Genomic DNA, 57,671 nt, shown 5'->3' with positions numbered 1-57,671 from the left:
ATCAGTGAAAGCAGTGAGATAGAGTCACATAGTGAAGGCCTTGATTACTTGGATCGACTCGGCTTTAAAACAAATCATGAGCGGAACAAGTGTGCATCGGTTGACGAAGTGATCGAATATGTCAATAGCTGGGTCGAAAAGCGCCCGCACCTTCCCTATGAGATTGATGGAATCGTCATTAAAGTAGATTCCTATGCCCACCAGGCTGCACTCGGAACGACAGCAAAAAGTCCGCGCTGGGCCATTGCTTACAAGTTCCCTGCAGAAGAAGTGGTCACAACTCTTTTAGATATTGAGTTAAGTGTTGGTAGAACAGGTGTGATTACCCCTACGGCCATTCTTGAGCCAGTCAAAGTAGCAGGAACAACTGTACAGCGTGCCTCCTTGCACAATGAGGATTTAATCCGGGAAAAGGATATCAAGCTTGGTGACAAAGTCGTTATCAAAAAGGCAGGGGATATTATTCCAGAGGTGGTCAATGTTTTGGCTGACCAACGGACAGGGGAAGAAGTGGAATTCCACATGCCGACTCATTGTCCCGAGTGTGAAAGTGAGCTCGTGCGTTTTGAAGGTGAAGTGGCTTTACGCTGTATTAACCCTAAATGTCCTGCACAGCTCCGGGAAGGCTTAATTCATTTTGTTTCAAGGGTCGCGATGAACATCGAGGGTCTTGGGGAAAAGGTCATCAGCCAGCTTTTTGCTGAAAAATTAATTGCAGATGTTGCCGATATTTATAAGCTTACTCGTGAACAGCTTCTAGCCCTTGAAAGAATGGGTGAGAAATCAGCTACTAATCTTATTAAAGCCATTGAGATATCGAAAGATAATTCACTTGAAAAGCTTTTATTTGGACTAGGGATCCGTCATGTTGGTGCCAAAGCCGCAAAAACGTTAGCCCAACAATTTGGTACGATGGACAAACTCGCAGCGGCCACGAAGGAAGATTTAATCGCGGTTAATGAAATTGGTGATAAAATGGCGGATTCTATCGTCGCCTTTTTTGAAAAAGAAGAGGCTGTGGAGTTAATCAACGAATTAATTGCTGCTGGTGTTAATATGGAATATAAGGGTTCCAGACCAGTTTCTGCAGAAAATTCCGATTCCATCTTTGCAGGAAAGACCGTTGTTCTTACAGGAAAGCTGGAACGTTTATCCAGGAATGAAGCAAAGGATAAAATCGAAGCGCTGGGCGGGAATGTGGCTGGCAGTGTCAGCAAAAAAACACACCTTGTCATTGCTGGTGTAGAGGCGGGTTCAAAACTTACCAAAGCACAAGAACTAGGAATTGAAGTGTGGGACGAGGAGAAACTCCTAGTTGAATTAAATAAATAAGAGGTGTATCGACGTGAGAAAGTTCTCATTGCTCGCTCTCTCCCTTGTCTTTTTGCTGAGTGCCTGTGCACCAAACTTTGAGAAGCAAAATGAGGTTGTGCAAACGAAGGAGAAAGTGAAAGGGAAGGCAATTATTCCAAAGTATAATATTTCGGACAGCTATTACCGGACAATTTTGCCATTTGAACCAGGGGAAGCACGCGGATTGGTTGTCAATAATATCAATACAAGATATGACTTAAACGAGTTTGAAATGGGCTTAATGAGAATTGCCCAAAATTCTTTTGATACAGAAAAATATTTGTTTCGTGAAGGACGGGAAATCAAAGAAGAGACAATAAGACTTTGGTTAAAACGTAAATACACAAAAGAGCAGTTCAATGAAATGAAAAAAGAGGATAAAACACTAAAAGATGCTGATAATATTGGGCTAAATCCTGTGAATACTGGGAGTAAGGGTGAACCGAGTTCGCCAATCTATTTAGCTCATATTTTAGAACACGACTACTTAATAAAAAATGAAAAGGGGAATGTAACACTCGGCGGTGTTACGATTGGCCTTGCCTTAAATTCAGTTTACTACTATAAACAGACATCAGACGGCGATACCCTTGAGGAAAAAGTCCCACATTCAGAAATGGTCAGTGAAGGGAAGAAAATAGCTGCAGAAGTGGTAAAGCGTATGAGGAGCATAAAGTCTTTAAAGGACGTTCCAATTTCGATTGCCTTGTTTGAGCAAGCAAGTAAATCTTCCGTCGTTCCTGGTAACTTTATTACCTATTCCACTGTCGACAATGGCAGCACTACTTTAAATGGCTGGGAAAATGTAAATGAAAAGTACTTTCTTTTCCCCTCCGCAGATGCACAGGAAGAACATCGTGATGATGTCACTGCGTTTTTAAATTTTAAGCAGGATGTGGAGGAGTATTTTCCTAACTATAATGGTGTGATTGGCAGAGCCTTTTACATGGGAGACCAATTGCAGGATTTAAATATTAATATTCCAATTCAATTTTATGGAAAAACAGAAGGAATTGGTTTTACGCAGTATGTAACCGGCCTTGTCATGGAACATTTTCCTAAGTATTTGTCTGTCTCGGTAAGTGTTACATCTGTGGATGGTCCTGAAGCACTGATCGTCCGAAAGGCTAATGAAGAGGAACCTTTTGTCCATATTTACCAATAAGACTTGGCATATTGCCGGGTCTCTTTTTTTGAATTATCTTTGTTTGCGGCGTTTAAATGAAACATGTTAGAATGAACAGTGGAGTGTAAACGTTTTTACTACATAGGAGGTTTTAACAAATGGTACAACCTTACAAGCACGAACCATTTACAGATTTTACGATTGAAGAGAACCGTCAGGCCTATCTAAAGGCGTTAAAAACAGTTGAAGGTTACTTAGGTCAGGATTACGACTTAGTTATTGATGGAGAAAGAATTGCAACAGAAGATAAAATTGTTTCTTATAATCCTTCCAATAAGGAAGAAGTAATTGGCCGCGTTTCAAAAGCTAGCCAAGACCTAGCTGAAAAAGCAATGCAAGCAGCAGTCGAAGCATTTAAAACTTGGAAAAAAGTTAAACCTGAAGTCCGCGCGGATGTTTTATTTAAAGCAGCAGCCATTATTCGCCGCCGCAAACACGAATTTTCTGCTCTTATGACGAAAGAAGCTGGTAAGCCATGGAGAGAAGCGGATGCAGATACCGCTGAAGGAATTGATTTCCTTGAGTACTATGCACGCCAAATGCTAGCACTTAAAGATGGCGTACCCGTTCAAAGCCGTCCGAATGAATTTAATCGTTATTCCTATATCCCACTTGGTGTTGGAGTTATTATCTCGCCATGGAATTTCCCATTTGCGATCATGGCAGGAACTACAGTAGCAGCTATCGTTTCTGGTAACCCAGTTCTATTAAAACCCGCTTCAACTACTCCTGTGATTGCAGCGAAGTTTGTTGAAGTCATGGAAGAAGCAGGTCTGCCTAAAGGTGTTCTTAACTTCGTACCAGGAAGCGGTGCTGAAGTGGGCGACTATTTAGTGGACCATAAAGATACTCGCTTTATCAGCTTTACTGGTTCCCGTGATGTTGGACTTCGAATTTTCGAGCGTTCTTCGAAAGTGAACCCAGGACAAGTATGGATGAAACGTTTGATTGCTGAAATGGGCGGTAAAGATACCATCGTGGTTGATAGTGAAGCAGATCTAGAGCTTGCTGCTCAATCAATTGTTGCAGGCGCATTTGGCTTCTCAGGTCAAAAATGTTCTGCATGTTCACGTGCGATAATCGTAGAAAGTGTTTATGATCAAGTTTTGAATCGCGTCGTTGAGTTAACGAATGAGTTAACGGTTGGAGATCCAACTGAACAAGCTACGTTCATGGGCCCTGTTAACGACAATAACGCTTTCAAAAAAATCATGGAATACATTGAAATCGGCAAGCAAGAAGGTAAGTTAATGGCTGGCGGCGAAGGGGATAATTCCAAGGGTTATTTCATTAAACCAACGGTTATTGCGGATCTTGCTCCTAAAGCACGTATAATGCAAGAAGAAATTTTCGGACCTGTTGTTGGTTTCACAAAGGCAAAGAACTTCGATGAAGCGCTTGAAATTGCTAACAACACGGAGTACGGCTTAACTGGTGCAGTTATTACTACAAACCGTGCCCACATGGAACAAGCTCGTGAAGACTTCCATGTTGGAAACCTGTATTTTAACCGATCTTGTACTGGAGCCATCGTTGGTTATCAGCCATTTGGCGGCTTCAATATGTCCGGAACTGACTCCAAAGCAGGCGGTCCTGATTACTTGCTGCTTCATATGCAGGCAAAAACAACTTCAGAAATGTATTAATAATAAAAGTGAACCCCCTTCTCAAGCCGAGGAGGGGGTTCACTTTTATTTTGATATGTCTATCACAAATGGAACCGTAAATACTTTGCCATCGTGCTGAAATTGGCCCCATATCTTATAAATGCCTTTTTCAGGAAAAATAGTCATAAAGGTTACCGTTGGACCATTTCCTTCTGTTGTCATCGGATGGATGTGTAAATACTTTTCCGCATCACTACTCATGGCGACCGCATGCCCCATTGCCCCTAAATAAGGCTGCAGATTTTTAATGGGTTGATGGTTTTTTGCATCACTAATGGTGAAATTCATATGGACCGTCATTCCAGCCATCATTTGGTCAAAAGAGAGCTTCACTTGTTTGCCATCAACGACTTTGGTTAGCTTCTGATCAGGGACGAGAGGTTTTCCTTCTGCGGCATCCCCTTCAATCTGGACCCAATGATTTTCTACACTAGGGTCCCCTCCACCCTTCGGAGTAAATTCTGAGATAAGCTTATAATTTCCGCCGGCGGGGAAACTAGTGGTAAAATCAAATTCGCCATTTCCCTTATATTTTGGATGGATGTGAGAAAAATAAGCTAAATCCTTACTAACAATAAATAAATGCATTTTTTTCTCATGAACAGTATCGAATGATTGAATCGGTTTATTGGACTGATCCATTATTAACAGTGAAATGGGTATTTTCTCATTTGCATTCGGATGATCCTGGATCTTCCAATCAGACTTTGTAGGGATGACACCAGTTGGAGTGGCACTCATATTATGGTCCATACTCGACTTTGGGACCCTAACCGGATTACAAGCCGATAAAAACAAGGTATAAAAAAGGATCATAAATAGGATAGATTTTTTCAGTGGGAATTCCTCCATTCAATGAAACTTACTTTTTTTAAAAATATATTACCTAATTAAACCAATGCAAGAATTTTATGTAATTTAAAAAGTTACCTATAGTAAAAATAATGATAATATAGAGAAAAGGCAGTAAGGAACTAAAAGTGTGGGGGATTGTAAAATTGATTCCATTATATCTATTTCACGTCACATCAGTCCAACATAGTGAAAATTTACTTTTGACATTTTTAATCTGTAATATTTTTGTTGTCACAGCAGGAATTACGTTTATGTATAAATTATTTCGACAGAAAAATGTTCGAGGCGCGGGAATCACGTTTGCGATTGCTTTAGCTGTGAATTATATTCTTATTGCCATCTTTGGGGATATATTTGATTTACTTGGATAAGCGCTAGAGAGGAGATGATATCGTTGAAATATTATCGTTTATGGGTACTTGCCTTTCTATTAAAATTTATTGGTTCTGCATGGGATGCTTCTTATCATTTTAAATATTTATTTGAGGAATACTCCATTCCCCATATTGTTAATACCATCGGTTTTGCTTTAGGCGCATGTTTGTTAATTCAAGAGTGGCGACGTTTAAATTATATGGACCGATTTTCTAGAAACCTGATTACAATAGGCTACGTTATATTCCTAATTGGGATCCCACTAGATTTCACCTATCATATTGCGTATGGAATTGATTTAACTACATGGAGTCCAACCCATTTTATTTATTATATTGGTACAGCAATTATGATTTTTGGGGTCTGGCGTGGTTACTTTCTATATTCGAGAGATATTCAACCGTCATGGTGGTCACTTCATACCTGGTTTGCCATGTATCTCCTTGAATGCTTGATGTTTCCGAATATGCAACAGGAAAACGGGGCCATTTCATATGATCAATACATTCATGGAAAATCGATTGCCTCAAAGGAAATCCTTGAATTAATCTCAGATCCTGCCTCACAGATTTTTGGCGGCATTCCGGAATGGGTCTATCCCATCTATTCAATCCTAATGGTCGCTCTCCTAACAATTCTAATCATCCGATATTGCCGTGATTATACCATACCTGTGATGGCGACGGCACTTTATATCCTGTTAAGGTTTGTAGGCAAAGCTATTTTTGCTGCAGTTGGTTACCCAACCTCTTATGTACCGATAACGCTTTTATTCATTCCTTTATGCTATTTATTGTTTAGAAAAAACCCTCGGTTAGCTGGTCTGGCAGGTACACTAGCTTATTTTCTTGCCTTGTTTGCAATCCATAAAACAGGTATACTCATCACTCCACCCTTGGTATTATGGGAGCTTGCCCCTGTTGCAGTAATTGGTGTGCTTGTTCCGACCATAAATTCAATCGTAAAACCGTATCAAATACAGAAAACTGAAAAGAAGGTAGTGTAGTAAAAATAGCATACAATCGTGTGCTATTTTTCTTTTTATACTATGTTTGACAATAATGTGAAATCATTCACATATATTGGTTGGATAGTGACGTACTTCACAAATTTTATCGACGCTAGCATTTACAATTTAACTATAAAGAAAACCTTACTAACCTTAAAAATATTTATTTAACATATGAGGAGTGATTGATAAATGAAAAAACTAGTAATAATCGGAAATGGTATGGCAGGCGTCAGAGCGATAGAGGAAATTCTAAAAGTATCCACTGAACCATTTGAAATTACTATTTTTGGACAAGAACCGTACCCAAACTATAATCGGATTAAACTATCAAATATACTTCAAGGGGATACAAACTTTGAAGAAATCATCATCAACCCGCTCGATTGGTATAAAGAAAATAATATTCAATTGTTTACAGGTGAAGCGATTGTAAACATTGATGTGGACGGAAAACGTGTGGTTAGTAATTTAGGCAGGGAAGTCGAATATGATGAATTAATTATTGCCACTGGCTCGAATTCGTTCATCCTCCCAATTCCAGGTGCAGACAAAATCGGTGTGACTGGATTTCGTGATATCAATGATTGTGAAATGATGATCAAGTCAGCACAGCAATTTAAGAAAGCCGTGGTCATCGGCGGCGGACTTCTAGGTCTTGAGGCAGCAAGAGGACTGTTAAACCTGGGAATGAAGGTGGATGTTGTTCACTTAATGCCGCATCTAATGGAGCGACAGCTGGATTCGGTTGCTTCATCCTTACTGAAGGCAGAACTAGAAAGCCAGGGCATGAACTTCTTAATGGAAAAAGAAACCGTTGAAATCCTTGGCAACGAACGAGTAACAGGTCTTCGCTTTAAAGATGGATCAGAGGTGGAAGCGGACCTGGTGGTTATGGCAATCGGGATTAAGTCTAACACCGAAGTGGCAGGAAACAGCGGAATCTATGTCAATCGCGGGATAGTGGTCAATGACTTCATGGAAACAAGTGTCCCTCATGTTTACGCAGTGGGGGAATGTGCGGAACATCGAGAGATTGTCTATGGCTTGGTGGCCCCATTATATGAACAAGGAAAAGTGCTGGCCAACCGTATTTGTGGAAATTTAAGCGAACCATATGAAGGCTCTGTAACAGGAACACAATTAAAGGTAGCCGGTGTGGACCTTTTCTCTGCTGGAGAAATTTTTGAAGATGGTTCAACAAAATCGATCATGGTCTACAATGAATATGATGGTGTCTATAAAAAGATCTTAACGAGAAATAACACGATTGTTGGTGTCGTGCTATATGGAGACACCAAGGATAGCACCAAGCTATACCGAATGCTGACGAAAAAAGAGGATATCAGCGGAATGACTAGTATATCGGTGCTGCAATCTGAATGCAGTGCAGAAGGCGGCAATGATGATGTAGCATCGATGCCGAATGATGAATTAATTTGCGGTTGTAACGGAGTCACTAAAGGCGCCATCGTTGAAGCAATCAAAACTCAAGGGTTAACCACACTGGACCAAGTGAGCCATTGTACGAACGCGGGCCGTTCTTGCGGACGCTGTAAACCGATGGTAAGCAATATTCTTGCCTATACACTAGGTGACCAATTTGATGAAGCGGCAGCACAAAAGACAAGCCTGTGCGGTTGTACAACCCTAAGCCGTGATGAAGTTGTGGCCGAAATTAAAGAAAAAGGCTTAACAAGTGTAAAAGAAGTTATGAATGTCCTTGAGTGGAATAATGAGGAAGGCTGTACCAAATGCCGTCCGGCCATCAACTACTATCTAGGTATGATTCATATGGATGAATACAAAGATGATCGTGATTCCCGACTCGTCAATGAAAAAATGCATGCCAATATTCAAAAAGACGGAACCTACTCGGTTGTACCAAGAATGTATGGCGGGGTAACGACAGCCGCTGATTTGAAAAAAATCGCCGAGGTCGCTGAAAAGTATGAGGTACCGCTCGTAAAATTAACAGGCGGACAGCGGATTGGTTTATTCGGAGTGAAAAAAGAAGACCTGCCAAGTATGTGGGAAGAGCTCGATATGCCTTCTGGTTATGCTTATGGAAAAACGCTTCGTACTGTAAAAACTTGTGTCGGCGCTCAGTTCTGCCGCTATGGAACACAGGATTCGATGGCACTTGCCATTGACCTTGAAAAGAAATTTGAACGCCTCGATACCCCTCATAAAGTAAAAATGGGCGTATCGGCCTGCCCAAGGAACTGCTCAGAAGCAGGAATCAAAGACATTGGCTTTGTCGGAATTGACGGCGGCTGGGAGATTTATGTCGCTGGTAACGGCGGTGTCGACCTCCGTGCGGGGGACCTCCTATGTACAGTGAAAACACAAGCGGAAGTAATGGAAATCACGGGTGCTTATCTTCAATATTATCGAGAAACAGCCAATTACCTAGAGCGTACTTCAAAATGGGTAGAACGTGTCGGCTTGGATCATGTGAGAGAAGTACTTGCCAATGAGGCCACACGGAAAGCCTTAAACGAGCGCATGGATAAAACATTAAATAAATATATCGAACCTTGGAATGAAGCGATTCAAAGTGAAGAAATTCAAGATAAATATTATGCAAAACACACTATTAAGGCTGGGGAGTGATTCAATATGCTTCAAACAATAACAAGAATTCCAGTGGCAAACTATTCTAATTTAAGAGTTCGATCTGGGTATACGATTAAAACCGATGATACAGAAATTGCCCTATTTAAATTAACAAATGGAGAGGTTTATGCGATTGAAAACAGCAGTCCCCATCCAAAAGGAGGCGTCCTTTCAGAAGGCCTTGTCAGTGGCGAGTATGTATATTGCCCCGTCTATGATTGGAAAATATCCTTAAAAGATGGTAAAGTACAGTCACCGGATGTAGGTCAAGTACGGACATTCAAGGTTGAATTAGAGGAAGATATCGTTTTTATTGTCAGATAAGAGCGAAATGGGAAGGATGGCTGCAGAATGAAAAATGGGAAAGTATTTTTAGTAGGAGCAGGACCCGGGGACGTTCGTTTAATCACCGTAAAAGGACTGGAGGCTATAAAGCAAGCCGAAGTGATTTTATATGACCGGCTTGCCAATCCCAAACTGTTAGAGTTTGCTCCAGCGGATTGTGAACTGATTTATTGCGGAAAACTACCGAACCGCCATATATTACGCCAAGGGAATATCAACGAGCTTTTGGTTGAGAAGGCTCTTGAAGGCAAGCGGGTTGTTCGTTTAAAAGGCGGAGACCCAGGCGTGTTTGGCAGAGTTGGCGAAGAAGCGGCATCCCTGGCCGAATATCAAATTCCATTTGAAATCGTTCCTGGCATTTCATCGGGGATTGCAGCCCCCCTTTATGCAGGAATTCCTGTTACCCACCGTGAGTATGCAGAGTCATTTGCAGTCGTTACTGCCCATGACAAATCGCAAGAGGGCAAACCAGTACTTGATTGGGAAGGACTGGCTCGTGGTGTTGATACCATTGCCTTTTACATGGGAGTCGGCAATCTACCGTTTATTTGCGAAAATCTCCTTAACTACGGTAAACCAGCGTCGACCCCGGTTATTTTGATTCAATGGGGTACATTTGGCCGCCAAAAAACATTGCAAGGGACACTTGCTAATATTTCCGAGAAGGTCTTGGAGGCAAAGTTTAGCAACCCATCGATTATTTTAGTTGGGGATGTCATTTCTCTGCGTGAAAAAATCAGCTGGTTCGAGAAAATGCCATTGTATGGACGGCAAATCCTGCTTGCCCGTACGAGTGAGGGTCAAAGTGAATTAGCAAAGGAATTAATGGATCAAGGTGCCGATGTGATTGAATTTCCAAAGTGGAAAAAGACAGCACTGCCTGTTGATCTGACAAAAGTAACTTCCTATGAAAAAATATTTTTTACCTCACCTGAAAGTGTAGATGAATTTTTCACAGCGGTGATGGAAAGTGGAATGGATATTCGAAAAATCCGTGCCGATTTCTTTGGCGCTTCGATGAAATCAATCAAAGCATTAAATAATCGTGGATTTATTGCTGTACAGGTTGATGAAATGCACGAAACCGGAGCCTTGCTCATTGTTGGGGACGATAGCATCTTGAAAAAAGGTTATGATCAGGCAGACATCATGGTGACTAGCAGAAAAGAAATAGATCATCAGTTTCTGCCTCTTTTTAAAAGAATGTTAGATGAGGCTGACGTGAATACCATGGTATTCCCAAGCAGTGCGTCCGTTGAACCGTTTGTACAAGCGTTACGTGAATGTGACTTGAATGCGGTTGAACTGTTGCAAGGGTTGCATGTGGTCAGTATGGGAAAACAAACAGCAGCTGCGGTTGGAAAAGCCGGCTTTATGTCGCATGGAATGCCTGCTAGCGCAACGAAAGAAGCCTTGGTTGAATATTTAGCGGTCCGTCCTGTCGAGGAAGTGTAGAAGATGAATTCAGGCTATCCTGTAATCCTAAAGTTAGAAGGAAAAACAGTCGTCATTGTTGGGGGCGGGAAAGTTGCCGAGCGAAAAGTAACGGGTCTGCTTGGTACGGGTGCAGAAATCGTAATCGTCAGCCCGGAGGCAACGGATGAAATCCAAAGGCTTCATCGTGAGGGGGAAATTGTTTGGAAGCAAAAGTCCTTTTTTGCTAGCGACATAAAGGATGCATTCATGATTTTTGCTGCGACGAATATTCAAGAAATAAATCAGTTGATTAGAAGTTCAGCAGCACCCCATCAGCTTGTAACGATTGCAGACGATCCAGGTGAATCCAATTTCCATGTCCCAGCCCATTTTCAACGTGGACTGTTGAGCATTGCCGTTTCAACAGGAGGAGCGAGTCCAACCCTAGCAAGCAAAATTCGGGAGCAGCTCGAGGAGCAGTTTGATGATTCCTACGAGGGCTATCTTGAGTTTCTTTTTTCAAAACGAAAATGGATTCTGAAGGAAGTGGAAAGCGCTTCTTTGAAGAGGAAACTATTAAAAACCATTGTAAGTTTGGAGTTCTTAACTAGTGATAATCGGGAAGATGATTTTATTAGATTATATGAAATGCTTCTTAACGAAACGGGCCAATAATGACTGCAAAAAAGGATGTCGATGACGTCCTTTTTTTTATGGACTTTTCCTTTTGAAAAATCAGAGGACAGGGTGTTTTTACCTATTTTTATAAAATTTTCTGAAAAGTAGTTCCATTTTTAAAATCAGTGTTATATAATACAAAACGTAGATAGTTACTGTATTATAACAAAGAGGTGATGTAGTTCATGTCGACGCAAACGACAGGTATTGAAGTGGTTGGGGCAATGAGAGCCCAGTACGATGAGATTTTAACACCAGAGGCATTAAATTTTATTGAAGAGTTAGAACGAAAATTTGGCGAAAGAAGAATTGAACTGTTACAGTACAGACAAAAACGGCAAGCCGAAATTAATGATGGGAAATTGCCAGACTTCCTTCCTGAGACAAAACATATTCGGAATGATGTCTGGACCATTGCTCCGCTGCCGGATGACCTGCAAGATCGCAGGGTAGAAATTACAGGCCCGACCGATCGAAAAATGGTCATCAATGCTTTAAACTCTGGTGCAAAGGTTTTTATGGCTGATTGTGAAGACGCCACTTCACCGACATGGGAAAACATCATCGAAGGACAAATCAACTTAAGAGATGCAGTAAATCGGACGATTTCCTTTGAAAATCCTAACGGTAAAAAATATGAACTGCATGAAAAAACAGCTGTTCTGTTTGTTAGACCACGCGGCCTGCATTTAGAAGAAAAACATATTTTACTAGATGGCAAGACTATTTCAGGAAGTTTCTTCGACTTTGGGATGTACTTTTTCCATAATGTGAACCAGTTACTTGAGAGGGGAACAGGACCATATTTTTATCTGCCGAAGCTGGAAAGTCACCTGGAGGCAAGGCTTTGGAATGATGTATTTGTATTTGCGCAAGAGAAGCTTGAGATTCCGAATGGAACCATTAAAGCGACTGTCTTACTAGAAACCATCATGGGCGCATTTGAAATGAATGAGATTTTATTTGAGCTAAAGGAACACTCTGCAGGATTGAATTGTGGAAGATGGGATTATATCTTCAGTTACTTGAAAAAGCTGCGTAACCACAAGGATGTCATTTTACCGGATCGATCTCAGGTAACGATGACAGTACCATTCATGCGTTCGTATTCGTTACTAACGATTCAAACCTGTCACCGCCGCAAGGCACCGGCAATCGGAGGAATGGCAGCCCAAATTCCCATTCGAAATAATCCGGCTGCTAATGAGGAGGCTTTTGCAAAAGTCCGCGCTGATAAAGAGCGTGAAGCCCGTGATGGTCATGATGGAACATGGGTGGCACACCCAGGTCTTGTTCCGGTAGCCCTAGAAGTTTTCAACCGTGAAATGCCGATTGCCAACCAAATTCATACACTTAAGCAACAGAAAATCAGTGTGACTGCCCAAGATTTGCTTGAATCACCAGGTGGAACGATTACAGAAGAGGGCGTTCGTTTGAACATAAATGTTGGGATTCAATATGTGGCTTCCTGGCTAAGTGGAAGTGGCGCAGCCCCTATTCACAACTTAATGGAGGACGCTGCAACTGCAGAAATTTCACGAGCTCAACTGTGGCAGTGGATTCGCCACCCTAAAGGGATTCTGAACGACGGACGGAAGGTCACCGCGGAAATGTACCAGCAATATAAGGTGGAGGAATTGGAAAAAATCAAACAGGAAATTGGAATTCAGACATTTGAAAACGGCCGATTTGATGAAGCTGTTGAATTGTTTGACCGATTGATTTTAAATGATGATTTTGCTGAATTTTTAACTTTACCAGGGTATGAGTTGATCTAGTTTATTAAATTAAAAAAATACTTAATAGATTAATAGGAGGAATATAAAATGACAAATTCAAGAGTTGCACAATTACAAGAAAGCTGGGAAATGGATAGCCGTTGGAAGGGGATTACAAGACCATACACTGCCGAGGATGTTATCAAGTTACGCGGATCCATTGATATTGAGCATACGTTGGCTCAAAAAGGGTCTGAAAAGCTCTGGAAGCTATTAAATGAAGAAGACTATGTAAATGCCCTTGGTGCATTAACAGGAAATCAGGCAGTCCAGCAAGTTAAAGCAGGACTAAAAGCTATCTACCTAAGCGGTTGGCAGGTAGCAGCCGATGCAAACCTGTCCGGACACATGTATCCTGACCAAAGCTTATACCCAGCAAATAGTGTACCAAGTGTTGTCAAAAGGATTAATCAAGCACTTCAACGTGCAGACCAGATTACCCATTCAGAGGGCGACAACTCAATTGATTGGTTTGCTCCAATTATCGCTGATGCCGAAGCCGGTTTTGGCGGCCAATTAAACTGTTTCGAATTGATGAAAGGCATGATTGAAGCGGGTGCTTCAGGCGTCCACTTTGAAGATCAGCTTTCTTCCGAGAAAAAGTGTGGCCATTTAGGGGGTAAAGTATTGCTGCCAACCCAAACAGCGGTTCGCAACTTGATCGCTGCTCGTTTAGCTGCAGACGTTATGGGTGTTCCAACCATATTAGTTGCCCGGACAGATGCTAACGCTGCTGATTTAATTACGAGTGATATTGATATGAATGATGCACCCTTTATTACGGGTGAACGCACGGGAGAAGGATTCTATCGAGTGAGGGCGGGGATTGACCAGGCGATTGCTCGCGGTCTAGCATATGCACCATATGCGGATCTTGTTTGGTGCGAAACTTCTGAGCCAAATCTCGAGGAAGCAAGACAATTTGCAGAAGCGATCCATGAGCAATTCCCAGGCAAGTTGCTCGCATACAACTGTTCGCCATCTTTCAACTGGAAAAAGAAATTGGATCAAGAAACAATTGCGAAATTCCAAGTCGAACTTGGAAAAATGGGCTACAAGTTCCAATTCGTTACTCTTGCTGGCTTCCACGCCTTAAACCACGGCATGTTCGAACTTGCCCGCGGCTATAAAGAGCGCGGCATGGCAGCTTACTCCGAATTGCAGCAAGCTGAATTCGATAGCGAGCAATACGGCTACACGGCCACACGTCACCAACGTGAGGTTGGTACAGGTTACTTTGACCAAGTATCTATGGTCATTACCGGTGGAACATCTTCAACAACCGCATTAAAAGGTTCAACTGAGGCAGAACAATTTACAGGGAAAAACTAGTTCTCAGCAGGCCACGAATCCTTCTCTCCTATTGGAGGGAGGGATTTTTTGTGGAGGAGGATATGAATATATTAGTGGCTTACTGGCGGATAAGGTGGGATTACTGGCGGATGGGATGGGTTTACTGGCAGATAAGGTGAGATTACTGGCGGATGGGAGGGGTTTACTGGCGGATAAGGTGAGTTTACTGTCATATGGAAAGAGTTTACCCTTAGATAAGCCAAGATTACTATCGAATGACTAATTCCATCCAGCCCACAATCTCACTTCTCCAGCACTTTTTGGAACGGAACGTTTTTTAATGTATCATCATAGATAATAATAGCCTTTATATGGAGTTGATTGAGTTGAAAAAGACAACCGTTGATGAGATCTTACAGCAAGGTATCTATGGACCACTTGAAACAAAACCAGATGAGCGGCGGAAATTCTTAGGAACTTTGAGAGAGCGGATTGTTATTGCCCTTAAGAAAAGCCAAGTGGGAGAAAATGAAGTATATCCCCAAGTGGAGCAGCATATGAAGGAAAAGCCCCAGTCCCATCTTTTCTTAAATGGAAACATGAATTACGAGGCCCTTTCCAAATATGTAAAGCTGGCCACAAAATATAAGATTGAACATACTATTGTGACCAATAAAGAGCACGACACGGAAATCGGCTTGGTGTTAGCTATGGATCATGCCATTGATAAGGAAGATATCTATATAACCAAGAAGGTACCTGCCCAGCTGCAGGAAGTTAAAAAGAGCAAGGGCTTTTTTTCAAAAATCTTTAAAAAATAAGCAGATGTGATTTCAGAGAACATACGCCCTTAACAGAGGAAAGCATCAAGCCAGAGCCCCAACTGTCCTTATGAGGAGTTCATAAGGACAAAATACCTCATGCACAACCTCCAACTGTCTTTATGACACTATACACTCCTCTGTTTTCATCCAGCTGCCACTTCCACCGTTGCCTGAAGCTCCATTTCAACATTTCCTTGAATGGCTCGACTGATCATGCAAGAAGTCTCCGCTTTTTTGGCGAGTCTCTTAGCCATCGCCACTTCTTTTTCGGATGCACCTGGTTTCAAGACTACATGTGGTCGGTGGATAATTTTTTTATATGTAAAAACCCCATTGGTGACATCCACAATTCCTTCAGACTCCATCATTAGAGTCTCCTTCAGCAAATGACTACGTTCCAACATCGCTGCAAGTGTGATAATATAGCAGGTCGCGGCAGCCCCTAGCAGCATCTCATCTGGATTAGTGCCGACACCCGGCCCATCCATTCCTGGTGGGATGGAAATCTTTGTTTTTAGATTCCCGGCTTCAATCTCTCCGACATCATTCCGTAATCCCGGCCAGTTCGCCTTTAAGTGAAAAATATGTTCGGCCATTCTAAATTCCTCCAATTTTAGTTTTGCTCCCACGTTATTTGGAAAATATGGTATGGTTAATTTGATACGTAAAAAATGGAGCAGTGATAATGAAAATTATTTTTAAAATTACCCTTTTCCTAATTCTTTGTTTATATTTAGCGATTCTTTCGAAATTAATTTTGTTTAAATATATCCCGTTATCTGAGATTATTAATCATTTTAACTTTACCTATGATGAATACCACTGGCGGTCGAATAATTTCGTCCCCTTTAAAACCATTAAATTTTATTTGTTTTTAGCAGATATCAATCTAAGTATTCGGATTGAGAACTTAGCAGGGAATGTCATCGGTTTTATGCCGTTCGGATTTATCTTACCATTGCTTGCAAAAAAGTTTCAAAAAATCAGCACTGTCACCTTTGCTACCTTTTGCTTAAGTCTAACGTTCGAACTGTTGCAGCTCGTATTTGAATTTGGCAGCTTTGATGTGGACGACCTAATTTTAAATACGGCTGGTGGAATTCTTGGTTACCTGCCAATTAAGTTCGTTTTTCTGATCGCCCATTTGAAAAAGAAAAGCATAAAAACAACGCAATTTTAGGAGTCAGTTTCAAAGTAAACAAAAACCACCATGAATCTTTAAAAAGATCCACTGGTGGTTTTTTCAGTCCCAGTAACTGGTACTGTATCTGCTAACAATTGAATATTTTTGGTTACCTTTGTGCTATAGGTAAAATCACCATAGCAGTAAGGGTAGCGGAAATTATCTTTATTGCCGCCACAAGTATATATAGCTGGCTTTTCTTTTACCCGCTGGAGGGAGAATTCTTTCGCCAATGCCTCACTATGTTTACCGCCGTGCTGTGCGACATAGTCAATGTAACCAATTCCCATGTTGTAAGACTGGATAATGGTCTGGAAATCTACCTTTTTCTGATTCCCATAAGTGAGTACGCGCTGAAAATGTTTAACCCCAACCTGAATGCTTTTTTGGGGATCTGTAATTGTATTTCTTGCCAAACCAGCCGATTCCGACGACTGCATAGGATCCCCGCCTTTGCCGCGGCTTTCTTGCTGCATTAAGGCTACTAGTACTGTCGTATGAGTTTCGAGATTATATTTCGCTAATTCATCGTGTATTAAGGGACTATATTTTTTTACATCAGCAAATGGATCAGATTTTTCAAGTTGAAGGGAACCTGGTTGTTGAAAATAATTTTGGAACATGGCCAATCCACAAAAAAGCATAAACAGCATCAAAAAGAGTTTGAATTTCTTCCGTCTTCGTTTTTTCATTCAGAAGTCCTCCCATCCCTGACCATTATAAGGGAAGATGCCAAGAATGTCTGTGATGAACTTATTAGTAAAAATATTTGCATTATTAAGAGAAAAATAGAATTAAATTTTTAAAAGTTTGAACAAAAATTGATTTGCTTGCCAATACTGATAGTTGAATCATTGCGGTAATGCGGAAAAGTTTGGTATCATCATTAGTATTGATATGACAAGACAAATGGGATTGGGGGTTATGATATGTCACGAATTTCAAATGAGCAGGTTAAGCATGTAGCCAACCTGGCACGCTTGGCGATAACAGAGGAAGAAACAGAAAAGTTTACAAAGCAGTTGGATGCGATTATTACCTTTGCTGAGCAGTTAAATGAATTGGACACGGAAAATGTGGAACCTACATACCATGTGCTGGATATGAAAAATGTTTTACGTGAAGATAAATCCAAACAAGGATTAGCGCTTGAAGAGGTACTAAAAAATGCGCCGGAACATCAGGATGGACAGATTAAAGTACCATCGATTATGGGGAAGGAGGATTAATGTTGAGTTTATTTGATTATAAAGTTGCAGACCTACATGAGCTGCTACATAAAAAAGAACTAAATGTATCCGATCTTGTTGAAGAATCATACAAGAGAATCGGACAAGTCGAGGACAAGGTTCAGGCATTTTTAACATTAGATGAAGAGCGCGCCCGTCAATCAGCAAAAGCATTAGATGAGAAACTTAACACGGATGCGGCAAAAGGTTTGCTATTTGGGATGCCGATTGGCTTAAAAGATAACATGGTTACAAAAGGACTGCGGACAACCTGTGCGAGTAAAATTCTCGAAAACTTTGATCCAATTTATGATGCCACCGTCGTTCAGAAACTGCAACAGGCAGAAACGGTAACGATTGGGAAGTTAAATATGGATGAATTTGCAATGGGGTCTTCAAACGAAAATTCCCATTATCAAACGACACGGAATCCATGGAATCTTGAGACGGTTCCAGGTGGTTCATCAGGCGGTTCAGCAGCATCTGTTGCAGCAGGAGAAGTCCTATTTTCCCTAGGTTCTGATACGGGTGGTTCGATCCGTCAGCCAGCTTCTTTTTGTGGTGTCGTCGGATTAAAGCCAACCTATGGTCGTGTTTCCCGCTTTGGCCTTGTAGCCTTTGCGTCATCACTTGATCAAATTGGACCGATTACAAGAACCGTTGAGGATAATGCCTACCTGCTTCAAGCAATATCCGGCCTGGATCCAATGGATTCAACCTCAGCAAATGTGGACGTACCTGACTTTGCTAGTGCCTTAACTGGTGACGTAAAGGGTCTTAGAATCGCAGTACCAAAAGAGTATCTTGGTGAAGGTGTCAGTGAACCCGTCCGACAATCCGTCTTAAATGCATTAAAGGTGCTCGAGGGTCTTGGCGCAGTTTGGGAAGAAGTTTCCCTGCCGCACTCGAAGTATGCACTTGCCGCTTACTATTTGCTTTCGTCATCAGAAGCCTCAGCGAACCTCGCCCGTTTCGACGGAGTCCGTTACGGCTATCGTACAAAAGATGCGGATACATTAATTGATTTATATAAAAAATCACGAGCAGAAGGCTTCGGTGATGAAGTAAAGCGCCGGATTATGCTTGGAACGTTTGCGCTAAGTTCAGGTTACTATGATGCCTATTATAAAAAGGCACAGCAGGTTCGGACATTAATCAAGCAAGACTATGAGAGTGTTTTTGCCAAGTATGATGTGATTATCGGACCAACTACACCAACGCCGGCTTTTAAAATTGGTGAAAACATTGAGGACCCGTTAACGATGTATGCCAATGATATTTTAACGATTCCATTGAACCTTGCAGGCTTACCAGGAATTTCGGTTCCGTGTGGTTTTGATGGCGGGTTGCCGCTAGGCTTACAAATCATCGGCAAGTATTTTGATGAAGCAACAATTTATCGGACAGCACATGCATTTGAACAGGCAACAGACTATCATAAACAGAAACCTGGATTATAGGGGGTGAAGACCGTGGAATTTGAAACAGTGATTGGACTTGAGGTCCATGTTGAGTTAAAAACAGATTCAAAAATTTTCTCGGCGAGCCCCAATCATTTTGGGGCTGAACCGAATACAAATACAAGTGTGATCGACCTGGGCTACCCAGGAGTTTTACCTGTCCTTAATAAAAAAGCGGTAGAATTTGGGATTAAAGCTGCCATGGCCATTAATTGCGAGGTTGCTACCCATACAAAGTTTGACCGCAAAAACTACTTTTACCCGGACAATCCCAAGGCCTACCAGATTTCCCAGTTTGACAAACCAATTGGGGAACATGGCTGGATTGATATTGAGGTAAATGGCTATACGAAGCGGATTGGAATTACGAGAATTCATTTGGAAGAAGATGCAGGTAAGCTGAACCATGGCAAAGGGTATTCATTATGCGATTACAATCGTCAGGGCACTCCGCTTGTTGAAATCGTTTCTGAACCGGATATTCGCACGCCTGATGAGGCGTATGCCTATCTTGAAAAATTAAAATCCATTATCCAATATACAGGCGTTTCCGATTGTAAAATGGAAGAAGGCTCACTTCGTTGTGACGCAAATATTTCGATTCGTCCGGTTGGTCAAGAAGAATTCGGAACGAAAACAGAATTAAAAAACCTGAACTCATTCAATTTTGTCCGCAAAGGGCTTGAATACGAAGAGAAGCGTCAACGCGAAGTGGTGTCAGCCGGCGGGACGATTGATCAAGAAACTCGCCGCTTTGATGAAGCCACTGGAGCAACCTTGCTGATGAGGGTCAAAGAAGGTTCCGATGATTATCGTTACTTCCCAGAGCCGGATTTAATGGACTTGTACATTGATGAGGACTGGAAAGCAAGAATTCGTGCCGAAATCCCTGAACTGCCAGATCAGCGTCAAAAGCGTTATATAGAAGAGCTTGGTCTACCTGTTTATGATGCTAAGGTGCTAACCGTAACGAAAGAAATGGCTGATTTCTTCGAGGAGACAGTAAATGGTGGTGCGGATGCGAAGCTTGCCTCGAACTGGATCATGGGGGATGTTTCTGCCTACTTGAATGCTGAGCAAAAAGAGCTTCATCAAGTAGCCTTAACACCGGAAGGTCTAGCAAGCATGATTAAGCTAATCGAAAACGGAACAATTTCTTCGAAAATCGCGAAAACCGTTTTTAAAGAGTTAATCGAAAACGGCGGCGATGCTGAGCAAATTGTGAAGGACAAGGGGCTTGTCCAGATTTCCGATGAGGGAACACTTCTCAAAATTATTTCTGAGGTGCTGGATGCGAATCCGCAATCGATTGAGGATTTTAAGAATGGGAAAAATAAAGCGGTGGGCTTCTTAGTTGGGCAGTTAATGAAAGCAACTAAGGGTCAGGCCAATCCGCAGATGGTCAATCAGTTATTGCAGCAAGAATTACAAAAACGTTAAAAGAAGCTGGCAGAGTCTATTCTGCCAGTTTTTTTATGATTAGCGGATTTCGACATTCTTTTCGCCATTTCCCGGGAAAAAATCCTTTTCTTAAAAGGGTTTTTCCCAAGACTAATCAAACGTTTGGTTATTAAGGAATGATCAGTTATCGTGTCGAAGCATAGGAGTTTCCATAAGAAAGTCCTAATATCGACTTGTTTTTTATTTTATTAGAGGTAAATTATCGCTCGAGTCGACAAAGGATTTTCACAATAAGTGGCTGAAACACTTTATTTATATGGCCTCGTGGCTAACTAATCAAACGTTTGGTTAGTTTTTTGGAGTAGTGTAAATTCAACAATCTTTTTTCCAGGTTTAGGAGTAAAAGGTTGAGAGGGAGGGCTATTCCTCCTATTTAATTAAACGTTTGATTAGTTTGCAGTTGGTCGAGGGGTGTAAATTTAAAGGGAAATAAGGTGAATGGAAGGCTTAGCTGCCCCAGTTCCCGACAAACTTTTTATATGATTTCGGAGAAAAACATTGATTTACCGGGGCTGATACTAGTTTTAATCAAACGTTTGGTTAGTTCTATATTTTTGGGAAAATAGTCGAGGTATGTAAAAGAACTTAGGCTAAATATTTAAATGGCTATTTTCTGATACGCTGATAAAATCTGATTTATCGCTGATAAACTGTGTGAATTCGCTGATAAATGGGCTAGATTCGCTGATAAAACTCTCAAATCCGCTGATTAAAAATGAGAGGCGATCTTTATTAGTATATGAAACTAGTTTTTTCGTCCAAAGCTTTCTTAGATACCCCCTTTGTATATAAATCCCTCCATAAAAATTATTATGTTGTACTCTTTTCCAAAAATTAGTATTCTCCTCCCTGACTTGCGGATAACCGCCATCAACTTGCGGAAAGTAGATTTTAGGACTATTCGTAGTTTAATTCGGCAAATAAATGGTAAGATTTAAACAAAATGATGTTATAAATAAAGCGAGGTACACGGATGACAATTTATATTGCGCTGTTACGAGGAATCAATGTTGGCAAGCATAACCGGATCAAAATGGCAGATTTAAAAAGTCTATTAGAAACAATGGGCCTAACCAAGGTGAAAACATATATTCAAAGTGGAAATGTTTTATTCGAAGCAAAGGACGAGGCAGAGCAACTTAGCCAACGATTAGAGGATGAGATAAGTAAGACATTTGGTTTTCCGGTCCCTGTTATTTTAAGAACAGCTGAGGAATACGAGCAGATTATCCGTGATTGTCCCTATTCTATCGATTCGCTTAAGGAAGGCGAGAGTATCCAACTAGCCTTTTTGGCGGAGGAACCCTACCAAGTGAAAACGGACCTTTTACGCAACTACGAAAGCGAGCCGGACGAATGTTTTATAAAAGGGAAAGAAGTCTACCTTTTTTTACGGCAAAGTATCCTCGATTCAAAACTTGCCACTCAGCTGCCGAAATTATGTGTTCCTGCGACAGTACGTAACTGGAAAACCGTCATCAAACTATCGACCATGGTAGAAGCTTTGAAATAAAAAAGCGCTCGGATCGATTGGATCCGAGCGTTATTTATTGTATACCGTAGTGTAAAATAATTAATTGTGGATAACACTGAACTAGTTCTCTGAATCCAGCTCCAGCGCCCAGCGGCTAGTGTACTTCGCTCTCCGCCCTACGATAAGTCAAGCACGAATGCGCTATCGCTCTCCGTGTTTCCTTTATCTCAGTTGGAGCGCTCCAGTCCATACGCCGCTAAACGGGCGCTTGCGCCTTTTGTTCTGTTATTCATTTTTTAATAAACGAACGCTCTCATTAAATTCCTTTTCAATGGCATCATTTTTCTTATAAGTGATCAAGCTGACAACGACTGCTACAATTAGATTGAAGACAAAGCCTGGAACTATTTCATAAAGCGTGTCACCAAGTCCAACATTTTTCCAAACGATAACGGTAACAGCACCGACGATCATCCCGAAAAGGGCTCCCCAATTCGTAATCTTTTTCCAGAATAAACTTAGCAGGATAACAGGTCCGAAAGAAGCTCCGAAGCCTGCCCATGCATAGGCAACAAGATCTAAAATGGTGCTATTTTGCTTGAAAGCAAGTGCAGCAGCAACAACGGACACAAGAAGAACCGCCATTCTTCCTAAGAAGACAAGTTGTTTATCTTTAGCGTTCTTGTTCATTACCATTTTGTATAAATCTTCAACAAGCGCACTAGAAGTTACGATTAATTGGGAAGAAATCGTACTCATAATCGCTGCAAGAATGGCAGCCAAAGCAAATCCAGCGAATAGAGGGTGGAATAAAATCTGGCTTAATTCAATAAATACCGCTTCTGGATTCTTTAATACATGCTCCGGATTATTATGGAAAAATGCAATCCCAATAAATCCTGTTAAAATTGTACCGATAAGCGAGATAATCATCCAGCCCATACCAATTCGGCGGGCGCTTTTTGTTTCTTTGATCGTTTTGATTGCCATAAATCTTACAATAATATGCGGCTGGCCAAAATAGCCTAGGCCCCATGCCATTGCCGAAACTATTCCTAAAAAGGTTGTCCCTTTTAATAAGTCCATTTTGGTAGGATCAATCGCTCGAATCGTTTCAAACGTTTCAGCGGGACCGCCCGTGTGAAAGATGCCAATTGCGGGAACAAGTGCTAGGGCAATCAGCATCATTAATCCTTGAATAAAGTCTGTATAACTTACAGCCAAGAATCCACCAAATAGGGTGTAGGCAACCGTAACGCCGCCAACAATCAAAAGCCCAGTATGGTAACTAGTGCCAAACGAGCTCTCAAAAAAGACAGCCCCAGAAACCATTCCGGAAGAAACATAGAAAGTAAAGAATATAAGAATAACAATACCTGAAACAATACGGAGTAGTTTGCTGTTGTCTTTAAAACGGTTTTCAAGATAGCTAGGAATCGTGATGGAGTCATTGGCAACTTGAGTGTAAGAACGCAAGCGTGGTGCAACTAGCAGCCAGTTAAGATAGGCTCCAATCGTTAAACCGACCGCGATCCACGCATCGGCCAAACCGGTTACGTAAATCCCTCCAGGTAAGCCCATTAAGAGCCAGCCGCTCATATCAGCAGCCCCGGCACTTAAGGCGGTTACAGCAGGTCCTAAAGACCTTCCACCAAGCATGTAATCCGTAAGATTGCTAGTCTTTCGATATGAATACCAACCGATAAAGAGCATAGCGGCAATATAGATTCCAATCGAGAGTAGTTGTAGTGATTCGTTAGACATATATTTCCTCCCCAGTTTGTTATCGTAGAAAACACTTTTAATAATATTTTCTATATAAAAAATATTCTATCAACTTTAAAACTCTATTACTAGTGTAAAAATATGTTTTTATAAAATAGGGAAAAATACTTGTAGTATAACATTGGCGAATCTGCTTAAGCAGTTCGATTGTAACGTGTAATTGAAACGACTATTATAGAAGCAAATGGAAAGGGTGCTGTATAAATGGATTTAAACCAATGGTTTCAAAAAGGATTAACTGTCGATGGGTACATCAACGCGATGACCACCAATAAAGATGAAATGCTCACAATCTATAAGCAATTTACCTTAACGGATGAAGACAGAAATAAACTCGAGGCATTAAGACCGCAAAAATTACGAGCGATTGTCCTCTCAGAGGATTGGTGTGGGGATGCGATGCTGAATAACCCAATTTTGCTGCGACTAGCTGAGGCCGCCGAGATGGAAGTCCGTTTCGTGCTCCGCGATTCAAATCTGGAGTTAATGGACCAATATTTAACCAATGGCACGTCGAGAGCCATTCCAATTTTTATTTTTATCAATGAAGCAGGCAATGAAGCAGGTGTATGGGGACCAAGAGCACCTGAAATACAGGCATTTGTAATGGAAAAGCGTGCTGCCTTGCCAGATAAAGACGCTGAGGATTTCCAAGAGAAACAAATGGCAATGTTTAAGAGCTTTAAAGAAACCTATCAAACAGATGCGGCCATTTGGCAAACCGTGGCCAATAGTATCCTATCGACACTGTTAAAATAACAAAGAGGATCCCCAAGTAGTTTTAACTACAAGGGGATCCTTTTCTCGTCCATATTAAATACTGCTGTTCTTTGGAGGGATACGGTCGTTCTGCAAATTTTTATCACTGATTTTTGGCTCAATTCCAAGAATGAAATTACGGATGTTCGACCGGTGCAAATAAATTAAGAAAAAAGTAAATAAAAAAGAGATAAGTTCTAACTCAAAATTAGGAGAAACCAAGGAATATACGAGCATACTTAGACCAACGGTGATGGAGCCGAAGAATACATACTTTGTTAAAAAAATAACCAAAAAGAAGGTAATATAGGCAATCACTAATAAAGGAAAATTGGCAATCAACAGTGCTCCGGCAGTTGTAGCAATCGCCTTTCCCCCTCTAAAGCCTGCAAAAATTGGAAAGCAATGTCCAACAACAGCAGCGAATCCAAAGTAAAGGGGTTCCGCCTCAAGATTGAAGTAAATTGGCATGTAGGCTGCCAAAGCGCCCTTAGTAAGATCAATAAGCAGGACGAAAATAGCTGACTTTTTGCCAAGAACCCTCAATGTGTTGGTTGCACCAGGATTTTTGCTGCCATGATCCCGGATGTCTACACCAAAGACCAACCTGCCTACAATTAAGGCGGTGGGAACGCTTCCAATTAAGTAGGAAGCTAGAAGCAACAGCCAGAACATAAGCACCCTTCCCCCATCTATTATTTTAATAAATTCATGTTATTTATAGATTCTATCACACTTCAGTGGTATTATTTTGTTGAATTCTCACTATTAGTAAGAAAAGGGAGCGCTCAACATGAGACAAATTGATTTTGGTCAAGTTGCTAATAGCTATGCATGCGCAAGAGAAGATATTCCCGTAACCTTAATGGATAGCCTCTATCTCCGCAATATTTTTTTTGAAGGAAAAAAAGTCGCTGATATCGGCTCGGGAACTGGTGTGTTAACAAGAAAAGTGGCCTTACGAAAAGCGGATGTTATTGGCATTGAGCCATCAAAGGAAATGCTAGAGCAGGCAAAGGCTTTCAATCTTACGAAGAATTTTACCATTCCGTATCAACTGGGCAGTGCAGAAGATACAGGTCTAAAAGATTCACAGTTTGATATTGTCACAGTAATAAGGGCATGGCATTGGTTTGATCGTCCTAAGGCAATCCAAGAAATGAAAAGGATATTAAAAGCAAAAGGGACGTTAATTGTTATTGATTCTGGTTTTCTATCAGGCACGCCTGCCGTTGAAAAAACCTTGGCAGTTCTAGCCAAATACGTTGAAGGCGGCTTATTGCCAGCAGGTTCGAAGGCAGAGTCCCAGATGCGGATGAACGGATTTCCCGTCGAGTGGTTTGCTGAATGGCAGACAAATGGTTTCGAACTGAGAGATTTTTATAAGTTAAATTACACGGTCAACTTTACAAAGCAGGAATGGATCGAGCGAATGGAGTCGATTTCATGGCTGGCAGGAATAGATGTAAATGTTCGAAAAGCGGCATTGGAGGAGTTAGCCAGTTCAATACCAGATCAAGAATCCTTTGTCATTCCACATGAATGTAATGTTTGTATTTTAAGAATTGGAGAGTAGACCTTCTACTATTTACGTTATAATAACTTAAAAGATAAACTCATCACATGATGAAACAACATCGCCTTATGAAAAGGATGATCAATTTGAGTCAGAAGCTTAAAATTCAACAGCCAAAAATTCCATCAAGTTTAACACCATTAGACTTTAACGATAGAGAAGATTCTTACATTAACATGGCAATCATCAGCGATTGCTCGATATCACAAGAGGAAATTGAAAAGCTAATTTTTGAGGAGGTTGTATTTAAAAATGTAACCTTTCTCGATGGATCATTTCGGTTTATTCAATTAACCGATGTCATTTTTGATCGATGCGATCTATCCAATGTGGATTTTACCGATGGAATTATCCACCGTGTCGAGTTTCGCGATTCTAAACTATTAGGATTAAATCTTGCAGATGCTACACTTCGTAATGTCTTGTTTGAAAGCTGTAATCTGAATATGGGCTCGTTTGGATATGCCGATTTGAAGGAAATGAAATTTGAAAATTGTTCCCTTCGCAATGCTGATTACTATGATGCCAAGTTTAAAAAAATTGAATTTAAAAATTGTGATCTTGATGATGCGAATTTTACGGGAACCACTCTTAAAGGAGTGGACCTCAGCACCTGTAACTTTAACCGCTTAAATCTCTCACTTGATAGTGTTGCAGGGTGCACGGTTTCTGCAGACCAGGCGCTAGGATTTGCGAGGCTATTAGGCTTGGAAATTAAAGAATAATCTACTATATATCTGCTAAAACCGTGCGGCCGCCGTCGCACGGTTTTTTCTTGTGGAATTTTTCTGCCATGAAAATTAGCATGGTATGATAAAAAAGATTCGAAAAAATATTTTTTAAATTAGTGTAGGGTTTTTTCAATAACCTGTCGTCTATTAAAGTGAGTAACAACAAAGAAAGGGGGAGAGAGCAATTAGCGATGCAGCCTTAATAGAAAATGTGTTGGAAGGCAATGATCACGCCTTTCGCCTTTTGGTAGAGAAGTACCGCAATGATGTGTTCCGGACCATCTTTGCTGTTCTTCGCGACCAAAAGGAAGCAGAAGACGCGGCACAGGAAGTTTTTATGAAAATCTATACTTCTCTCCCCCAATATCAAAATCAAGGTTTCAAAACGTGGATGACGCGAATTGCCGTTAATCATGCGATAGATATCAAAAGAAAACAAGTGAGAAGAAAAGAGGAAGTGGCGGAAGACCTCGAGTTGCAGTTAGTAGGGACACCGAAAGATAGTATTGAAAAAGAGATAATGGATACCGACCGGAGAAGGCTCGTCAGGAGGAAGCTTGATGAACTGCCCGAAAATTACCGTGATGTGATCTACGGATTTTACATAGCGGAAAAAAGCTATCAGCAATTGGCAGACGAACAAAATGTACAAGTGAAAACGATTGAAACAAAGCTATACCGGGCTCGCCATTGGATGAAAAAGAATTGGAAGGAGGACGATTTTTCATGAAGCATTACACTTATGATGAGTGGTTGCAATACGTTAATGACGAAATCAATGAGAATTCAAGGCAGGAATTAGAAGACCATTTATACTCGTGCGACCAATGTCTCAAGCATTACTTAATGGCGATGGAAGCAAATGAATCATCGCTTCCAATTCTCTCCGACATGAGCGAGTTTACCGATTTGGTCATGGCAGAGGTTTCGAAACAAAAAATCGTGGTGCCTGACACCGTTAGAAACCTAAACACTATGTTAATGGTTCCTTCGGTGCCTGACACCAAAATTGACACCAAAACTGACGCCAAAACCAAAATGAAGAAAAAACCTTTCTATCAGCAAGCGGCATTCCATTATCTGCTGGCTGCAGCGGCGACGATTCTGTTGACCTTCACGGGTGCTTTTCAGTCGCTCGCTACGTATGCGAATTCGTTAGAAAGCCCGCAACCGCAAGTTCAGAAAAAGAAGCATTCGGTCACAGAGGGTGTTATTAATAAAACTTTTGCATGGATGGATTCACTAGAAAAAAAGGAGGCAGTTAAGAAATGAAAAATCCGACAAAAGCATTGACCTTATCCTTATTTCCAGGCCTTGGTCATATATATTTCGGCAACATGTTTCGCGGAGTACTATATCTACTGACCGTAATGGGGTTGGCGTTCGTCACTGTTATTGGGTTAGTTACGAATAATGAGGAAGTTGGCATTGTTACTTTTATGTTAGGACTATTCATTTACCTAATCAGTTTTATCGACATGGGTGTGCAGGTTTCTAAACATAAAAAAGCGCAGAAGACAGCGAACCCAGATGAACCGCAGCAACAGGCTTCCCAAGATTCAGAACGCTTCTATACCATCGTTTTGTCATTTATTCCGGGACTAGGGCACTTCCAAATTGGACTGATGAACAGGGGCTTAACACTTTTGGCAACGTTTTTGGGGCTGGGGGTTATGGTTACATTTGTAACTGCGCTTTCCAATCGTGGCGAATTTATGGTCTTTATGGCGGCCCTGCCGATTATCTGGGTCTACGGATTCTTTGATGCGGTTCAACAGGTAAATAAAAAGCAGCGCGGTGAGGAGCTTGTCGACAGAACGATTTTTGAAGACTTTGAAATGCGCCGCGAGGACGGGAAAAAGAGTAAGTCGATTGCGACCTTTCTTTCAATCTTCCCAGGGGCAGGCCACCTCTATTTAGGCTTACAGCGCCGGGGCATTCAGTTAATGGCAGCCTTTCTCTTTTCTATCTATATTTTAGATATCTTACGGCTTGGTATCTTCTTGTTCTTAATCCCGATCATTTGGTTTTACAGCTTTTTCGATGCCATGCAAAAGGTTTCAAAGTACGGGGAAGAAACGGTGGAGGATGTTCCGATTATTGCTTATTTCCTTAATCATCAGAAATGGGTCGGCATTGGACTTGTTTTGATGGGACTCTACTATCTAGTGATGAACGTCCTGCTTCCAGCTTTTTCACCGATGTTAAGCAGGTTAATTGATATCGATGTGATGTATTGGGTTCAAGGTTATTTTCAAACGGGACTTGTTTGTCTGCTGTTGATTGGCGGGGGAATTAAACTTCTATCTGGAAGCAAACAAAAGCAGGGGGCTGAGAAGCATGAGTAAGTGGGGAAAAACTATTGCAGGGGCAGCAATAATCGGATTCGGGATTGGGTTCCTTTTTAGAAAAAGAAAGGGAGGAGAAGAAGCATGAGAACTTGGCGTGTTGGGACGTTTTCGATGGGGGCCTCACTCGTTTTCCTTGGCCTCTTTCTCTTTTTTTCAAAGTTTTTGGGGTTAGACCTTGTACAAGTTATGACGGCTTGGTGGCCGCTTTTATTGGTTGTTCTTGGAATTGAAATTCTCCTTTATTTGTTTTTGTCACGGCAGGAAAAGCCGGTCTTAAAATATGATTTTCTTAGTATTTTCTTTGTAGGTGTGATTGGAACTGCCGGGATTGCGTTTGCAATTTTAAGCACAACGGGGGTTATGGGGAAGGTGGAAGAAGTGATGGCGAGGGAAGAGCGCTCGTTTGAACTGCCTGCTTTTTCCTACCAAGTGGATGACAGCATCAAACGAGTGGTGGTCAGGACGGTGGGTCATCAGATGACAGTGGAATCGACAGAGGAAAAAGAGGTATCGTTGTTCGGCACATACCGGGTGCAAACAGCCAAAAAGGAAAAGTTACTTGAAAGTGCAGATGACATGATTTCAGCAAACCAAAAGGGTGATACACTCTATTTAAACATGAAGTCACTGCCAAACGAAATTAGCCCATTTAATGCAAGTGAAGAGGTTGCGGCGACACTTTTGGTTCCGAATCATGTGAAGCTTGAGGTGATTGGCAGTGATAATGCGTTAACCTTAAAGCCACGCTCGCTTGTGAACGACTGGAGTATTGAAAGTGTCGCATCGATCGTTGTCGATGTGGCCGCGGGTAGCAATTTGAAGGTTGTTGCAGTAGGTGCACAAGAGGTAAGAGGGAAAGATGGCGACTGGAAGGTGTCAACGGAAAAGGATCTCAATGGTATCGATAATGGCAGGAAAAATGCGGTTTTTCAATCGGGTGAAGGAAAATACCATATCAATATTGCCAATGCCTATGATGTCAGTCTTACTACGAATGAATAAATATATAGACAAGTGATTTAGGCATTCATGGCTAAATCCACTTGTCTCGATTTTTGCAAAAAAATAAAAAAACGTTATGATAGGAGTTGGATGTTTGAAGAAAATAGTTTATAGGCTTGGTTATAAGTTTGTAAGCTAGGATAATAATTGGTAGAATATTGAATTGAGCAGATAACGAATGCCGATTGTTGATTTCAAAAATAGGATGATGAAAACGATGAAAAGAGCAAGATTGATTTACAATCCTACCTCAGGACGTGAAATTCTAAAGCGGAATCTTCCAGAGATTCTTCAAAAGCTTGAGATTGCTGGGTATGAGGCTTCTTGTCACGCAACCACTGGGGCAGGGGATGCGACCGAAGCAGCACGCTTAGCTGTTGAGCGCCAGTATGATATCGTCATTGCAGCGGGTGGAGATGGTACGATTCATGAAGTGGTCAACGGACTGGCGGAACAAGATTACCGTCCTAAATTAGGAATCATTCCAGCAGGAACCACGAATGACTTTGCCCGAGCCCTCCATATCCCCAGAGATATTGGACCAGCTGTAGATATTATCACTAAAGGTGAATTGATTCCCGTCGATATTGGACGTATAAATGATCGATATTTTATTAATATTGCGGGCGGCGGAAGAATAACCGAGCTTACATATGAAGTTCCAAGCAAATTGAAAACGATGCTCGGCCAACTAGCCTACTACTTAAAAGGGATGGAAATGCTGCCTTCTATTAAACCTTCAGAAGTTTCGATTGAGTATGATGGGAAACTGTTTGAGGGTGAAGCGATGCTCTTTCTTGTCGGGCTGACAAACTCAATTGGCGGCTTTGAAAAGCTGGCACCGGATTCTTCTATTAACGATGGACTCTTTTCATTATTAATATTGAAAAAGACGAATCTTGCTGAATTTATCCGGATTGCGACGTTGGCTCTACGCGGTGAGCATGTAAATGATCCGAATATCATCTACACTCAGGCCAACCGGATTAAAGTCCAGGCAGTAGATAAAGTCCAGTTGAATTTGGATGGGGAGTTTGGCGGCTTGCTTCCAGCCGAGTTTGAAAACTTGTACCGTCATTTAGAGGTGTTTGTTCCTCTTGAAGATATTCGCCCGAATGATCGCCCGACTGATTGGGAATCGGGGAAAAGATATAGCTAAGTGAAAAGTTCGTTCCAAGCGGAGCGGGCTTTTTTTTACAGGTGAAAAAGGGAATTGTGTAATAATCCTAGAATAATGTCTGTAATGAAATGAGAAGGGGCGTTGTGAAATGAAGGCGTTAATAAATATCGATTATACCTATGATTTTGTGGCGGTTGATGGGGCGTTAACATGCGGTGAGCCAGGACAAAAAATCGAAGGAAGGATGGTTGAACTGACAAAAGAGTTTATTACGAAGGGTGATTACGTTGTATTTGCCATTGATGTCCATGATCAGGGTGACCAATACCATCCAGAAACGAAATTGTTTCCGCCGCATAACCTTCGCGGGACGTCAGGAAGAGACTTGTTTGGTGCGCTGAAGGAAGTGTTTGAAATGAATGAACAACGTGAGAATGTTACCTTTATGGATAAAACAAGATATTCTGCTTTCGCGGGAACAGACCTTGAAATCAAATTACGAGAGCGCGGAATTACAGAAGTTCATTTGGTCGGCGTCTGCACCGATATATGTGTTCTTCATACAGCAGTAGATGCTTACAATAAAGGATTTAAGATTGTGGTATATAAGGATGCCGTGGCCTCTTTTAATCAGGCGGGTCATGAATGGGCCCTCGGACATTTTGAACAATCCCTAGGAGCGATAGTTAAATAGACTTTCGAGGGTAATATTGGTTATAATGAGGAAAAGCTGTAATAGTATTTCGGAGGTCTGATTATGAAACACTTTTATCACGATGATAGTTTAACTCTGCATACCGATTTATATCAGATCAACATGGTAGAAACGTATTGGAGAGATGGGATACATAATAAACGCGCGGTCTTCGAACTATTTTTCCGCAAGCTTCCGTTCGGGAACGGCTATGCAGTATTCGCTGGATTGGAGAAAGTAATCCAGTTTATTCAAGGCTTCCGCTTTAGTGAGGAAGACCTCGAGTATTTGCAAAATGAAGTAGGTTACAAAGAAGATTTTATCACCTATCTTAAAGATATCCGGTTCACCGGAACAATCTGTGCGATGAAAGAAGGCGAGCTTGTTTTTGGCAATGAACCGATCTTACGTGTGGAGGCTCCGCTTTGTGAAGCCCAATTGATTGAAACGGCGCTGCTTAACATTGTGAACTATCAAACATTAATTGCTACAAAGGCATCCCGCATCAAGCAAGTTGTAGGCGATGAAGTGGCAATGGAATTTGGGACAAGACGGGCCCAGGAAATGGATGCAGCGATTTGGGGAACAAGAGCAGCCTATCTTGCCGGTTTTGACTCAACAAGCAATGTAAGAGCGGGTAAGCTGTTTGGTATTCCAGTATCTGGAACACATGCCCATTCGATGGTCCAAGCTTATAAAGATGAATATACGGCTTTCATCAAATATGCCGAAACACACAAGGATTGTGTCTTTTTGGTGGATACATATGATACACTCCGCCTCGGTGTTCCTAATGCGATCAAAGTGGCGAAAGAGTTAGGCGATAAAATTAATTTTATCGGAATTCGACTTGATAGCGGCGACCTTGCTTACCTTTCAAAGGAAGCGCGCAAAATGCTCGATGAAGCAGGATTCACCAATGCAAAGATAGTTGCCTCAAGTGATTTAGATGAATATACGATAATGAGCTTGAAATCACAAGGCGCCAAAATCGACAGCTGGGGAGTTGGCACAAAGCTGATTACAGCTTACGACCAAGCTGCACTGGGTGCGGTTTATAAAATTGTGTCTATTGAGGATGAAACCGGAAAAATGGAAGATACGATCAAGATCTCATCCAATCCGGAAAAAGTTACAACTCCAGGATTGAAGAGGGTTTATCGAATCATCAATAATACAAACCACCATGCCGAAGGAGATTATATTGCGTTAGCAGACGAAAAGATGCCTGAAAAACGGCTGCGAATGTTCCATCCAACCCATACGTACATGAATAAGGTGGTTACCAACTTTACGGCTAAAGAATTACATGAAGAAATCTTTTCTAAAGGCGAGCTTGTTTATGAAATGCCTTGCTTGGAAGAATCCCGTGATTATTTGAAGCAAAACCTCGATGCACTTTGGGGCGAGTATCAGCGGATTACGAATCCAGAAGATTATCCAGTTGACCTGAGTCAAAAATGCTGGGATAACAAGATGAGAAATATTGAAGAGGTTAAAGACAAGGTAGAGGCAATGAAAAGGTAACGATCAGGCGTTCTTTTGATAAAAAAGGGCAGACTTAAGAGGGGGGTTATTTCCCTTTTGAGTCTGCCCTTCGTTTATTTTTGTTTAAAGAAATCGACAAAGGCATGGAAAATTTCAATACCCTGATAGGTAAGCATACTTGCGGCTGATATTGAAAAGAAGCCAATGATTACAAAGCGGATCCACATATTAATTTCCTCCCTTATTATGGTGTTAGCTTATGATTCGGGAGGGTGGATCACATAGTTTGATTGATGAAAGATGGGAATGAGAAAAATAAAGCTTTTGTGAAAACTTATGAACAAATAAATGAGTGGAGTTAGTGCTGCTGTAAGGATGGTCGTAAGGATAAAGAGAGTTTGTATAACAACGGGCAGCTTTTTGTTATCACCCCATTGATCTTTCACCTTGCCATCATCTACGTTGATGATTGCTTTGAAATCAGTATGAGAGTGTGAAAGTGTATTTGAAAAGTGGCTAAAGGTGAAAGAAAGGAAGGCAAAGAGTAACGGAATGGACAGGTTTTTTATCAGCTTGATTATTATCCACTCCTTCCAGTAATGAGATTGTTTTAATCATATACACTTTTATTATATTTGGAAATAAAAAAATTCTGACAATTTTCTTGGTTATTTTTGAAAAAAGGCTCTTGTCCTTTGCAAGTTTCACAAACAGTCATGCTTTGTGTTACAATCTTAGCTAGTCAAAACAAGCAAAGGAAGAAACGAATGAGCAGAATAATACCGGTTAATAAAAATGATTACATAGATGTAGTTTTTGAAGATTTAACCCATGACGGAGCGGGTGTGGCCAAGGTGGATGGGTACCCGTTATTTGTCCCGAACGGACTGCCTGGCGAAAAGGCAAAAGTGAAGGTGATTAAGACAGGCAAAGGGTACGGCTTTGGGCGATTGGTCGAACTTTATGAAAAAAGCCCGTTCCGAGTCGATATTGAGAGCGGTGATATCCATAAATATGGCGGCTGCCAGCTCGAGCACATCAGCTATGAAGGTCAGCTCAAATATAAGGAAAACCAGGTCCGTCAGGTGCTTACACGGATCGGTAAACTGGAGGATGTTGTTGTTCATCCGATTCTGGGGATGGACCATCCCTTGCATTACCGCAACAAAGCACAGGTACCTGTTGGGGAGAAGGATGGCAAATTGATTGCTGGCTTCTTTAAACCGAGGAGCCATGAAATTGTTGATACGAATGAAAGTGTCATTCAATTGCCTGAAATTAATGAAGCGGTCCAGACGGTAAAGGAAATATGCAGCGAGCTAGGGATTCGTGCGTATCACGAGGAATCTCATAAAGGTGTACTCAGACACATTATGGCTCGTTATGGTCAGCAGACGGGAGAGCTCATGGTAGTAATTATCACAAGGACGGCGGATCTCCCTCAGCAAGATCAGCTGGTTGAGCAAATTGTTGCGCGGCTCCCGAAGGTAAAGTCAATCGTCCATAATGTCAATTCGAAGCGCACAAACGTCATCATGGGGGAAAAAACGACCGTTTGGTGGGGGAATGAAGTCATCTATGACTATATCGGGGATGTGAAATTTGCCATTTCCGCGCTGTCCTTTTACCAAGTAAACCCTGTTCAAACAAAGATGTTATATGATAAGGCGCTAGAATATGCGGACCTTAGCGGTGAAGAAAGTGTCATTGATGCTTATTGTGGAATCGGAACGATTTCTCTATTTTTAGCACAAAAAGCCCGGAAAGTATTCGGTGTGGAAGTTGTTCCAGAGGCAATAGAGGATGCTAAGCGGAATGCGGCGTTAAATGAGATGACGAATACAGAGTTTGCTACAGGGGAAGCGGAGGTTGTTATACCGAAATGGTATAAGGAAGGTAATGTGGCCGATGTCTTGGTTGTTGACCCGCCGCGCAAAGGCTGTGACGAGGCCTTGCTGCAGACGATTATTGAGATGAAACCGAAAAAAGTCGTTTATGTATCATGTAATCCAGCCACCCTCGCAAGAGATTTACGGATATTGGAGGACGGTGGATACAAAACGGTAGAAGTGCAGCCGGTCGATATGTTTCCGATGACCACGCATGTGGAGTGTGTGGCGCAACTCATCTTAAAAGAACGCAACTAACCTTTTGATGTGACCCCCAAAAGTTAGAGTCTTATATTAAGCAGCTATTTGGCTGGTGTGGATACGGTATTGAACCGGACTCATGCCTGCCAATTTTTGCTTTATACGCTTGTTATTATAATAATTGATATATTCTTCGATTCTCTTTTTTAATTCCTCAAATGGGCACAGTGCTTCTCCGTAATACATTTCCTGTTTCAGTAACCCAAAAAAGTTCTCCATAGGTGAATTATCTAAAAAGTTTCCTTTCCGCGACATACTCTGGAACACCTTGTTTTTCTTTAGTGTTTTTACCCATTTATTATGTTGATAATGCCAGCCTTGATCAGAATGTACAGTGGTTCTAAACTTAGAATCCTTTACTATTTCAAGAGCTTCCTTCAGAGGGCTGAGCGCTAATTCTATGGTTGGGCGCATACCTATCCCATACGAAAGAATTTCACCGTTGAACATATCCATAATAGGACTCAGATACAGTTTTACACCGTCTGAACACTTAAATTCTGTGATATCTGTTGTTAATTTTTGATGACACACCTTTGTGTGGAAACGACGATTTATACGGTTCTTGACAACTGTTCCTGTAGTTCCTTTGTAAGAACTGTATTTACGTGATTTTCTACTAAACTTCTCCACTTTAATTCCGAGATTATTCATGATGCGTCGCACCTTTTTATGATTCACTTCATTACCACGGTTTTTCAATTCCAGTTGGATACGACGATATCCATAATTTCCGTTATTTTCATCAAAAATGGATTGAATACATTCTTCAAGTTCGTGATCTGGATTTTCCTTCTTCATCCCTTTTATATGATAATGGTACGAAGATTCAGGAATACCAACTCTCTCTAAAACATCTTTTAGTTTGAAGGTTTCTTTGAGTTCGAATGATAGCGCTGCTTGTGCTTTTCGAGATAGCCTTCCGGATCCATCTGAAAAGCTCGCAACTTTTTTAGGTATTCTACCTCTAAACGCAAAAGTTCGTTTTCTCTCTCCAATTTTTGTTCTTATTATTATCAGACATGCATGGCCGTCCTTTCGGTCTATCCAGGGCCTCAGGACCACCCTCCAAAAAAGCTTTCTTCCATGAAGCTATCATAGAAGGGTTGGTTAGTCCAAATTGAAGGGCGGTATCTGCCTCTGAAGAACCTGTTCTTTTCATAAAGCTTAAAACATCTAGCTTAAATTGAACAGAATAAGTTTCCTTGTTCTTCTTTCTCATTAACCCTTTCTCCCCAAATTTTTCGTAAACTTTTACCCATCTCAAAATGCGTGTAAAGTCTTTCATATCATACTTCTGTGCTAATAATCTATATCCCAATTTACCTTCTAGATACTCTTTTACTAGCATTAACTTAAATCCTTCACTATATTTAGCCACTAAAAAACACCCCAAAAATTAGATTTCACTCTAACTTTTGGGGTGCAGTACACTTTGGATGTTGCCTTTTAAAGGTCTTTAATGATTTACTAATATGTTCACATAATTGTAGAAAAGCTTTTGAAAAGACTAAATTTATATGAATTCTAATGTGATATTATTTTATCTGAGGAGGTAGCAAAATGGAAACATGACAATAAAATAATTACTTTTTCAACTTTTGGCGTTTCTGTCCACCATCATTTTCCCCATCAAAACAATGATTTTATGAAAACCTTGAAGAATAAATCCAACTTTGAAATTATGCAAACGTTTATGAACAACCTCCTTATTGAATCTTCACATTTTTCTACTTTAACACCCATTTCTTCCATGTTATTTCAAGAAAAATTGTTTAATAAAAAAATAGACCTGAAAGGATAGGTAAACCATGTAAGCATATTATCATTAAAAGTTTCCTAAGACTAATTATTTCTGGTAAGTAAATTTATATTTGAAGGAGGATAATTAATGGGTCACGATATATCAGGACACAATAAAGCAGGAAAAGAAATTGCTTATGCTCGTTTTAGCATGGGGAATTATAATGCTACCATACTGTATAATTTACTTGATGCAAATAATTACTATGCAGGAGTTAGTGGATCAGGCGACAGTTCTACCTTCTCGATACAACAAATTGAAAAGGCTATGAATGCCTACAAGCAATTTTATAAAAATGGTGATTCTCTGTCAGAAAGGGATTTCTTAACTTGGGATCAAAAACAAATCCTGAATTTTATACAGAATTGTTTAGCAACAGCAAAAATAGAAGGGAGTGTAAGAGTGTATTTTGGCTAATGTTTTAAGACTGTTTGCTAAATTCTGCAATTTCGCTCCGTATCCATATAACTCTATAGTAGTAATTACCTTCATATGTAACAATTTGCATTCCATCTAACCATTCTAAGGTGTCTAGCCATAATGAATATTTTTTTACAATAAGTAAAAATATTTAATCTTTATAAAAATTGAATATATTCCAATAATTATCCTATAATAAAGAGGAAATATATTAGGTTTTGGCTCAAGTTGAAAAGTTGGCTTCATCCTTAGTTTTGCTAACATAAGATAATGAATCATAACCCCAACTTATACATAAGTACTAACTTGCTAGAAGCGAATATAATTACTTTTTTAATTAGGAGGCAATCATGGGAAGATTAGTTCATTTCGAAATTCATGTCAATGACATGGAACGGGCAAAGAAGTTTTATGGAGAGGTATTCGGATGGTCATTTCAAGATTGGAGTGAGTATGCAGGAATGCCTTACTTTGGAGCAGTGACTGGCGATGAGAATGAACTTGGGATCAATGGTGCTTTGATGCAGCGGCAAAGTGCTCCACCGGAAGCAAACCAAGCTTTGAATGCATTTGCTTGTACAATGGGAGTGGAAAATTACGATGTAACGGAAGCTAAAATTATTGAGAATGGCGGCAAAGTCGCAATGGCCAAATATGCCCTGCCTGGAATGGCGTGGCAAGGATACTATATTGATACCGAAGGCAATATATTCGGAATTCATCATCCCGATGCGAATGCAAAATAGAATCCAAAGGTGAGTGAGAGAACTCTCATCATACTGACCACTTTTCAGAAAATTATGTACTTCATATTATTAATATGCTATAGTTAGTGAAAATTACATATCGTGTAAGAATTGGTGCCAAGCTAAGGCTTGGCTTAAAAGGGAAGAACGGTGTAATTCCGTCGCTGTCCCGCAACTGTAAATCGGAGTGAATCACAAATACCACTGTCTTAGGATGGGAAGGTGTGAGGAGCCATGATGATAAGCCAGGAGACCTGCCAATTTCCAGTACACACCAAATACCTACGTGGAAATAGGTGGTGGCATTCATTTGTACGACAAACGAGTTATGAGTAGCTATGTTTATGCATATTTTTTTAGCAAAACTTAAACTTGATTGTAGAGCCATTTCCATTTTGTGGAGATGGCTTTTTTGTTGTATAGGAGATTATCAAATCATTTATTTTGGATAACGTGAACTAGTTCTCTGAATCCAGCTCCAGCGCCCAACTGCTAGTAGACTTCGCTCTCCGCCCTACGAAAAGTCAAGCACGAATGCGCTACGCTCTCCGTGTTTCCTTTATCTCAGTTGGAGTGCTCCAGTCCATACGCAGCTAAACGGGCGCTTGCGCCTTTTGTTCTATTTGGGAATATGTAAATTTAACTAAGGAGGAATGAAATATGAATTTAGTTAGTACTGCCATTGGTTACCCGTACATTGGTGATAATCGGGAGTGGAAACGTTGTATAGAATCTTTTTGGAAGGGTGCGATATCAGAGGAGCAATTTATTTTCGAGATGAAAACGAATCGTTTGAATAATTTGAAGCGCCAGCAATCATTAGGCTTAGAGTTACTAACAGTTGGGGATTTTACCCTTTATGACCGTATGCTTGACCATGCGTCAATGTTCGGAATGTTTCCAAATCGTTATAAGTGGACAGGTGATGAAGTCGATCTAACCACTTATTACGAAATGGCCCGTGGGGCAAGCCATGTTGTGGCTTGTGAGATGACAAAGTGGTTTAACACCAACTATCACTACATCGTGCCCGAGTATGAAGGCAAGTCATTACAATTAACGAAGAACTACATTTTAGATTATTTTGTAGAAGCCAAAGAGGAATTAGGTCTTATTACAAAGCCTACAATGATCGGTCCTTTTACTTTTGTTAGCTTAGCGAAAGGATACGATGCCAAATCGAAAGCATTGTTTATTTTAAAACTCTTACCGTTATATGCTCAAGTATTGCAGCAACTTGTAGATGCTGGTGCAAAGTGGATTCAAGTGGAAGAACCAGCACTAACCCTTTCACTAACAGCAGATGATGTAAAACTAGTGCAAGAAATTTACAAACAGTTAGCAGAAGAAGTACCGGCTGCACAAATCATGTTGCAAACCTATTTTGAAGGACTATCAGCGTATGAAGAGCTGTCTCAATTACCTGTTGCAGGGATTGGTCTTGATTTCATTCATGGTTCCGAAGAGAATATGGCTTCGCTTCGAAAACACGGGTTCCCACAAGACAAAGTATTAGGAATTGGTATCGTAAATGGACGGGATATTTGGCGGGCAAATTTGGCTGAAAAAGCATTCAATACAAAAGCTGTTTTATTATTAAGCGGTGTAAAAGAAGCTTGGATTCAGTCTTCATGTAGTTTACAGCATGTACCTGTGACGACGAAGGCAGAAACAAAGCTGGATGCCATACTGACAAATGCTTTGTCATTTGCCGATGAGAAAATAATTGAGTTATCACATATCGCATCTTACGTACGTGACGAGGCTTGGACAGGAAATAAGAGCGTTTCACAAAGTATGATAGCAACTGAAGCATTAGCACAGCATAAGGCAAGGAAAAATGCACGTGTTAAAGAGCTAGTATTACAAGTAACACAAGAGCATTTTGCTCGTTCAATGACGTTTAAAGATCGTCAGCCTTTGCAGAAAACGGCATTAGATTTACCAGATTATCCAACCACAACCATTGGAAGCTTCCCTCAGTCAGATCAAGTAAAACGGACACGTACAGCATGGCGTAAAAAGGAAATTACAGACGCTGAGTATGCAGCGTTTCTAAAAAATGAAACAGCTCGTTGGATTCAAATTCAAGAAGAAATAGGATTGGATGTTTTAGTGCATGGTGAATTTGAGCGGACGGATATGGTTGAGTACTTTGGAGAAAAGCTAGAAGGTTTTGCCTTTACAGAAAAAGCATGGGTTGTATCCTATGGTTCACGCTGTGTCAAACCACCAATTATTTATGGTGACGTCGAGTGGACAGCCCCAATGACCGTGAAGGAAGTAGAAGCGGCACAGCAATTAACGTCTAAGTATGTGAAAGGGATGTTAACAGGTCCTATCACAATCTTAAATTGGTCTTTTGTCCGCGATGATATTTCACGTGAACAAGTAGCCAACCAACTGGCCTTAGCACTAAGAGAAGAGATTGCAGCGTTAGAAGATGCAGGCATTGCCATTATTCAAGTGGATGAACCGGCATTACGTGAAGGACTGCCATTACGCAAAGAAAAATGGGCTGAGTATTTAGCATGGGGGGTAAATGCCTTTAAGTTAGCAACTTCTAGTGTGAAAAATGAAACACAAATCCATACACATATGTGCTATTGCGAGTTTAATGACTTTATTGAGCCGATTCGTGCCCTTGACGCAGATGTGATTTCAATCGAAACGTCTAGAAGTCATGGGGAGTTGATTCAATCTCTTAAAAAAAATCCATATGAACTTGGTATTGGTTTAGGAGTGTATGATATTCATAGTCCACGTGTACCAAGTCTAGAAGAAATCAATGCGATTTTAAACGATAGTTTAGAAATTATTTCAAAAGAACAGTTCTGGGTGAATCCAGATTGTGGTTTAAAAACACGTCATGAAGAAGAAACCATTGCATCGCTAAAAAATATGGTGTCAGCCGCTCGGAAACTACGCCAACAGCAACAACAAACTGTTTAAATCTAATCTTAACAATTAAATTAAGGGCCTTTTCCATTTTTGGAAAGGCTCTTTGGTTAATTGGGAATTACTAAAGTGGAAGACTTGTACATGAATTTTACTTCAATAAACATTTTCGGATATCCTTTTCTTGCTGCCTATGTAGGTATTGTGGTGTCAGAGGCCTTACTTACACTTTCCATTTTTTTAGCGAGATTATTAATCATGAAAAAACAAATGGCTTAAAGTAAAACAAGAAATGATGATTGGAATTGTCAACAAATATGCGAGCCCATTCTAACGACTGGGCTCATATTTCGAGTTTCATTCATTTGTCTTTATTTCTCAAACCATAATCTTGTTTTGTCATCTGGGTCACCATTGTAATTGATCTGGATTTCCTCTCCTTCTTTAATGTCGGTATAAGCATAAAAATTGATTGTACCTTTTTTTAATTTCCTTTTGAAAATGGCATTAGGTGTGCGGGAATGATTAAAGAGCGACCCAACTCCTAAGGCTAACGCACATTCATCGAAATCTTTTCCCCACCAGAATACATAATCGATCAAGGTTGTTTTTTCCAAATTCTTAAACTCTTCTTTAGGGAAGATAATGACGGGTGACACCTCTAAAAGCTCATCCTTCTTAATATCCCGTGTAGCAAAGATTCCTCTCCCGTATTGAGATTGCCTTACCTCCAACATAGTTCTGTTTACCTCCATTTTATACACATCTCAGTTGCAGTTTTTTTATTAAGGTATGAAAAAGGGAGGTGTTTGGTATGGGTCAATTAGGTAGATGTCTGTTGATAGCGGAAAAAAACCAAGTTAGTGTTGAGACTAACCTGGCTTAGTGAACTTATTTTTGTAAGGGGCTTACCAAGATGTTAGTTGTGCAATTGTCCAAAAAAATTATCATAATAATTATTTAATTGACTAATGGTTAATTTTTCTAACAGGTTTACAATATAGGTGATAACGAATAGTTTTTCAAAAGCTATGAGGAAAGCTATTAATCTATTAGTAAGGAGCCTGGATCATGTCTTTGAACGTAACTGAGATTGAAAAGCCCTTATATATTAAAGTGGACCCTGATGATAATGTAGCGATCATTGTCAACACTGGGGGATTGCCTGAGGGGGCAATTTTTTCAGATGGACTAAAACTGAATGAGCGAGTACCTCAAGGTCATAAAGTAACACTTACGGATTTAAAGTGTGGGGATGCGATTGTTCGTTATGGCCACATCATCGGTTATGTTAAAAATCCTGTAAAAAAAGGAAGCTGGGTCAATGAAACCATGGTTGATTTGCCAAGTGCACCCGAGCTGGACGAACTATTAGCACCTGAGCAAGCGCCACAGCCTTTGCCGCCGCTAGAGGGATATACATTTGAAGGGTATCGGAATTCGAACGGCACGGTAGGTATCAAGAACATCCTTGGAATTTCAACAAGTGTACAATGTGTCGTAGGAGTGATGGAATTTGCGGTTAAGCGGATTAAAAATGAACTTTTACCGAAATACCCAAATGTAGACGATGTCGTCGCTCTCAATCATAGCCTATGGTTGTGGTGTGGCGATTAATTCCCCCGATGCAATCATCCCGATTCGAACCCTCCAAAATTTAGCCGTCCATCCGAGTTTTGGCGGGGGAGTTATGGTGGTTGGCTTGGGGTGTGAAAAATTAGTTCCTGACCGATTATTACCAGATGGAGATACCTCCAATGTTATCTTATTACAAGAACAGACAGGTTTTATAATTATGGTCGAAAAGATTTTGGAAATGGCCGAGACACGTCTAAAAAGGTTAAATGAGCGGAAGCGGGAAACATGTCCTGTTTCGGATCTTGTTATTGGCGTACAATGTGGCGGTAGTGATGCTTTCTCCGGTGTAACAGCCAATCCAGCTGTTGGCTATGCTGCCGACCTCATTGTTCGGGCAGGTGGAACGGTTATGTTTTCCGAAGTGTCTGAGATAAGGGATTCTGTCCACTTATTAATGTCCAGAGTTGCTGATGAGAAAGTAGGCAACGATTTAAAAAGGGAAATGAAATGGTATGACAACTATTTGCAAGGCGGTCAAGTGGACCGGGATGCCAATCCGACGCCAGGAAATAAAAAAGGCGGCTTATCAAATGTTGTAGAAAAATCGTTGGGTTCGGTAGCGAAATCGGGCAACAGTCCCCTTGTTGAAGTAGTTCCGCCAGGTGCGAAGGCAACGATAAAAGGCTTACTTTTCGCTGCTACCCCTGCAGGTGATTTTGTCTGTGGGACACTGCAATTAGCCGCCGGAATGCATTTGCAAGTTTTCACAACGGGAAGGGGAACGCCTTATGGTCTAGCCATGGCTCCTGTGATTAAGGTTTCAACTCGCAATGCCTTAACCGAGCAATGGAAGGACCTGATTGATGTTAACGCTGGAACAATTGCAACAGGTGAGGCAACGATTGAAGATGTAGGATGGGAAATTTTTTACCTGATTTTAGATGTGGCGAGCGGTCGCAAGCAAACCTATGCGGAAAAATGGGGCTTGCATAATGATTTATGCTTATTTAACCCTGCACCGATTACTTGATGCCTATGAAACAGGGCTCTGACTTTTTATGGTTGTTTTTTTAAAAATGGAAGAACAATGATGTAATGATAGAACGATTGTGGCAAAGCTAAAAATATTAAAGGCTGACAGGAAGCATGCTGTCAGCCTTTTTAGATTGGCAAAATAGTTGAATATCTTGTTAACGGTTATAATGATAGTGGAGTTGATTAGGATGAATGCGAAGGAGATATCCACACGGATCGATGTTCTTGATTATTTACGGGGATTTGCACTAATGGGGATTATCCTGGTTAACATTATTCCATTATTGTCGATTAAGTTACCAATACCCCATACAACTGATGCATCGTACTTGAGGTTTTTATATTTATTTGTAGAAGGCCGCTTTTATACGATCTTTACCTTTTTGTTTGGTGTGGGGTTTTATATATTTATCTCCAGGGCAAATGCGAAGGGGAAAAATGGATATGTTTTGTTTTTGCGGCGAATCCTCGTGTTGTTTATCTTTGGATTAGTTCATGTGCAATTTCATCCAGGGGAAGCATTAACGGTTTACGCTATTTGCGGTCTGATTATTTTACCTTTTTATAAAGCGAACAAGGTTGTAAATCTTGTTTTTGGAATGGTCATGCTGCTCGTCCTAAGTTTGTATGCTCAGAAAATGTTTATGGTGGTTCCATTGATGTTGTTAGGAATTGCCGCCGGGCAGTACCGGCTATTTGAACGAATATCAGATCGATGGAAAGTGACAGCTGTTTTCACAGGGGGGATGTTTGTTTTAAGTGTGGCGGGTCTTATTTATCAATATCAGCATGCCCCGTTTGATTTTGGATCAGGTGGTGAGTCCATAGAAACGCAGCAATTCTTACGGATTGGAATCACGATTGGTCCAATTGTCTCTGCTTTTTATATCGGGCTGATGATTTTGCTTCTGAATTTTCCTGTTGTCCGGCAGGTCCTGTCACCTTTAAAGAGCTACGGACGGATGGCGCTGACAAACTATGTTTCACAAACAGCTCTAATCCTGCTCACTGGAAAAGTTTTCGATTTATTTAATCTATTGACGTATGTACAATCTCTTAACCTGTGTGTTGCGATTTATGTCATCCAACTTATTTTCAGTACGGTCTGGACGCGGTTCTTCAGCTTCGGACCATTGGAATGGGTGTGGCGCGCGCTGACCTATTTCGAATTCCCGCCAATGCGTAAATAAAATACTTATCCAATCCTAAATTGTCCATGTGAGGTGGACAAATTCTAGCGAGTGTCTTTCGGTGGTGCCTGACACCATTTTGTAAAATACTTCTTTTCTTTATCGAAAAACTCTGTAAAATGGAGATTAAGAGTATAATTGATGTGTTTGGAGAGATCTCTATGTCGAAGAGTTTCCCGATTTTTACGAAAGAGAATGAATCTGTGGTTTATAATCCAGATGATTTAATTGACTTATTTCTTGACTGTACCGCAGACGCGATTTGTATGGTCGATATGGAGAATCGATTTATTCGAGTGAACCATGTGTATACGAAGATATTTGGCTATACAGAGGACGATGTCATCGGAAAAAGAGTTGAGGAATTTTCCACTCCTGACATAGTGCATGATATTATTGAATCAGTCAAAAGTGGTGAAGCATATCCTGATATGGTTACCCAAAGATACCATAAAGACGGAAGCATACTTGATATTGCTGTTTCCTATTCTCCCTTTCGAAATTCATGTGGGGAAATTATTGCTGTTATTGCAATCTTTCGCGATATAACAGAGCATATAAATATTGAAAGAGAATTAAAAAAGACACGTGAACTGTACAAGCTTATAACTGAAAATACATCGGATATGATTAAGGTCTATTCGTTAGATAAAAAGATAGTCTATGCATCTCCTTCTCATGAAAACGGAATTGGATATACTCCTGACCAGTTAATAGGTAAAACCGTATACGATCTTATCGTACCTGAGGAAATAGACCATTTTGAAAGAGTTTATCAAAGGTTAATAGAAACAAAGGAACCACAACTGCTGCAAACAAAGTTACAAGCAGCTGATAAGGAAGTAATATACTCGGAGACCACTTTTTCTCCTATTTTTAATGAACAAGGAGAAATTGATTCCTATGTGACGGTGGGAAGGGATATTACAGACCGGGTAAAAAATGATGATGCCCTCCGAAATTTAGACCGGCTTTCGATTATTGGCCAATTGGCTGCGGGAGTTGCTCATGAAATACGAAACCCGTTGACTTCGTTGAAAGGGTTTTCAAAGCTTTTGAAAGATACTAGGAACCAAGAAAAACAAAGTGATTATTTATCAATCATCATGAACGAATTAGATCGTATTGATATGATTGTGAATGAATTTATGTCGTTGGCGAAACCTCAAGCCATTCAATTTGATCAAGAAAATCTAAATTCAATCTTAGAAAGCACGGTTAATATACTTCATCCACAAGCTTTATTACATGATGTGCAAATAATCAGCCATTATCAAAAGGATAATATTGATTTGCTTTGTAATCCCAATCAGTTGAAACAGGTTTTTGTTAATTTTTTGAAAAATGCAATTGAATCGATGCCGTTTGGTGGAAATGTGAATATTCATGTGCAAAGGATAGAAGGCAAACGAGTGCAGATTAGCTTTTCGGATGAAGGGATGGGCATTGACGGCGAACTTATGCACTATTTGGGAACTCCCTTCTATACAACCAAGGATAAAGGAATCGGACTTGGCCTAACCGTCAGCAACAAAATCATCCAGGAACATAATGGTACTATGAAAATCGACAGTCAACCTGGGAAAGGCACCACTGTAAAAGTTGAACTGGAATGCTTTTAATAAGGATGTAAAAAAGGGTGTCAGGCATCATTAAGGGACAATTGTCCCACGTGGTGCCTGACACCCTTATTTGGTGTAACGATTTGCATAGCTAGAAGCAACAAAGGCATTTGGTTTGATTTTCGGTTCAACCCCCATCGATTCGATTCTCGTTACCATTTCTTTTACAAACTCACTCGTCTTGTTTCGTTTACCAGCACCGATATCAATGTGCCCCTCCATTGTGAAGGTTGCTCCTTTATATATATAGGGGAGGACAAGATTGATCAACTCATTTTTCCTTTCTTCGTTAAACAGCGATACAATTTCCTCAGTTAAGGATAATTCAAGGGAAATCCGTTCATGTAAGTGAGTCATTTTTCTAGGAATAATGACTTTCCTTATGCACGCCCATACTCCTTTTCCTTTATTTTGAATCACAATTCCTGTGATAAAAACAGTTGTGGATCTATGGACTTGAGAATCTGTGCCAACCATTAGTCGATAGTTCCCACTTGGATCTAACTTCATGAATGCTACAATCCGTTCAAAAACCTGTTCGAACGACATTCCATTCTCCTGAAGATTTTGAAACAAATCGTGATAAGCCCCGTTTTTTTTCATCTTGAAGCACCACATCTTTCCTTTCCAACTAAAAAATTTAGTCTCGACTCTTACTCCTATCTTATGGAAAGTGATTTATTGTCGTGCAGCCATTGAAAGTATTTGATCTTTATTGAAATGTATGTAGATAGGTGAGCAAAAATGCATGGGTGTGACACCTTAGGGTGTCAGGCACCGTCCGTGGACAAACGCTTCATTTGTCCGTACTGGGAGGACAGCGCGAAGACTGCTCAGTATTGATTCGGTTTTGAATTATGCTCAATTAACAACGGAAAATGGAATCTGCTAACCCTATATAGAAATTAATAGCCTTGGAACAACCTTTTTTCTAAAAACAATTATTTGCCTAACAATATTTGTGCCAGTCCATCATTAGATAAAGAAACGAGATTTTATCTAGATTGGGATGGATGGAAATGGCAAAGAGAAACCGAGGGAAAACAATCAGCTACCTGCCTTCAAATGGCCGGGGAACCTGCCCGCTGTGTGAAAGGACAAGAATCAAGCTCCTATATCCGCAAACAACAGAAACAAACCAAACCATCAAAGTTTGCAAAAACTGCCGGGATAAATAAACAATGGTGTCAGGCACCGCTCATGGACATTTGTCCTTTTGCGGTGCCTGACACCTTTTTCTTTTTTTAGTGATATCAGGCAAAGGGGGTCATACACTCATTTTTTAAAAGGATATTAACACTAATTGTCGAATAAACTTAACTGTAGTGCAATTAGCCTAAAGTGGTTGTGAGCGTGTAGTCCTAAATAAATAGATGTTAAAGGGGTGGGATGGATGGCGAAGCGGATTGTAAAACAGCATGAATTAAATTTTTTAAAGCGGGAGCTTAGGTTCTTAGAAGATTCAGAGATTCTTCCTGCAGGAAAGGCCAATGAGATAGATGAGATTTACGAGGTACAGAGACTTTCTTTCACAAAAACACTTTTGTATGTGGGTTCTATTTTGATTGGCGCGGGGGTACTCAGTTTTATCGCGAGTAATTGGGATGAGATTGGAAAAACAGCGAAGCTCCTGTTAATTATCGCGCTGTTCGTTGCCAGTAATCTGGCAGGATTTAAAATGGAAAGGAACTATCCAAAGACATCTAAAAGCCTTTATTATGTAGGTGTTCTTGTGTTCGGGGCGGGGATTTTTCTTGTGGAGCAAATGTTTCATCTCGGAACAAATTCACAAAATGCTTTTTTATGGTGGTCGCTTGGCATTTTGCCATTAGCATGGGTATTACGGGATAAATGGATCCTATTAGCATCTTCCTTTTTTGTCCTCCAATACATGCTGGATGGACAATATCTCGAAGGGGTAAATATCCCATATTGGACACTGCTTTGGATTGCTTCCATTTATTTACTTAATGAAAAAATAGGGTTTTCAAAAGTAACTGGATTTGTCGCTGGCTTATTATCGTTAGCATTTATCGGGACGGTCATTAGCTTTTTTGTCAACCGCTATGACTATACTGATTTTCCTTACGTGTATGGATTAATCTATTTGGTTATAGGCGTAGCTCTAGTCCTCTCAAGAGGGAAAATTAGAGACATTTACGTTGTCTTGGGATACCTCGTTCATGGTGCCGCAGCGCTATTGTTATCTTTTGAAGATACCTGGCCAATGGATTGGATGTATATTCCCTTTTCGGTCATCTATGTGCTCTATGTATTGTACTTAATTAAAAAAGGAAGTTTGCTCAGTATCATTATTCTATGTGTCATGATCTTCCGTTTTTACTTGGATTTATCCTTTGAGTTTTTGCCGAAATCGTTCGTATTTATTATTGGAGGATTCCTGCTCCTAGGTTTCGGTTTTTATTTTGAAAAACAAAGGAAAAAAGGGGTGAGTGTGCATGAATAAGCGAGCAAAGCAGTTGGTTTTGGCCTGTTCCGTACCGGTGCTGATTTTGTTAGGCATGTGCTTCGCGCCCCTCTATACCATGTTAACGGGGGTGGATATGATTCTCAAAACCAAACCGTTGGACCCATCCGACCTATTTCGAGGCGATTATGTGACCCTTCAATATGAAGCTGAAGAAGTCCCGATAAGTTTGGTGGATAAGGCTGTGGTCTCACGATTGCAGGACCAGGGGGGACAGTTTGATGTTTTCGTTCTTATGGAGAAAAAGGACGGAGTCCACACCCCCATTAAAGTCAGCCTTGAAAAACCCGATAAAGGAATATTCCTAAAAGGAACAATAAACTATATTGATAAAGGCAACCAAGGACAAGAAATTGCCTTCATTGAGTACAATCTGGATAAATACTTCCTTGAGGACAACACCGGGGCAGAATGGGAAAAAGCCTCTGCTAAAGGAGAAATACTAGCCAAACTAAAAGTAAACAACGGCTATGCCGTCCTGACCGATATCACAACCAAGTAAAAGTTGGTGTCAGGCACCGTACGTGGACAAAACTGCCTTTTGTCCACGTGGAGAGAACAGTGGTCTTTCTCGGTGCCTGACACCTTCTTTCATTACTAATGTTAACTTAAATTAAAATTAGGTTGACAATACAGCGCTCAACCATATATTTTAATATTATAACAATTAATTATTGGGGTGGGAGAATGATGAAGAAATTAAGAGCGTTGGATATAACACTAGTGGGGATGTTTGTAGCATTAATGGCGATTGGGGCAAATATAACCTCGTTGGTGCCTTTTATGGTGGTGGGAGGAGTTCCAATTACACTCCAAACCTTTTTCGCTATCCTGGCAGGAGCTATTTTGGGGAGCCGGTTAGGATCCATAGCGATGACGGTTTATATGCTAGTTGGCTTTGTGGGCGTTCCTGTTTTTGCTAAATTTGGGGCAGGTCCATCCACAATTTTTAGTCCTACCTTCGGCTTTATTCTATCGTATATTTTTACAGCGTTTATCATTGGAAAAATCGTTGAGAAGAAGAAAACTGTCGCAGCCTTTATCATCGCCTCCTTAATCGGAATGGCTGTAAACTACTTCTTCGGTACTAATTGGATGTATTTTGCCTATAAGCTTTGGGCTGCTGCACCAGAAGGATTCACTTATAAAATGGCCTGGTTATGGATGGTTGTTCCGCTTCCAAAAGACATAATCTTAGCCGTCCTTGCCGGAATCATGGCCCACCGACTAGAAAAAACCGTCCTTTCAAAAGGACAATTTAAACATTTAAAGCGTGTTTCTTAAGGGCATCAAGTTATAAACAAACTAAGGGTGTCAGGCACCGCTCGTGGACATTTGTCTTTTAGCGGTGCCTGACACCCTTTTTGTGACCTTTTTTCGAAGTAATTGCTTGATACGAAGTTTTTAGATTATTCGGGTGTTATACATATAATTTACAAGGGCATTTTGATATAATTCAGGAATAATGGATTTATATATTGATAGAAGTTATTACAGAATGGGTGATTACAATCATCAGGTCACGATTGAGAAGCTTAAATACCCTGCGTAATCAGATTCTAGCTGTTTTTTTGTTTGTTATGATGATTGTTCTTGCGATTGTTTCCATTATGGTATACAACCAGGTTGGAACTTTAATGAAGGACAATGCAGAGGAACAAATTCAGCAAACAGCAGTTGAAGCAAATGGAAGAATGGAAACATTATATAGACAAGTGGACACACTGTCGAACCAATTGGCGACGAATGGCACCGTCCAGCAGCTACTGTTAGGGATCGTTGACGGGGATATCATGGATTTCGCCAAGCAGCAATCGTTAATCAAAGTCATCAATAATTTCTACGCCTACTCGGATGGGATTTCCAGCTTTGAACTATTTACATCTAAGGGGAAAAGAATTTATCCTTTTGATAATAAGCACTTATCTAACCGCATTCAACCGAGATGGATAGAGGTAGCGGATAAAGAAAAAGGACGATTAGTATGGGTAGGAAAAGACCCGGCCAATACCAATTATTCTTATGCCATTAGAAGAGTGAGTTTAATAGACCATTGGTTTTCAAACGGGGGATATTTGGTCGTTCGGATCTCTAACAGCTATTTTCAAGTAAAAGAGAACATAGAGGAACATGGAGAAAAGGGGTATATGATGCTCCTTGATCGAGACTTAGCTCCAATTACTGATAATTATGGAATTGATATTCAGAATATGCTTTTAGAAGGACAAAAAGCCGTTACTATTAATAAAAAAGAGTTCATGATAGTAAAGGAATCGTCCAAACTGACGGGCTGGACATTGGTTATCTTAAAGCCGACGAGTTTCCTTTCAGAACGTGTCTCAGCGGTACGTCCCTTTATTTTACTATCGGGTGTAATCGGATATATCATTTTCTTTGTCTCTTCTATTTTTTTGGCGACGATGATCACGAGGCCTATTAAGCGACTAACCAATACAATGAAGAAAGCTAAAATGGATGAATTAAAGATAAATCCTGGAAGTTCCGCGTCGTTGGAAATTATTGAACTTAATAATACTTACAACCAAATGGTCGAAAACACGAATCACCTAATACAAGAGGTGTATGAAAAGGAACTGTTGCGGAGTAGAACTGAATTGAAAGCGCTTCAATCCCAAATTGATCCCCATTTTCTTTACAATACATTAAATGCCCTTTACTGGTCATTAGAAGAAAAGGGAGAAGAGGATTTGGCCGGGACAGTCATTGCGATGTCAGAGCTTTTCCGCTATACAATTGGAAACAAAAATAGTGGCGAATGGGTAACCATTCACGATGAACTTGAACATATTGAACGCTATTTGCAGCTGATGAAAATGAGGCTGGGGGACCGATTGATATGGTCTATATCGGTGCGGCCAGAATTCATAGATATAAAAATACCAAAGCTTATCATTCAGCCTTTAGTTGAAAATGCAATAATCCATGGAATTGAGAAAAAGAGAAAGCAAGGTACCGTCTTTATACATGTTGAAAAAGTGGACGACTCCTCAAATATCACGATAACCGTAAAGGACAATGGTTCAGGAATGGAGGCGGAAATGCTTTCACAAATTAATCACGCGATAGAAATGGATGGTGAGTCTTCCATTAAAGGAATGGGGATGGCTCTTACCAATGTGAATAAAAGAATTCGACTTTATTATGATCAATACAATTTGAAGCATCTATACCTAGATAGTGAACAAGGCGAGGGAACAAAGGTTACATTTGAAATTCCAGAGCTGAGGAGGTAAATAACAGATGTCTACCAAGACTATCTTAATCGTCGATGATGAGCAAACAACAAGACAAGGCTTGAAAAAAACACTGGAAATATGGTCCGCGGGAAAATATGAAATAATAAGTGCTACTGATGGACCTGAGGCATATGAGCTATTTGGCAAACATAAAATTCACCTTCTAATCACAGATGTTTGCATGCCTGAGATGGATGGTTTGAAACTGTTGAAAAACATTAAGGATAGAGGATATAAGCCCGTTGTGATGATTATTTCTGGACATCCTGATTTTGAATATGCTCAGGAAGCAATTCGTTTGGGAGTAATTAATTATCTCCTGAAGCCGTTAAGTAAACAAAAACTAATTGAAGCAGTTGAGCAGGCATTGGAAACAGAAGCTAACATCGAAAGGGCAGACCATCTAGAAAAAGTTGCCGATCAAAAGCTACTGAATGTGGATGCTCGGAAAGACCTCTCGAATTCTCTAATAAAAGATGCAATTACATTCATAAATAAAAATTTAAATAGGCAGGTCAGCTTAAAGGAAGTGGCTGATACTGTCCATTTAAATGCCAGTTATTTCAGTGTTTTGTTTAAAGAGAAAACCCGTTTGACATTTAGTGAATACTTGACGAGAAAAAGGCTGCAAATGGCCAAAAACCTTTTATTAACCACGGATGCACATGTCGAAGATATCGCCCAGCAGGCAGGCTATCAGACAGCTAAGTATTTCATTAAAATCTTTAAGGATTATGAGGGAATTACACCAAGCAAATACAGAAAAGTGGCTGTCCTTGACGAAGCACCTATCCAAAAATAGTGGAATTTCCCCCAATCGCGGTTACCTTACCGTGATTTTTTATTAGTGCTAAAATTCAGTATGTAAGCGAAAACAATTTATTGGGGGTTTTGAAATGTTTAAGAAAGCGTATACATTGTTGCTAGTACTTGCACTGCTTCTTACAGCTGGTCTTGCGGGCTGCAGTGGTTCTGACAAGGCTAGCAATGAGAGCAGTTCCAAGAAAACGATTAAATTCATGCATCTTTGGCCTGCCGGAAGCTCCAAACAACAAAATTTGATCGTGTCAGATATTATCAAGCAATACGAGGCAAATCATAAGGATGTAAAAATTGAGGTTGAAGTACTTGAAAATGAACAATACAAGAACAAAATGAAAGTTCTTTCCGCATCTAACGAGCTTCCAGATGTAGGTTTTACATGGGCAGCTGGATATATGACTCCTTTCGTTAAAGGAAAGCTTTTTTCACCACTTGATGATGTATTATCTGGCGGTTTGAAAGATTCTTTCGTTAGTGGAACAACAGAAGCATATGCGTTAGACGGCAAAACTTATGGTCTTCCACTAGAATTAAACATCGCTCCTATTTATTACAATAAAGAAATTTTCAAAAAATTTAATCTCGAAGTACCACAAACTTACAGTGAATTCACAAATGTTGTGAAAACACTTGCTAGTAAAGGTGTAGCACCAATTGCACTTGGAAATAAAGATCGTTGGACTGGATCTCTATGGTATATGTACCTTGCAGACCGTTTAGGCGGTTCTGAGGTTTTAAACAAAGCAATCGATCGTACTGGTTCATTTGAAGATCCTGCCTTAGTAACAGCTGCAGATGAAATTCAAAAACTTGTAAAAGAAAATGCATTCAATAAAGGATTTAATGGTTTGTCTAATGATGAAGGAAAATCAGAATTCTTAAATGGAAAAGCTGCTATGTACCTAATGGGGACATGGGAACTTCCGAACTTCACGACAAATGAAGAAATTCCACAAGCATTCCGTGACAATGTTGGATTCTTTAAATTCCCAACAGTTGAAGGCGGTAAAGGGAACATCGACAGTTGGGTTGGCGGTCCAGGGGTTGGCTTGTTCGTATCTGAAAACTCAAAGGTTAAGCCTGAAGCAAAAGAATTTGTTAAATTCTTTGTTGAAAAATGGGGAGAGCAATCTGTTGAAAAAGCAGGTGTAATTCCAGCTACTAAAGTTGATACTGCCAAAGTTAAATTGCCACAACTTTATATTGATGTATTAAACGAATTGAATAAAGCTAGCAATCTAACATTATTCGCAGATGTTCAAATGAGTGCATCTGTTGCTGAAACACATTTGAATCTAATTCAATCACTGTTCGGGAACGAAGTGAATCCAAAAGATTTTGCTAAACAACACGAAGATGCGTTAAAGGCTGACGAAGGCAAATAATCGCAACTTAGAAAAAAGGGGCATATATCTTTACTTTTGGTATGTGCCCCTTCATTTTATCCTGTTTGCAAAGGAGTTGAACCGTAATGAATAGAGTTATGTCCAATAAAAAGATAGTTGCTCTGTATATCGCACCAGCGCTTTTTCTTATCCTTTCCTTGATTTATGTCCCAATTGTCCAAACCGGATATTTTGGCTTAATGAAATGGAATGGAATCGGAGAGATGGAATTCATTGGCTTAAAAAATTATGCCCATCTGATACAGGATTCCTTGTTTTGGGAGAGTGCCTACCACTCCTTAATACTGGCAGTTTTTTCAACACTTAGCTTGATTGGTTATTTATTCATCTCGATGATATTGGCAGGCAAAATAAAAGGAGCAGATTTGCTTAGAAAAATCTATCTGATTCCCATGCTGCTTGCATCTGTTGCCATTGCGCAACTCTGGCTGAAAATTTACCACCCTACAAATGGAATTCTAAATAGTGTTCTGGTTTCACTTGGAGTTGAAAATCCACCCGCATGGCTAGCGGAACCAGGCATCGCGCTATACGCGATTATCGTCCCGATTATCTGGCAATATGCAGGCTTTTATATTTTGATCTATTATGCAGCATTGAAAAACATCCCGGATTCCCTTGAAGAAGCTGCGAAAATTGATGGAGCTACGCCACTTCAAATTGCATTAAAAATAAAAATTCCATTAATCATGAATGTAATCAAGGTAACAATTGTTCTTGCAGTTGTCGGATCATTGAAATATTTCGACTTGATTTATGTTATGACTGATGGAGGTCCAAACAATTCCAGTGAGGTTATGGCTTCATATATGTACCATAAAGCATTTAAGGGCTTTGACTTTGGGTACGGAAGTGCTATTGGTTTCTTCTTATTAATCATCTGTTTAGTTGTTACGTATATCATAAGGAAACTTACCACACAGAATGACGATATTTATTAAAAGAGGGGGGATTTAGGTGAATACGGTGAAAACGACTGGATCTCCGGTAATCATAAATAAGGAAAAATCGAATCTAGCGAAGAGCCCATTCCTTAATCGCGCAGCCTATGGAATTATGTACCTATTCCTTATTATCATAGCAATTTTTCAAATCTTTCCGATCATCTGGTTATTTCTTTTCTCATTGAAAAATAACCAAGAAGTTTTTAATATGTCTCCCTTTTCCTTGCCAGCACAGCCAAAGTGGGAAAATTACCAAAAGGTTTGGACAGAGGGGAACATTAGCCAATACTTTTTCAACAGTATCACCTACACGGTAGTAGCGGTTGTATTGACTGTTATTTTAGCAAGTATGGTAACCTTCGCCCTTACGAGAATGAACTGGAAGGGCAGTAAATTGGTGTTGGGCTTATTCATGGTAGGACTAATGATTCCGGTCCATTCCACACTGATTCCTTTATTTAATACTTTTACAAAAATAAACCTGATTGATAATCCGCTTTCCGTCATCTTAGCCTATACTGCCTTTAATCTGCCAATCACAATTATGATATTGCTTGGATTTTATGAGGCACTGCCAAGAGAGGTAGAAGAGGCTGCTGTTATGGACGGAGCTTCGATTAATCATATATTTTTCCGGATTACCCTGCCAATGACTGCACCAGTTATTGCAACAGCAGCGATTATTAACATGATATACAACTGGAATGAATTTGTTTTCGTCAACACATTTATTAGTTCAGACAGCTTTAAAACGCTGACAGTTGGAATTCAGAACTTTATTGGTCAATATACAACGGACTGGGGTGCAATTGGAGCAACACTTGTTATTAGTATCCTGCCAATTCTGATTGCATTCTTAATCTTGAGCAACCGAATTGTCGAAGGAATTGCTTCCGGTTCAGTAAAAGGCTGATTTATTATAATCTAGCAACCTATGAAAATAGGATGGAAGGCATTGAGGGAAACTTGGGATTAGAGGTGAAAAACCGTGCAATTTGGAAAAACGATGGGGAAACTGTTCACTTTTTGTGAGTGGATCATGAGGCTTGCATACGTCAATCTGTTATGGTTTCTCTTTTCCCTAGTAGGATTGGTTCTGCTGGGAATCATGCCGGCAACGGTGGCTCTTTTTACGATCGTCCGAAAATGGCAGTTGAAAGAAACCGACCTCCCCATTTGGAAAACGTTTCTTTCCGTTTACAAACAAGAATTCAAAAAATCAAATGGATTGGGTATATGTATCGGATTGAGTGGGGTATTTATCATTTTTGACTTTCTTTACTTGAGAACAGTAGGGGGAGCGCTCCAATTTACCTTTTTCATCCCATTACTGATTATCACAGGATTTTACGTACTTACCCTTGCTTATATTTTTCCAGTCTATGTCCATTTTGAATTAAAAACTTTGGATTATATAAAAAATGCCTTTTTCTTAAGCGTACTTAATTTCCACATGACAGTATTGATGCTGGCAGCTTCAGCAGCGATCATTTTCTTGAATTTGTACCAAACAAGCTTCATCCCATTTTTTAGTGCTGCAACGATTGCTTGGATACTGATGTTTGGAGGGAATTATTGCTTTAACCGGGTGGGGGCAAGA

53 protein-coding genes, 1 pseudogene and 1 riboswitch (2 of these 55 cut by a window edge) are annotated in these 57,671 nt (G+C 40.4%); of the genes and pseudogenes, 45 read left to right on the top strand and 9 right to left on the bottom strand.

What is annotated here, in order from left to right; genetic code table 11:
• The 3 genes from ligA to pruA form a co-directional block, all read left to right on the top strand.
• A protein-coding gene (gene ligA / locus AB7942_RS05580; RefSeq protein ID WP_369446118.1) for an NAD-dependent DNA ligase LigA crosses the window boundary here: on the top strand, positions 1-1,332 show its 3' portion. It extends 678 nt beyond the left edge of the window; only the last 1,332 of its 2,010 coding nucleotides appear in the window; its start codon lies off the left edge, out of view; the stop codon is at positions 1,330-1,332.
• Between the two features lie 13 nt (positions 1,333-1,345).
• Entirely contained in the window at positions 1,346-2,518 is a 1,173-nt protein-coding gene (locus AB7942_RS05575; protein ID WP_088085155.1) for a CamS family sex pheromone protein, read from the top strand.
• Between the two features lie 119 nt (positions 2,519-2,637).
• The gene (gene pruA, locus AB7942_RS05570; protein WP_088085156.1) at positions 2,638-4,185 is read left to right on the top strand and encodes an L-glutamate gamma-semialdehyde dehydrogenase; all 1,548 of its coding nucleotides are present in this window, start codon (positions 2,638-2,640) and stop codon (positions 4,183-4,185) included.
• A 45-nt stretch (positions 4,186-4,230) separates the two neighbouring features.
• Here pruA and AB7942_RS05565 read toward each other — a convergent pair whose 3' ends face one another.
• Positions 4,231-4,959 carry a hypothetical protein gene (locus AB7942_RS05565; RefSeq protein ID WP_369446117.1) on the bottom strand — a complete coding sequence of 243 codons (729 nt, stop codon included), beginning with the start codon at positions 4,957-4,959 and terminating at the stop codon, positions 4,231-4,233.
• 245 nt (positions 4,960-5,204) lie between these two features.
• Here AB7942_RS05565 and AB7942_RS05560 point away from each other — a divergent pair, with 245 nt between their 5' ends.
• From AB7942_RS05560 to AB7942_RS05520, 9 genes are all read left to right on the top strand, one after another.
• Positions 5,205-5,432 (top strand): hypothetical protein, encoded by a 228-nt coding sequence (locus tag AB7942_RS05560; protein WP_088085162.1) that lies wholly within the window; start codon positions 5,205-5,207, stop codon positions 5,430-5,432.
• 23 nt (positions 5,433-5,455) lie between these two features.
• Complete coding sequence (locus AB7942_RS05555) at positions 5,456-6,442, top strand: hypothetical protein (RefSeq protein WP_369446116.1); 987 nt, start codon at positions 5,456-5,458, stop codon at positions 6,440-6,442.
• 195 nt (positions 6,443-6,637) lie between these two features.
• Positions 6,638-9,061 (top strand): nitrite reductase large subunit NirB, encoded by a 2,424-nt coding sequence (gene nirB, locus AB7942_RS05550; RefSeq protein WP_369446115.1) that lies wholly within the window; start codon positions 6,638-6,640, stop codon positions 9,059-9,061.
• A 6-nt stretch (positions 9,062-9,067) separates the two neighbouring features.
• Positions 9,068-9,388: a nitrite reductase small subunit NirD gene (nirD, locus tag AB7942_RS05545; RefSeq protein WP_369446114.1), complete on the top strand. Its 321-nt coding sequence runs from the start codon at positions 9,068-9,070 to the stop codon at positions 9,386-9,388.
• A 27-nt stretch (positions 9,389-9,415) separates the two neighbouring features.
• Positions 9,416-10,864, top strand: coding sequence for a uroporphyrinogen-III C-methyltransferase (gene cobA, locus AB7942_RS05540; RefSeq protein ID WP_369446113.1), 1,449 nt, complete (start codon positions 9,416-9,418; stop codon positions 10,862-10,864).
• 3 nt (positions 10,865-10,867) lie between these two features.
• Positions 10,868-11,500, top strand: a complete 633-nt coding sequence (locus AB7942_RS05535; RefSeq protein ID WP_369446112.1) for a precorrin-2 dehydrogenase/sirohydrochlorin ferrochelatase family protein — start codon at positions 10,868-10,870, stop codon at positions 11,498-11,500.
• 188 nt (positions 11,501-11,688) lie between these two features.
• Positions 11,689-13,281, top strand: a complete 1,593-nt coding sequence (gene aceB, locus AB7942_RS05530; protein WP_369446111.1) for a malate synthase A — start codon at positions 11,689-11,691, stop codon at positions 13,279-13,281.
• Between the two features lie 48 nt (positions 13,282-13,329).
• Positions 13,330-14,613 (top strand): isocitrate lyase, encoded by a 1,284-nt coding sequence (gene aceA / locus AB7942_RS05525; RefSeq protein ID WP_369446110.1) that lies wholly within the window; start codon positions 13,330-13,332, stop codon positions 14,611-14,613.
• A gap of 347 nt (positions 14,614-14,960) precedes the next feature.
• Complete coding sequence (locus tag AB7942_RS05520) at positions 14,961-15,395, top strand: YueI family protein (protein ID WP_335439266.1); 435 nt, start codon at positions 14,961-14,963, stop codon at positions 15,393-15,395.
• A 146-nt stretch (positions 15,396-15,541) separates the two neighbouring features.
• Here AB7942_RS05520 and AB7942_RS05515 read toward each other — a convergent pair whose 3' ends face one another.
• Entirely contained in the window at positions 15,542-15,994 is a 453-nt protein-coding gene (locus AB7942_RS05515; RefSeq protein ID WP_369446109.1) for an OsmC family protein, read from the bottom strand.
• Positions 15,995-16,083: 89 nt separating this feature from the next.
• Here AB7942_RS05515 and AB7942_RS05510 point away from each other — a divergent pair, with 89 nt between their 5' ends.
• A complete protein-coding gene (locus AB7942_RS05510; RefSeq protein WP_369446108.1) occupies positions 16,084-16,578 on the top strand; it encodes a VanZ family protein in 495 nt (164 codons plus the stop codon).
• Positions 16,579-16,616: 38 nt separating this feature from the next.
• Here the strand turns inward: AB7942_RS05510 and AB7942_RS05505 are convergent, their stop codons facing one another.
• Positions 16,617-17,273: a lysozyme family protein gene (locus AB7942_RS05505; RefSeq protein WP_088085174.1), complete on the bottom strand. Its 657-nt coding sequence runs from the start codon at positions 17,271-17,273 to the stop codon at positions 16,617-16,619.
• Positions 17,274-17,510: 237 nt separating this feature from the next.
• Here AB7942_RS05505 and gatC point away from each other — a divergent pair, with 237 nt between their 5' ends.
• The 4 genes from gatC (at position 17,511) to AB7942_RS05485 (ending at position 22,244) form a co-directional block, all read left to right on the top strand.
• Positions 17,511-17,810, top strand: coding sequence for an Asp-tRNA(Asn)/Glu-tRNA(Gln) amidotransferase subunit GatC (gene gatC / locus AB7942_RS05500; protein ID WP_088085175.1), 300 nt, complete (start codon positions 17,511-17,513; stop codon positions 17,808-17,810).
• 2 nt (positions 17,811-17,812) lie between these two features.
• The gene (gene gatA, locus AB7942_RS05495; RefSeq protein ID WP_369446146.1) at positions 17,813-19,270 is read left to right on the top strand and encodes an Asp-tRNA(Asn)/Glu-tRNA(Gln) amidotransferase subunit GatA; all 1,458 of its coding nucleotides are present in this window, start codon (positions 17,813-17,815) and stop codon (positions 19,268-19,270) included.
• A gap of 12 nt (positions 19,271-19,282) precedes the next feature.
• A complete protein-coding gene (gatB, locus tag AB7942_RS05490; RefSeq protein ID WP_335438261.1) occupies positions 19,283-20,710 on the top strand; it encodes an Asp-tRNA(Asn)/Glu-tRNA(Gln) amidotransferase subunit GatB in 1,428 nt (475 codons plus the stop codon).
• A 994-nt stretch (positions 20,711-21,704) separates the two neighbouring features.
• Positions 21,705-22,244: a DUF1697 domain-containing protein gene (locus AB7942_RS05485; RefSeq protein ID WP_369446107.1), complete on the top strand. Its 540-nt coding sequence runs from the start codon at positions 21,705-21,707 to the stop codon at positions 22,242-22,244.
• A gap of 246 nt (positions 22,245-22,490) precedes the next feature.
• Here the strand turns inward: AB7942_RS05485 and putP are convergent, their stop codons facing one another.
• Entirely contained in the window at positions 22,491-23,969 is a 1,479-nt protein-coding gene (gene putP / locus AB7942_RS05480) for a sodium/proline symporter PutP (RefSeq protein ID WP_098934656.1), read from the bottom strand.
• Between the two features lie 225 nt (positions 23,970-24,194).
• Here putP and AB7942_RS05475 point away from each other — a divergent pair, with 225 nt between their 5' ends.
• Positions 24,195-24,749 (top strand): thioredoxin family protein, encoded by a 555-nt coding sequence (locus AB7942_RS05475; protein WP_369446106.1) that lies wholly within the window; start codon positions 24,195-24,197, stop codon positions 24,747-24,749.
• Between the two features lie 54 nt (positions 24,750-24,803).
• Here the strand turns inward: AB7942_RS05475 and plsY are convergent, their stop codons facing one another.
• Entirely contained in the window at positions 24,804-25,424 is a 621-nt protein-coding gene (gene plsY, locus AB7942_RS05470; protein ID WP_369446105.1) for a glycerol-3-phosphate 1-O-acyltransferase PlsY, read from the bottom strand.
• Positions 25,425-25,542: 118 nt separating this feature from the next.
• Between plsY and AB7942_RS05465 the strand changes: the two genes are divergently transcribed.
• From AB7942_RS05465 to rlmD, 10 genes are all read left to right on the top strand, one after another.
• Positions 25,543-26,325 (top strand): class I SAM-dependent methyltransferase, encoded by a 783-nt coding sequence (locus tag AB7942_RS05465; protein WP_369446104.1) that lies wholly within the window; start codon positions 25,543-25,545, stop codon positions 26,323-26,325.
• Between the two features lie 86 nt (positions 26,326-26,411).
• On the top strand, positions 26,412-27,050 hold the full coding sequence (locus tag AB7942_RS05460) for a pentapeptide repeat-containing protein (RefSeq protein WP_369446103.1): 639 nt from the start codon (positions 26,412-26,414) through the stop codon (positions 27,048-27,050).
• A 220-nt stretch (positions 27,051-27,270) separates the two neighbouring features.
• A complete protein-coding gene (locus tag AB7942_RS05455; protein WP_257208965.1) occupies positions 27,271-27,786 on the top strand; it encodes a sigma-70 family RNA polymerase sigma factor in 516 nt (171 codons plus the stop codon).
• Complete coding sequence (locus AB7942_RS05450) at positions 27,783-28,328, top strand: anti-sigma factor family protein (RefSeq protein WP_369446102.1); 546 nt, start codon at positions 27,783-27,785, stop codon at positions 28,326-28,328. Before AB7942_RS05455 ends, AB7942_RS05450 begins: the two co-directional genes overlap by 4 nt.
• A complete protein-coding gene (locus tag AB7942_RS05445; RefSeq protein ID WP_335437512.1) occupies positions 28,325-29,404 on the top strand; it encodes a DUF6677 family protein in 1,080 nt (359 codons plus the stop codon). Before AB7942_RS05450 ends, AB7942_RS05445 begins: the two co-directional genes overlap by 4 nt.
• A gap of 84 nt (positions 29,405-29,488) precedes the next feature.
• On the top strand, positions 29,489-30,409 hold the full coding sequence (locus AB7942_RS05440; protein WP_369446101.1) for a hypothetical protein: 921 nt from the start codon (positions 29,489-29,491) through the stop codon (positions 30,407-30,409).
• Between the two features lie 217 nt (positions 30,410-30,626).
• Entirely contained in the window at positions 30,627-31,568 is a 942-nt protein-coding gene (locus AB7942_RS05435) for a diacylglycerol kinase (RefSeq protein ID WP_369446100.1), read from the top strand.
• Positions 31,569-31,677: 109 nt separating this feature from the next.
• Complete coding sequence (locus AB7942_RS05430; protein WP_335397437.1) at positions 31,678-32,223, top strand: cysteine hydrolase family protein; 546 nt, start codon at positions 31,678-31,680, stop codon at positions 32,221-32,223.
• A gap of 63 nt (positions 32,224-32,286) precedes the next feature.
• A complete protein-coding gene (locus AB7942_RS05425; protein WP_098934650.1) occupies positions 32,287-33,750 on the top strand; it encodes a nicotinate phosphoribosyltransferase in 1,464 nt (487 codons plus the stop codon).
• 728 nt (positions 33,751-34,478) lie between these two features.
• The gene (gene rlmD / locus AB7942_RS05420) at positions 34,479-35,858 is read left to right on the top strand and encodes a 23S rRNA (uracil(1939)-C(5))-methyltransferase RlmD (RefSeq protein WP_369446099.1); all 1,380 of its coding nucleotides are present in this window, start codon (positions 34,479-34,481) and stop codon (positions 35,856-35,858) included.
• A gap of 36 nt (positions 35,859-35,894) precedes the next feature.
• On the opposite strand, the gene AB7942_RS05415 is transcribed toward rlmD, so the two are convergent.
• On the bottom strand, positions 35,895-36,926 hold the full coding sequence (locus tag AB7942_RS05415) for an IS3 family transposase (RefSeq protein WP_369446098.1): 1,032 nt from the start codon (positions 36,924-36,926) through the stop codon (positions 35,895-35,897).
• Positions 36,829-37,242 carry a helix-turn-helix domain-containing protein gene (locus AB7942_RS05410; RefSeq protein WP_369446097.1) on the bottom strand — a complete coding sequence of 138 codons (414 nt, stop codon included), beginning with the start codon at positions 37,240-37,242 and terminating at the stop codon, positions 36,829-36,831. The genes AB7942_RS05415 and AB7942_RS05410 overlap by 98 nt, the downstream gene beginning before the upstream one ends.
• A gap of 510 nt (positions 37,243-37,752) precedes the next feature.
• Here AB7942_RS05410 and AB7942_RS05405 point away from each other — a divergent pair.
• The 4 genes from AB7942_RS05405 to AB7942_RS05390 all read left to right on the top strand — a co-directional run bounded on the left by AB7942_RS05405 (position 37,753) and on the right by AB7942_RS05390 (position 42,008).
• The gene (locus tag AB7942_RS05405; RefSeq protein WP_369446096.1) at positions 37,753-38,082 is read left to right on the top strand and encodes a hypothetical protein; all 330 of its coding nucleotides are present in this window, start codon (positions 37,753-37,755) and stop codon (positions 38,080-38,082) included.
• 353 nt (positions 38,083-38,435) lie between these two features.
• Entirely contained in the window at positions 38,436-38,831 is a 396-nt protein-coding gene (locus AB7942_RS05400) for a VOC family protein (protein WP_369446095.1), read from the top strand.
• Positions 38,832-38,926: 95 nt separating this feature from the next.
• Positions 38,927-39,107: riboswitch (cobalamin riboswitch) on the top strand.
• Positions 39,108-39,491: 384 nt separating this feature from the next.
• Positions 39,492-41,783, top strand: a complete 2,292-nt coding sequence (gene metE / locus AB7942_RS05395) for a 5-methyltetrahydropteroyltriglutamate--homocysteine S-methyltransferase (RefSeq protein ID WP_369446094.1) — start codon at positions 39,492-39,494, stop codon at positions 41,781-41,783.
• 90 nt (positions 41,784-41,873) lie between these two features.
• On the top strand, positions 41,874-42,008 hold the full coding sequence (locus AB7942_RS05390) for a hypothetical protein (protein ID WP_369446093.1): 135 nt from the start codon (positions 41,874-41,876) through the stop codon (positions 42,006-42,008).
• 92 nt (positions 42,009-42,100) lie between these two features.
• On the opposite strand, the gene AB7942_RS05385 is transcribed toward AB7942_RS05390, so the two are convergent.
• Entirely contained in the window at positions 42,101-42,466 is a 366-nt protein-coding gene (locus tag AB7942_RS05385; protein ID WP_369446092.1) for an SET domain-containing protein, read from the bottom strand.
• Between the two features lie 334 nt (positions 42,467-42,800).
• Here AB7942_RS05385 and garD point away from each other — a divergent pair.
• The 3 genes and pseudogenes from garD to AB7942_RS05370 all read left to right on the top strand — a co-directional run bounded on the left by garD (position 42,801) and on the right by AB7942_RS05370 (position 47,154).
• Positions 42,801-44,337, top strand: a pseudogene (garD, locus tag AB7942_RS05380) (galactarate dehydratase).
• Between the two features lie 193 nt (positions 44,338-44,530).
• Positions 44,531-45,532, top strand: coding sequence for a DUF418 domain-containing protein (locus AB7942_RS05375; protein WP_369446091.1), 1,002 nt, complete (start codon positions 44,531-44,533; stop codon positions 45,530-45,532).
• 161 nt (positions 45,533-45,693) lie between these two features.
• A complete protein-coding gene (locus tag AB7942_RS05370; RefSeq protein WP_369446090.1) occupies positions 45,694-47,154 on the top strand; it encodes a PAS domain-containing sensor histidine kinase in 1,461 nt (486 codons plus the stop codon).
• A 66-nt stretch (positions 47,155-47,220) separates the two neighbouring features.
• On the opposite strand, the gene AB7942_RS05365 is transcribed toward AB7942_RS05370, so the two are convergent.
• Entirely contained in the window at positions 47,221-47,757 is a 537-nt protein-coding gene (locus AB7942_RS05365; protein WP_088085197.1) for a ribonuclease H-like YkuK family protein, read from the bottom strand.
• Positions 47,758-48,173: 416 nt separating this feature from the next.
• Here AB7942_RS05365 and AB7942_RS05360 point away from each other — a divergent pair, with 416 nt between their 5' ends.
• The 10 genes from AB7942_RS05360 to AB7942_RS05315 all read left to right on the top strand — a co-directional run.
• A complete protein-coding gene (locus tag AB7942_RS05360; protein ID WP_369446089.1) occupies positions 48,174-48,332 on the top strand; it encodes a hypothetical protein in 159 nt (52 codons plus the stop codon).
• A 215-nt stretch (positions 48,333-48,547) separates the two neighbouring features.
• Entirely contained in the window at positions 48,548-49,621 is a 1,074-nt protein-coding gene (locus AB7942_RS05355) for a DUF2157 domain-containing protein (RefSeq protein WP_369446088.1), read from the top strand.
• Positions 49,614-50,144 (top strand): GDYXXLXY domain-containing protein, encoded by a 531-nt coding sequence (locus AB7942_RS05350; RefSeq protein ID WP_369446087.1) that lies wholly within the window; start codon positions 49,614-49,616, stop codon positions 50,142-50,144. Before AB7942_RS05355 ends, AB7942_RS05350 begins: the two co-directional genes overlap by 8 nt.
• A 185-nt stretch (positions 50,145-50,329) precedes the next feature.
• The gene (locus AB7942_RS05345; RefSeq protein ID WP_369446086.1) at positions 50,330-50,926 is read left to right on the top strand and encodes a biotin transporter BioY; all 597 of its coding nucleotides are present in this window, start codon (positions 50,330-50,332) and stop codon (positions 50,924-50,926) included.
• Positions 50,927-51,120: 194 nt separating this feature from the next.
• Positions 51,121-52,896 (top strand): sensor histidine kinase, encoded by a 1,776-nt coding sequence (locus tag AB7942_RS05340; protein ID WP_369446085.1) that lies wholly within the window; start codon positions 51,121-51,123, stop codon positions 52,894-52,896.
• 7 nt (positions 52,897-52,903) lie between these two features.
• Positions 52,904-53,701, top strand: coding sequence for a response regulator transcription factor (locus tag AB7942_RS05335; RefSeq protein WP_369446084.1), 798 nt, complete (start codon positions 52,904-52,906; stop codon positions 53,699-53,701).
• Between the two features lie 94 nt (positions 53,702-53,795).
• Positions 53,796-55,106, top strand: a complete 1,311-nt coding sequence (locus AB7942_RS05330) for an extracellular solute-binding protein (protein ID WP_335397472.1) — start codon at positions 53,796-53,798, stop codon at positions 55,104-55,106.
• Positions 55,107-55,192: 86 nt separating this feature from the next.
• Positions 55,193-56,068 carry a carbohydrate ABC transporter permease gene (locus AB7942_RS05325; RefSeq protein WP_369446083.1) on the top strand — a complete coding sequence of 292 codons (876 nt, stop codon included), beginning with the start codon at positions 55,193-55,195 and terminating at the stop codon, positions 56,066-56,068.
• Positions 56,069-56,084: 16 nt separating this feature from the next.
• The gene (locus AB7942_RS05320; protein ID WP_483310837.1) at positions 56,085-56,984 is read left to right on the top strand and encodes a carbohydrate ABC transporter permease; all 900 of its coding nucleotides are present in this window, start codon (positions 56,085-56,087) and stop codon (positions 56,982-56,984) included.
• Between the two features lie 75 nt (positions 56,985-57,059).
• Positions 57,060-57,671: the 5' portion of a YesL family protein gene (locus AB7942_RS05315; RefSeq protein ID WP_369446082.1), read on the top strand. The gene runs 39 nt beyond the window's last position; the window shows 612 of its 651 coding nt (coding positions 1-612); the start codon lies at positions 57,060-57,062; the stop codon falls past the right edge of the window.

The organism is Neobacillus sp. BF23-41, assembly GCF_041106275.1.
The sequence above is the reverse complement of the archived record's forward strand: the minus strand, read 5'-3'. Positions and strand labels throughout refer to the sequence as shown.

What these genes read in the sequence shown, in the direction of transcription:
- pruA (WP_088085156.1), top strand. Translation starts at nt 2,638, where the DNA reads ATGGTACAACCTTACAAGCACGAACCATTTACAGATTTTACGATTGAA.
- AB7942_RS05565 (WP_369446117.1), bottom strand. Translation starts at nt 4,959, where the DNA reads ATGGACCATAATATGAGTGCCACTCCAACTGGTGTCATCCCTACAAAG.
- nirB (WP_369446115.1), top strand. Translation starts at nt 6,638, where the DNA reads ATGAAAAAACTAGTAATAATCGGAAATGGTATGGCAGGCGTCAGAGCG.
- nirD (WP_369446114.1), top strand. Translation starts at nt 9,068, where the DNA reads ATGCTTCAAACAATAACAAGAATTCCAGTGGCAAACTATTCTAATTTA.
- cobA (WP_369446113.1), top strand. Translation starts at nt 9,416, where the DNA reads ATGAAAAATGGGAAAGTATTTTTAGTAGGAGCAGGACCCGGGGACGTT.
- AB7942_RS05535 (WP_369446112.1), top strand. Translation starts at nt 10,868, where the DNA reads ATGAATTCAGGCTATCCTGTAATCCTAAAGTTAGAAGGAAAAACAGTC.
- aceB (WP_369446111.1), top strand. Translation starts at nt 11,689, where the DNA reads ATGTCGACGCAAACGACAGGTATTGAAGTGGTTGGGGCAATGAGAGCC.
- aceA (WP_369446110.1), top strand. Translation starts at nt 13,330, where the DNA reads ATGACAAATTCAAGAGTTGCACAATTACAAGAAAGCTGGGAAATGGAT.
- AB7942_RS05515 (WP_369446109.1), bottom strand. Translation starts at nt 15,994, where the DNA reads ATGGCCGAACATATTTTTCACTTAAAGGCGAACTGGCCGGGATTACGG.
- AB7942_RS05510 (WP_369446108.1), top strand. Translation starts at nt 16,084, where the DNA reads ATGAAAATTATTTTTAAAATTACCCTTTTCCTAATTCTTTGTTTATAT.
- AB7942_RS05505 (WP_088085174.1), bottom strand. Translation starts at nt 17,273, where the DNA reads ATGAAAAAACGAAGACGGAAGAAATTCAAACTCTTTTTGATGCTGTTT.
- gatC (WP_088085175.1), top strand. Translation starts at nt 17,511, where the DNA reads ATGTCACGAATTTCAAATGAGCAGGTTAAGCATGTAGCCAACCTGGCA.
- AB7942_RS05485 (WP_369446107.1), top strand. Translation starts at nt 21,705, where the DNA reads ATGACAATTTATATTGCGCTGTTACGAGGAATCAATGTTGGCAAGCAT.
- putP (WP_098934656.1), bottom strand. Translation starts at nt 23,969, where the DNA reads ATGTCTAACGAATCACTACAACTACTCTCGATTGGAATCTATATTGCC.
- AB7942_RS05475 (WP_369446106.1), top strand. Translation starts at nt 24,195, where the DNA reads ATGGATTTAAACCAATGGTTTCAAAAAGGATTAACTGTCGATGGGTAC.
- plsY (WP_369446105.1), bottom strand. Translation starts at nt 25,424, where the DNA reads ATGTTCTGGCTGTTGCTTCTAGCTTCCTACTTAATTGGAAGCGTTCCC.
- AB7942_RS05465 (WP_369446104.1), top strand. Translation starts at nt 25,543, where the DNA reads ATGAGACAAATTGATTTTGGTCAAGTTGCTAATAGCTATGCATGCGCA.
- AB7942_RS05450 (WP_369446102.1), top strand. Translation starts at nt 27,783, where the DNA reads ATGAAGCATTACACTTATGATGAGTGGTTGCAATACGTTAATGACGAA.
- AB7942_RS05445 (WP_335437512.1), top strand. Translation starts at nt 28,325, where the DNA reads ATGAAAAATCCGACAAAAGCATTGACCTTATCCTTATTTCCAGGCCTT.
- AB7942_RS05440 (WP_369446101.1), top strand. Translation starts at nt 29,489, where the DNA reads ATGAGAACTTGGCGTGTTGGGACGTTTTCGATGGGGGCCTCACTCGTT.
- AB7942_RS05435 (WP_369446100.1), top strand. Translation starts at nt 30,627, where the DNA reads ATGAAAAGAGCAAGATTGATTTACAATCCTACCTCAGGACGTGAAATT.
- AB7942_RS05430 (WP_335397437.1), top strand. Translation starts at nt 31,678, where the DNA reads ATGAAGGCGTTAATAAATATCGATTATACCTATGATTTTGTGGCGGTT.
- AB7942_RS05425 (WP_098934650.1), top strand. Translation starts at nt 32,287, where the DNA reads ATGAAACACTTTTATCACGATGATAGTTTAACTCTGCATACCGATTTA.
- rlmD (WP_369446099.1), top strand. Translation starts at nt 34,479, where the DNA reads ATGAGCAGAATAATACCGGTTAATAAAAATGATTACATAGATGTAGTT.
- AB7942_RS05405 (WP_369446096.1), top strand. Translation starts at nt 37,753, where the DNA reads ATGGGTCACGATATATCAGGACACAATAAAGCAGGAAAAGAAATTGCT.
- AB7942_RS05400 (WP_369446095.1), top strand. Translation starts at nt 38,436, where the DNA reads ATGGGAAGATTAGTTCATTTCGAAATTCATGTCAATGACATGGAACGG.
- metE (WP_369446094.1), top strand. Translation starts at nt 39,492, where the DNA reads ATGAATTTAGTTAGTACTGCCATTGGTTACCCGTACATTGGTGATAAT.
- AB7942_RS05390 (WP_369446093.1), top strand. Translation starts at nt 41,874, where the DNA reads ATGAATTTTACTTCAATAAACATTTTCGGATATCCTTTTCTTGCTGCC.
- AB7942_RS05385 (WP_369446092.1), bottom strand. Translation starts at nt 42,466, where the DNA reads ATGTTGGAGGTAAGGCAATCTCAATACGGGAGAGGAATCTTTGCTACA.
- AB7942_RS05375 (WP_369446091.1), top strand. Translation starts at nt 44,531, where the DNA reads ATGAATGCGAAGGAGATATCCACACGGATCGATGTTCTTGATTATTTA.
- AB7942_RS05370 (WP_369446090.1), top strand. Translation starts at nt 45,694, where the DNA reads ATGTCGAAGAGTTTCCCGATTTTTACGAAAGAGAATGAATCTGTGGTT.
- AB7942_RS05365 (WP_088085197.1), bottom strand. Translation starts at nt 47,757, where the DNA reads ATGAAAAAAAACGGGGCTTATCACGATTTGTTTCAAAATCTTCAGGAG.
- AB7942_RS05360 (WP_369446089.1), top strand. Translation starts at nt 48,174, where the DNA reads ATGGCAAAGAGAAACCGAGGGAAAACAATCAGCTACCTGCCTTCAAAT.
- AB7942_RS05355 (WP_369446088.1), top strand. Translation starts at nt 48,548, where the DNA reads ATGGCGAAGCGGATTGTAAAACAGCATGAATTAAATTTTTTAAAGCGG.
- AB7942_RS05350 (WP_369446087.1), top strand. Translation starts at nt 49,614, where the DNA reads ATGAATAAGCGAGCAAAGCAGTTGGTTTTGGCCTGTTCCGTACCGGTG.
- AB7942_RS05345 (WP_369446086.1), top strand. Translation starts at nt 50,330, where the DNA reads ATGATGAAGAAATTAAGAGCGTTGGATATAACACTAGTGGGGATGTTT.
- AB7942_RS05335 (WP_369446084.1), top strand. Translation starts at nt 52,904, where the DNA reads ATGTCTACCAAGACTATCTTAATCGTCGATGATGAGCAAACAACAAGA.
- AB7942_RS05330 (WP_335397472.1), top strand. Translation starts at nt 53,796, where the DNA reads ATGTTTAAGAAAGCGTATACATTGTTGCTAGTACTTGCACTGCTTCTT.
- AB7942_RS05325 (WP_369446083.1), top strand. Translation starts at nt 55,193, where the DNA reads ATGAATAGAGTTATGTCCAATAAAAAGATAGTTGCTCTGTATATCGCA.